A 57,671-nucleotide genomic window follows, 5' to 3' on the forward strand; every position below is an offset into this window, starting at 1 on the left:
CGCACTTGAATTTTTGACTGTGTTGCCGCTCAATTCGCAATCCTCATGTATATTGCATACACTCCGGTTGCTTATTTTCGCGTCGCCTTGTCAAAAATCCCATTACTGTGAGTATACTCTTTGCAAATATATTATTTAGCGATTTGTACGACAGCGGATTCAAGTAATCGGCTTAGATTGTCGCTCGCTTTAGCTGCAAAATGTACCGTTCCTTCGTGGGTAATTGGCTCATTACTTAGCCCAGCGGCTAAATTGGTTACTACCGATATTACAGCTACTTTTAAGCCGCAATGTCTGGCGACTATCACCTCAGGAATGGTCGACATTCCTACTACATCAGCACCTAATTTTTGAAAAGCGCGTATTTCTGCTGGAGTTTCAAAATTAGGTCCTAAAACACTGATATAAATTCCCTCGTTTAAAGGAATAGACAGTTTTTTTGCAGTTTGTTGAAAGATGTGCCGAGTATCTGGATCATAAGCATCATCCATTGGGAAGAAACGTGGGCCAAATTCTTCATCATTAGTTCCAGTAAGAGGATTCATCGGATGGAAATTAATATGGTCTGAAATTAAAACCAATTGACCTGATTTAACATTTTTATTTAAGGACCCAACCGCATTGGTCATTATTAAAGTATGGCAGCCCAAGCATTTTAAGGTGCGGATAAATATTTTAAAGTCTTTACCTTGCATTCCTTCATAAAGATGAACACGCCCTTGGCAACATACCACAGGTATTTTGTTGAGATAGCCAAGTATCATTTTTCCGTGATGTCCAATGACACTGCTCACTGGAAAACCCGGGAGTTCAGCGTAGGGTATGGAGATGCTGTCGGTAAGTTTATCAGCAATATTCGCTAACCCAGACCCTAAAACAATTCCAATCTTAGGTTGGAAATCAGTTCGACGTTCTAAAATAGATTGGGCAAGTTGCTGTGGAGAAACATTTGTTGTCATAAATTACCTTTTTAGTGAGAATAGTTTTTTATATGACTTTAATGCGGATCACTATATCCTGGGGGAGGTGTACTTGCTGTTTCATCCGATCCAAATAAAAACTTTTCCATTTCTTTTTTTAAAAATTCGCGCGCTTGCGGCTCAAATGTACTTAAACGATATTCATTGATGAGCATAGTCTGATGGTTTACCCATTGTTGCCAAGCAGGTTTACTAATGGATTGATAGATACGTTGACCTAATTCTCCAGGATAAGGGAGATAATCAAGTCCTTCTGCTTGGGCGTGTAACTTAATACAATAGATAGTTCGGCTCATAAATACTCTTCGTATTTGAATTTTTGTCGGTGTTGGCGCTCAGTTCGCAATCCTGCATATGTGGCTTAATAATTTTTTGACAGGGGCTGCAAGACCTTTTGAAGCTAATTGTTGCCTGTTATACCAGACTATACGGTCAGATTCCATCAATGGTGGATGCCATTCTTTAACATGGATGAGAACAGGTCGAATTTCAAGTTGAAAATGACTAAAAGTATGTTTTAAAAGGGGATATTTTTTTACAGGTTTTTTTATCTCACAAAAATAGTATTTCTTGCAAAAATTTTTCACATTTTCGGTTATGGAACATTCTGGGAGGCTCCATAGGCCACCCCAAATTCCCATCGCGGGTCTTTTTTCTAGCAAAATTTCTTGATGTTCATTGACCAAAATTACCATCTTAATAGTGCGACATGGGATAGTCTTACGCGGTTTTGGCGAAGGATAATTTGCAATACTATTTGTGGTATACGCTTTGCAATGGTTTTGCAAAGGACATTGTGTGCATTTAGGTTGTGAGCGCGTACAAACCAATGCACCAAGATCCATCATTGCTTGCGTATAATGACTGATATGTTTATTTTTTGGCGTATAATGTTCTGCTAAAGCCCATAATTGTTTACTGACTTTGCTTAAACCAGACCAGCCTGTGATTGCATGAAACCTTGCTAATACCCGTTTCACATTACCATCGAGTATGCTGGCAGGTTGGCTAAATGCTAAGGCAAGTATGGCTCCGGCGGTCGATCGACCGATGCCCGGCAAATTTTGTAATAACAGTAAATCGGGTGGAAATTTTCCTGAATATTCTTTTTCAATGATTTGCGCACAGTGGTGTAAATTGCGTGCTCGTGCATAATATCCTAAGCCTGACCATAGCATAATTACTTCATCGATATCGGCTTTAGCGAGTGAAGAAAGCGTGGGAAAATGTTGAATAAAACGTTGAAAATAAGGAATAACCGTTGCAACTTGAGTCTGTTGCAGCATAATCTCCGAAAGCCAAATCATATAGGGTGATTTTGTTTGCTGCCAAGGTAGATGTTTGCGACCAGCGCAAGTAAACCAGCTTAACATTTTTTGTTGGAATTGTTTTGTGCTTAGTGTCACTGGTCGTTTACGAAAGATTAATGCTAGGTTGACTCTGCAATTAATTGTACAATTAGTGAAATAGTTTGTTTAGGTCTAATTTTTTTAACGTATCACCAAGTTTTCCTTTAAGTTTTTCTTTGATGATGTCAACACTTAATTGATCCAGAATAGGACTGATAGAAAGTTGTTGTAAAGGTCCTGAAATTCTAATGGGGATAGCAATACCTTCAGGGCTACCATCGGCTAATATAGGTTGGGCTTGTAATTCATAATTGATTTGTTGCAATGGTAAATTCAACACGCCTTTACCATTGACACGTAAGCGACCGCTACTAATGATCAAATCATTATTATTAACTATTCCCTGCTTGATAGTAAAACTACCGTTAAATCTATCGAATGGAGTATCTGTACCCGTGCTCTTAGGCGTGACTTCATGTTTAAGTAAGGCTTTTCCTAATGCTATCCAATACGATAAATTAATTCCTTTTAAAGCGCCTTGATCTAAATTAAAGTGGCCTTGTCCGTTTAAGTTTCTTATGAGTACCTCAGCGTTATCACCTGTTGTCGATACATTAAGATTCAATGTTGCTAAACCCGCTAATTGTATTTGACTTTTATTAATGAGATCTTGAAAAAGCAATGCGGTATTAATTTGATTAAATTGATTTTGCGCAGTGATCGACGGTATTTTTGGATTAAGATTAATAGAGGCGTTGCCTTGATAATTCCCTTGATAAAATTTGGCATTAATAGGGTTAAGCGCAAGCAAATTATTTTTAAATTGAAAATCAAGTTTTATTTGCTGAAAAGTTAATTTACCGGTTTTAATTTGCTGGCTAGATAAAGTCCCAGCAAAGCTAGGGTTATTTAAAATATGCTGACCTGTGAGGTGTCCAGTGAGTTTAATTTGATTAATCAGAGCAACCAATTGATCGACAATAATATCCTGTTTATTTAAATCGAGATCGATATGGCTTTTTAAGAACAGAGGAAGTTCGCCTTTAGGGTAGCTGGGTCCTTTTAGTAGCATATTTAGATTGAGATCATTAAACTCAATATTTTTTCTATCTGTGCTTAAAGTGATAGAGGAGCGTAACTTTACGGCAGCATTAATAGTAGGGGAGCTCGAATTTAAATTAAACTGAATATCAAAAGGTGAACTTTTATTAATAGCCAGATTAGCGCTTTTAAGTTGGAGTTGAGTTATTTCAAAATGTTTATTTGTTTGTTGATCAGCATAAATAATATGTCCGTCTCGAATGTCTAAACCCGTTATAATAAATCCTAATGGTTTTAAACTCTCACTTAGGTTACTTTCAGAGCGTTGGGAAGTTTTTTGGGAGGAGTTAAGTGATCCTTCCCAATTGACCTGGCCCTTGGCATTCTTTATTAGATAAAGTGTTAGACCATGAACTTGTAACTTACCAATTTCAAGTTGTTTATGTAATAAAGGAAATAAACGAACTTGAATGTCCAATTTTTTAATTTGTGCAAAGGGATTATTACCAAAGTCAGGACTATTAGTTAATTTGACATCATTTAATTGTAAGCCTAACCATGGGAAAATAGACCATTGAATGTCGCCGCCTAATTGTAACTGACGTCCAGTAAACTTAGTAACAGCTTGACTAATCTGAGGTTTAAGATCATTAGGATTTACAAATACGACTAGACCTATTAAAGAAACCAGTCCTAATAATATGACAGCACCAATAAAAGTAATAAAAATACGAAGTACCTTAGACATTGGTTTTAGTTTCCTCATAAAAATCTTCTAGTCGGACTACTGAGTAAGCAGGTTCTTCATACGGATGTGATTTTTTTAAAGCGGCTATGACTGGCTGGATATGTTTTTTATCACAAATCATTTCAACTAAATATTCATCAACTGTCTCTATTATTCCTTGTTGACCTACGAAGGGCTTGGCTTCAGTCATTGGGCGAAACTGGCCTTGCCCTAATACTTGCCATGCGCAATGCTCATAATGTCCTAAGCGGCCAGCGCCTTGATCAAACATGGCGGATTTAACTGCCTCTAGCTGGTCGGATGGGATATAAACTGAGATTTTAAACATAGCTAAATAATTACCTGATAATTGTTTACATGAATATTATTATATATTATCCGGGATAAGGTTTGCGAGTGAGTATTGAAGAATTCCTATTAGATTTAAATAAGCCTATGTTAAGCCAAGTTAAAAACACCATTTTCAGCCAATTATGGCAAAATTATAGTATTCACTTGAATGAATTATCTACTATTCAAAGTCATATCAAGAAGCATTTTCAGGAAGAATTAATTCTAGATCATTTTGCGCTTATCGATTTACCGGGTCCTTATACTGGCATGGATACACTGTCTCATTTATTTTCTTATCTCGGTTATAAAGTGCGCGGCCAAGATTATCTAGCTGAAAAACAAAATAATTTTAGATGGTTATCAGAAGAAATAAGTTCTGAGACCTTAGCCATTGATGCATCACCGCAAATAGTGGTTGCAGATTTTCGCCGCGAAGCCTTAGCACCACAAATACTAACTATCGTTGATTACTATGCTGGCTTTACCCAAGCTTTGGATACTGAACAATTAAAATTTCTGCATCATCGTACTTTACAACAGGATGAGATGGCCGCTTTTGAACTATCGAGCTACATTTTGAATTACCTTCAGTCTAGAGACTGGCCATTACCTACTATACAAGAATATGAAATAGTAAAAAGTCACAATGAATTATTAGCTTGGGTGTTAGTCATGGGTCGTCAAGTTAATCATTTTGCTTGGAGTATACATTTATCAAAATGTTTTAATCAGTTAAAAAAATTTAATCAATTTTTGAGTTCTACTTTAAATATTTCTTTGAACAAAAAAGGGGGTTTGATAAAAGGCGGTATTAGTAAAGGTATAGAACAAAGTTCAACACAGCCCGCTATTAAATCCGTAAAGCTTGCAGATGGCGTGATAGATTTATCGGATCGATTTATCGAATTTGTATGGCGTTATCCAAAAAAAGCGGGAGAAACCAGACGTTGGCATGATTATTTTACTGGATTTGTTGCAGATAATGCCGATCGTGTGGTTGAATCGCTGTATACTCTTCGCACTTGAATTTTTGTCTATGTTGCCGCTCTTCGCAATCCTCATGTTTATTGCATGTACCATGATGATTGCATGGACGCGGCACTTGTCAAAAATCCCATTGCTTTGAGTATATTTAAAATAACTTTGGAAAAGAAATTGAACAAAAAAATTTATTATGTCACTAATAATGCCGGTAAATTCGAAGAAGTCAGAGATTTTTTTGATAAGGTCGCTCCTCCTTTCCATGTTGAGCAATATGCTATCGATGTTGATGAAATTCAGAGTTTAGATCAAAAAATAGTGGTGACAGATAAAGTTAAAAAAGCATTTAACGTGGTCAAACAACCTTTATTGCTTGATGACGGCGGTTTGTTTTTTGCTGCATATAACCAATTTCCTGGTACTTTATCGAAATTTGTTTTTCAAGGATTAGGCTTTAAAGGTTTATTCAAATTGGTAGAAGATGATAATCGTGCATCGTTTATTTTACAATTAGCCTACACCGATGGATTGCATACACAATTATTTGAAGGTATTTGTCATGGCACGATCGTCGTGCCAGAAGATTTATCTTCTCATCCTAAGCTTCCCTTTACAGCTATCTTCAAGCCAGAAGATTCAGAAAAAACCTTGGCACAATTGCGTTATACAGATGATTTTTTTCGTTTTTCTTTTCGTCAACAAGCTTTGAAAAAATTTATTGATTGGTATCAAACTCAATAAACCATTAAGGAAAAAATGCTGACCAAGGATCAAAAGAAAATTTTTTTTTCAGCTTGTATTGGAACTATTTTAGAATGGTATGATTTTAGTCTTTATGCCTATTTAGCAGGTGTTTTTGCACAAATTTTTTTTCATGCCATACCCAGCATTGGTTTGTTGCTAAGTTATAGTGTTTTTGCAATGGGTTATTTTGCACGTCCTTTAGGCGCAGCCCTGTTTGGTTATCTAGGGGATACACAAGGTAGAAAAAAAGCCTTAAGTTTAAGCGTTTTATTAATGGCAATCGCTACATGCGGAATAGGTATGCTTCCCGATTACGCGGCGATTGGAATAAGCGCAGCATTTTTATTACTTTTTTTTCGATTTCTGCAAGGTATCGCAGTAGGGGGTGAAGCGTTTGGTTCTGCTTGCTTTATCGTAGAGTCGATATCCTCAAATAAAACCGGTTTTTATTCATCATTAATTTGGGCGAGCTCAGTGATTGGCTTGTTATTCGGATCTTTTGTTGTTTTTATTTTATTCATATGTTTTCAAGGACCTTTACTTTATAGCTTTGCTTGGCGTTTGCCTTTTTTGTTAGCCGCTATTAGTGGCTTAATCGCGTATTATATAAGAACGCAAACCCCAGAGACGCAAGCTTTTCAGTATTTACGCCATCAATGCTTAGTAGAAAAATTTCCATTAAAAACTATTTTTTTAATACATAAGTTTTTGATTGGCCAACTCATGGGACTTTATTTGTTATCAGCTTTAATAACTTATTTAGTTTTTATTTTTATGCCTGTTTATTTCACGGATGTTTTAGGTCATTCAAGAATTCATGCGCATGCACTGAATACAATAATATTGATTTTACTTATTTTTCTCGATATTTTTTTTGGTTGGCTTTCTGATAAGCTTGGACCGAAATCTATCATGTTGGCAGGAGCTATTGGATTGATGTGTTTCAGTTATCCGCTGTATGTGATGATTGCGCAAGGTTCTTTTTTTGCGGCTATTATTGCACAAATAATTTTTACATTTCTAGCAGCTAGTTTTCAAGGACCACTGTTAGCGCTTACACTCGATCGAATACCGGTCGCGGTTCGCTATACCTTAGGTTCGCTTAGTTATAATCTGGCGTATTCTATTTTTGGTGGTACAGCGCCGTTGGTAGCTATTTATTTAATAACAAAAACCACCAATGTTGCCATACCCGGTTTATATCTTGCTCTGAGCGCTGTTGTAGCCGTTATTATTTTAATTGTTACTAAAAAAATGACCATACCGAATTATTTGACTTTGCCCAAACAGGATTAACTTGATTTTTTATTTAAATTGATTTTAATGAGTTCAATTATTTTTTTGACGTTTTCTTTATGATTACTGGCAAATGTATTTAATTCTTGCCAAGAACGTAACCAGGTTAATTGGCGTTTTGCGAGTTGTCGTGTTGCAATAAGGGTTAGATCTTGCATCTCAGTATAGGAAATACTATTAAGTAAATAATTCCAAATTTGTCGGTAACCAACTGTGCGTATAGCGGGTAAATTAGCGTGTAGATCGTTACGTTTAAATAGTTTCTCAACTTCTTCTATAAAACCTAAATCTAACATAGCTTGGAAGCGGGCAGTGATCGCTTCATGTAACAAAGTTCTATCATCAGGAATTAGTGCAATATTAATAAAAAAATAGGGTGATGAGCGAGTAAGCGTGTGCTGTAATTCAGTTAATGTTTTTCCAGAGATCAGAGCAACTTCTAAAGCGCGTATGATTCGTTGTGGATCATTAGGGTGAATGCGTTGGGCAGCGATTGGATCAACTATTGATAAACGTTCATGAAGTTTCTTTAACCCAAAATCTTTTAGCTCTTTTTTTAGTTGTTCGCGAACAAGTTGATTAGCGGGTGGCAAAGTAGCAATGCCTTGTTGCAAGACATGAAAGTAAAGCATCGTTCCACCTACCAATAATGGAATACGACCCTTATTAATAATTTCTTCAATTGCATTGATAGCATCTGTTCTGAATTCTGCTGCGGAATAAATTTCGCTAGGATCATGCGTATCTATTAATCGATGAGGTGCTTGCTTTAAGATAAGTCTAGAAGGTTTGGCAGTGCCAATATCCATACCACGATAAATCAATGCTGAATCGATACTAACGATTTCAAACTCTAAATAAGTAAGTAAATCGATGGCTAGATTAGTTTTTCCTGATGCCGTTGGACCCATCAGGCAGATAACAGGTTTAACGTCCACGCAGAAAAAACCGGTCAATATCTGATAAAGACCATTGTTTCCAGGTTGGTCGACCGTGATTGCATTGATTACTACGCGAAGTCCTTTCCATATCGCGGAGTAATTGGTTCATTTCAATCAGTGTCATGTTGCGGTGAGCACGTACAGCACTATGACAAGCGATGCTAGAAAGTAATTCATTGATTTTTTCAGGTATACGTTGACTGTTAGCGTGTTGAATTAAATCACTGAAAACGTCATGTACTAGTTGTTCTATATTGTCTTTCGCTAGTAGTTCTGGTACTTGGCGAATAATTAAGGCTTCGGGACCCAGACTCTCAAATTCAAAGCCGAATTGTGTAAATAGCTTAATATATTCTTCTAAAAGCAAGACCTCCTGTTGAGATAATGTTAAACAGATAGGAATTAATAATAGTTGAGTTTTTATGTCACTATTTTGTATGTCATGTTTTAAGCGCTCATAAAGGATGCGCTCATGGGCTGCATGAATATCAACTAGAATTAAACCTTGAGTATTTTCAGCCAAGATATAAATGCCATGCAATTGTGCTAAGGCAAAACCTAAAGGTGGATCACTGCATAAAATTTCTGTTGGTTTTGTGGTTTGAAAGGTTAATTTTTTTTCTGCTAAAACATCTTCCCGTTTTAACGAAACACAATGCGCATGATCGGTTTCAGTAGGATAGCTTGTAGGATCTTCTGCAACGTATAAAGGAAAGTTAGTTTGTTGAGGAGGTGTTCTCTTAGAAGAGATATCAGAGATTTTTTCATTTAATTCAGCTGATAATTCAATTGTGTTCGGTATTGATTTATTGGTTTGTGATTTAGGAGATGTATGGGCTAAAGCTTTTTGTAAGCTTTGTTTCACAAAGTCATAGACTAAGCGACTCTCGCGAAAGCGAACTTCATATTTCGCAGGATGAGCATTCACGTCAACTGCATGGGGATCGAGTTCAATAAATAACGCAAAAGCGGGGTGACGACCATTATAAAGAACGTCTTGGTAAGCTTGCTTAACCGCATGATTGATTAATTTGTCTTTTACTATACGTCGATTAACATAAAAATACTGTAAATCGTTTTGGCTACGTGAAAAAGTGGGTAATGAAATCCAGCCCCACAAACGCAAATCGATGCCTTGCATATCGATATAGATAGCGTTTTCTATAAAGGAGCGGCTACATAATGTTGCAATACGTTCCTGCTTTGCAGTTTCGTCGCAGGCAGGATGCAATTGATAAATGCCTCGTTTATTATGCTGCAAGCTAAAACCTACAGAAAAATGACTGAGACTTAAGCGTTTTATCAAAGTTTCTATATGTGCAAATTCGGTTTGTTCCGACTTCAAAAATTTGCGTCTAGCCGGGGTGTTGAAGAAAAGGTCTTGAATTTCTACGGTCGTTCCTCGCGCATGCGCAATAGGAATAGGAATTAACGGATGTTCTTGGTGATAATCACAGGTGATTTTCCAGCCATGTTGCGTGATCTCTGTCGAGGAGCTTAAATTGAGCCTAGCGATAGAGCTGATGCTGGCTAAGGCTTCGCCGCGGAATCCTAATGTAATAATTTGTTCTAAGTCATTTAGTGTATGAATTTTGCTGGTTGCATGTCGATCTAAAGCCAAAATTAAATCATCTTTATGGATGCCATGGCCATTGTCGCGGACACGGATGCGCTGAATACCCCCTTTGTCAATATCGATATCAATTTGCTGACTACCCGCATCCAAACTGTTTTCGACCACTTCTTTTACGATAGACGCAGGTCGTTCAATCACTTCACCTGCAGCAATCTGATTGGCCAAATGTGAGGTTAAACGTTGGATACGACCTGACATAATTATTTACTATTGAGAAAGACAATGATTCTAACAAATTTTCACCACTAGCTGAATATTCGATTTTTTTTATTGTGGGGTTCTTTTTCTGGAATTAAGGTTTTTTTAACATTTTCCTCTACGTTTAAGAGAGAATGGTTAAGCAAAGCAGTAATAAATTGTTGATATTCTTCGTCATTTGCTGCACAAAAATGTTTTTCCAATCCATGTCGAAGATTCAATAGTGTTTGCGCACAAGGTCGTTCTTCTACCGGTGTTAACATGGCGAAACAAAAATAATTTAAAATTTCCCGTGGCGTTAAAGGAGTTAACTCTTTATCTATAATTTCCTGAAGAATTTTTAAACTTTCCCGAGCGTTTTTGGCCATTGATGATGAGGAATAATTCTCCCCCCATTTTTTTAAATCGATAAAACAATCGATGTTATCCTTAAGATCACAATAATTATTTTTATCTAATTCTTCTTGAAAAAAATTTAATTTGACTTTTTTTTGATTCAAGGTGAAATCATTAAAGAAAGTAGGGAATTTATTATTTAATAGTCTATAAAGTGTAGCTCCCAATGACCAAATATCCGATTTATCTACGTTTAAAATTGGTATTTTGGTAAAATCCATATTAGCAAACAATTCAGGGGCCACATAGCGCAGACTACCAAACTGATGCGCAGGCTCGCCTGCAGAATAGGCACAATCAAAATCGGCCAAAACTAGATTACCTAATTCGTTTATCAGAATATTGCTTGATTTAATATCACCATGAATGATTCCTTTAAATGCCTGATTTTCAAGAATAAATGTTTCTGTATGCAGGTGACATAACGCTTCTAGTAGCAAAAATAGTTGTTTCATTAACCATATACTTGCTATGCTTTTTTTTTCAAATTGTTCAAATAAAAAATAATGATGAAAATCTAAATTTCTGCCTGACATGAATGGCAGGATTAATGAAGATTCGTTACTAGCATTAGAAATTGGTCGTATAATAGCTTTTTTTTTAGACTGCTTATTAGAAGCAATAAGCTTATAAATTTTTATTTCAGACAGAATTGTTTTTTTTCCTTTTTTTTGAACAAAAGAAATATCCGTAAGATCATCGGGCAGGCATAACTTTCCCTGTTTAATATTTACAATGTTTTGTTCAGGTACAAATGATGTTGTATCAAGATTACAGTCCATAGTTTTCTGATCAACTGGAAGAAGTGTTAATGATAGTTTATGTTTATTGCGGTACATCGTTTTACAACCCTTTTTTTATTATATAAAGATTAGTACATGTTTATTATTTTAAAACTTAATCTTAATTAACTTCAAAATTAAGATTTAATTTCCAATATAGGTGTTTTGTTGAAAATAAAAAAACGCTGTATGGTAAATGAAAGGATAAATAAGGCAATTTCAGCAATAATTTTGCTGCTGTAAACATTCATTCCAAAACTGTGAATAAATTTAATGAGACTGTAAGCCATGAGACCTAAAAAACTGGCTAAAGCAGTATACTTCAATGCAGCAGGCAGCCAGCGATTTTTACTTTTAAAGGCGAGGTGCTGATTTAATTTAAAATTGAAAGTGGCCGATAAAATACGCCCTAATAATACAGCGAGAAATATATTTTTTTTAAGCCAATAAGTTAAGAAAAATAAGGCAAAATCAATCGCAGCTGAAATTAAGGAAATAGCGGCAAAGCGGATAAAAACAAAATAAATTTTGATGGAGTCGATTAAAGGATTAAAATGTGAGGAACGATTATCATCTAAATAGACTGTTTTTATAGGAATTTCTTGAATATTGACTTGATGTTCCTCAGCAATCAATAACATCTCTAGCTCAAATTCATAGCCTCGCGCATTCGAATTTAACAAAGGTAATAGTAAGGTGCGTGGAATGACACGTAAACCAGTTTGTGTATCTTCTAATATAGTTTTACTAAATAGACGCAAAATATATTTTGTTAGTTTATTGCCGAATCGACTACGCCATGGAATGGGCGTATTATTAAATGTACGTTTCCCTAAAAAGAGATGCGAGGGTTTTTGCATAAAAACTGCTGAGAGGTGTAAGATATCTTGGGGAAGATGTTGACCGTCAGCATCCGCAGTGACAATACCTAATTCTTTAGGGTGGCTAGTGGCTAGCCAATGTTGAAATCCCGTTTTGAGCGCCTGACCCTTACCTTTATTTTTTGTATGACGGAGAAGCTCAATATCAAAAGCTTGAATTTTTGAAAAAATATTTTGTTTATTAAGGTCAGAGCCATCATCTACAACAATAATCCGTTGTTTAGATTGGCTTTCACGTAAAGATTTTATTAACGCTACCAGATTATCGTTAGGCTGGTAAGCAGGAATAAGAATAGTTGGATGCAAATCCTTTAGCATAGCTTGAGTATAAGTAAAAGACATCGAGGAGACTAGTCCTTAATAAGATTCACTTTAAAGAACGGTTACAAAGATTGGATATAAAGTCAATGACTCCTTTGTTAAAAAAGCTTATTTAAAGATGGATTAAATAAGGCTAAGGTTTGTGTGCCTTGAGAAGTTTTGGCATGAAATATGATTTCTCGGCTCATCTCTTTTAACTTGATATGACAAACAATATCAGGCTCAGGTAGCAAGTTTAAAGCACGTTCAGGCCATTCTATTAGCCATATAACAGGGTGATCAAATTCATCACAAAGGCCCATTTCAAATATTTCGTAGGGGGATTGTAAACGATATAGGTCAAGATGATAAATAGAATAAGGGGCTATCTTATAGGTTTCAATTAAGGTGTAAGTGGGACTTTTTACTAAGCCTGAATAGCCTAATTTTTTTACTAGCGCACGAACAAAGAATGTTTTTCCTGCGCCTAACTCACCCTTCAAAAATATGATCAATCGTTTGTTCTTAGGGCAGCACTCAGCTAATTTTTTGGCTAATTGCTCCATTTCTTTTTCAGTTTTTAGTAAAATGACTGACATACAAGCGTAAAATCTAGTTTAATCATTTAGTTTTTTGTATTTCATTTTTTTCTTAGCTTGAGTTTCATCAATGCCTAAGCGTTTTATACGATCAAATTCATAATCGGTAAAGTTACCTGTAAAACAATCAATCCGATCGTCTTGAAAAGCGATGATATGCGTTGCTATTCGATCTAAAAACCAGCGATCATGAGAAATCACCATTGCGCAACCAGGAAAACTTAACAATGCTTCTTCTAATGCACGTAAAGTTTCTACATCCAAATCATTGGTAGGTTCGTCAAGGAGTAAAACGTTGCCACCAGCACGTAATAATTTGGCTAAATGAACACGATTACGTTCACCGCCCGATAAGTTTTTTATTAGTTTTTGTTGATCAGACCCTTTGAAATTGAAGCGACCTACGTAGGATCGTGAAGGCATTTGGAATTGATTTATCGTCATAATATCCAATCCTTCAGAGATTTCTTGCCACACAGTATGATCCGGATTCAGTGAATCACGACTTTGATCAATGTAAGCTAGTTGTACGGAAGCACCTTGATGTATTTTTCCGCTATCGGGTTGTTCTTGTTGCATAATCAATTTAAACAAAGTGGATTTCCCAGCACCATTCGGACCAATAATTCCTATGATGGCACCTTTTGGCACTGTAAAACTAAAATTATTGATTAATATGCGTCCATTGAAGCCTTTTGTCAGTTGATCAAATTCCAACACCGAATCCCCCAGCCTTATTCCCGGCGGGATATAGAGTTCCTGGGTTTCGGCTCGTTTTTGAAAGTCTTGTGAACTTAATTCTTCAAAACGCGCTAAACGCGCTTTACTTTTTGCTTGTCGACCTTTTGGGTTAGTTCGTACCCATTCTAATTCAGCTTTTAAGCTTTTTTCATGCGCGGCTTGTTGTCTTCCTTCTTGAGCGAGACGCTTTTGTTTTTGTTCTAGCCAAGAGGAGTAATTGCCTTCATAGGGGATTCCATGCCCGCGATCGAGTTCCAAAATCCAACCGGCTACATTATCTAAGAAGTAACGGTCATGGGTTACTGCAATGACAGTGCCGGGATAATCATGTAAATAACGTTCTAACCAGGCTACACTTTCCGCATCTAAATGGTTAGTGGGTTCATCGAGCAACAACATATCAGGGTTAGATAATAATAAGCGACACAATGCGACGCGCCGCCGTTCACCGCCTGAAAGTTGTGTAATTTGTGCGTCCCATGGAGGTAAACAGAGCGCATCCGCAGCTATATTTAATTTACGTTCTAATTCCCAGCCTCCCTGGGCATCAATTTGTGTTTGTAACTCGCCTTGTTCTTCAAAGAGTTGATTCATGGCCGATTCACTCATAGGTTCGGCAAATTTCATGCTAATTTCGTTAAATCGATCCAATAGCTTTTTAGTGTCTGCAATGGCATCTTCCACGTTACCACGCACATCTTTAAGTGGGTCTAATTGAGGCTCTTGAGGTAGATAGCCAATTTTGATTCCTGGTAATGCACGTGCTTCACCGACAAAATCCTGATCTTCTCCTGCTAAAATACGCAGCAAAGTCGATTTGCCTGAGCCATTCAACCCTAAGACTCCAATTTTCGCTCCAGGATAAAAAGATAGCCAAATGTCTTTAAGAATCTCTTTCTTAGGGGCAATGATTTTACTCACTGCTTGCATGGTATAGATATATTGTTGTGACATAACCTAAAATCAATAAATTGTTAGAAAGAGGGAATACTAGCAATAATAGTCTGGACTAGCTAGATTTTTTAGTGAATTATCAGGTTTTAATAAGTGGCTCTTGATCGATTGCGTTCATCTCAATGGTTTATTTATGTCAATGCAACACTTCAGAGGCTTTGTTTTATAGGAGAAATATTTTCTTTGTCTGCTGCCCCGAGTCTATTTTTTTTAGGCTGGGAAAATATATCTTTAGCTCCTTGTCTATGACTGCGTTTAGCATTAAGTTTAAGCTTAACTGAGATTGATTGCCGGTTTGCTTGAGTTAAAATATCTGCTTTGATTTTTGATGAACCTGTTGCTAGAGGATGATCAGATAATGTTTTCTTTGTTAAAGAAAATTTATTTTTAATCGAGACGGATTGAATGGCTTGGGTTTAATTTTCGGTTTCGTAAAAAAAGGAATAGAATCTTCTATTGAAGGAGGTTGCTGGACTTGTTCTTGAACTAATGTTTCAGTGGATCCAGGAGCACTGGATAATAAAAAGACCGCATAGTTTAAATAATAAGCGGTTATTAAATCAAGTTCACATTTTCCCCAGCTTTTGTTGTAGACAGTTATTTTTTTCTTGAAATCATAATATTCTTTATAAAGATCAGGGTTATTATCAAAATTAAGCTTAGTTTCAAGCTCATAGGTTAAGCTAAGTAATTTTTGAATTTGTTTTTCACACTTTATCAGTTGGTCATCATTTTTTTGAATAGTCGATACTCTGATGGGGTAAAGTTGAAATGAATTGATTTCACATTGTAGGAAGCCAAATCTAGCTGCAACCTTATAAAATTCAAATTCTAGAGGTAAGTGCCAATTGTATTCTAAGTGCTTTACGACTACTTGATAAAGACGACCAATGTTTTTATAATTATTATAAATATTTTTATCTTTTTTAATTTCTTTAGAAAATTCTTGGTTAGCGAAATTTAATTGTTTACGAATTTCTTTGGTAAGGTTTAAATACTCCAAAATGAATTGCTCCTTTTTAATTTTACTTTTAAATTATATTACTATGATACATGAAGCAAAAACTAGCTTTTGATGCGGTTAAAAGAAAGAAAATAATATTAGAAATATTACTACTGAATAATAAATTTTTTATTATGTAATGAGGGATTAAATAATCATGTCTTATTCACTGCGAGAAACACTTAGCGACTTTGATCCTGATTTATGGTCCGCGATGCGCAAAGAGGCCCAGCGTCAAGAAGATCATTTAGAATTAATTGCTTCAGAGAACTATACCAGTCCGTTGGTATTGCAAGCACAGAGTTCTGTTTTAACCAATAAATATGCCGAAGGCTATCCCAGTAAACGTTATTATGGTGGCTGTGAATATGTTGACATCGTAGAACAATTAGCAATTGATAGAGCAAAGGAATTATTTCAAGCAGATTACGCGAATGTACAAACGCATTCAGGTTCGCAGGCGAATGCGGCGGCTTATATGGCCTTGATTCAACCTGGGGATACTCTGTTAGGCATGAGTTTAGCGCATGGTGGTCACTTAACGCATGGAGCAAAAGTTAGTTTTTCAGGGAAAATGTATCATGCCTATGCGTATGGTGTCACACCCGATACACAATTGATTGATTATGCAGAAGTCGAATCCCTGGCAAAAAAACATAAGCCTAAATTAATTATTGCGGGTTTTTCAGCTTATTCAAGAGTGGTGGACTGGCAACGTTTTAGAGATATTGCGGATGAAGTAGGTGCCTATTTTTTGGTGGATATGGCGCATATTGCAGGGTTAGTGGCAGCGGGTTTGTATCCTTCACCGGTTCCTATTGCGGATGTGGTGACAACGACTACACATAAAACTTTACGCGGGCCAAGAGGAGGCTTAATTTTAGCGCGCTCAAATCCTGAAATCGAAAAAAAATTAAATTCTGCGGTATTTCCAGGGCAGCAAGGCGGACCTTTGATGCATATTATTGCGGCTAAAGCAGTCGCTTTAAAAGAAGCTTTAGCACCAAGTTTTAAAGTCTATCAGCAACAAGTGATAACTAATGCAAACGCTATGGCCCAGGTGATGTTGCAAAGAGGATATAAAATCGTCTCTGGCGGGACCGATAATCATCTTTTCTTAATCGACATGATTGAAAAAGGTATTACAGGGAAAGAAGCTGAGGGGATATTGGAGAAGGCCTATATCACTTTAAATAAGAATATGCTTCCTAATGATCCACGCTCACCTTTTGTAACGAGCGGTTTACGGGTAGGTACCCCTGCTATAACCACTCGAGGTTTAAAAGAAAAAGAGGTGAGGGACGTGGCTAATTGGATTTGTGATGTCCTTGATAATCTAAAAGACCCTCAATGCATAGATAAAGTCAGGAAACAAGTCATGGCACTATGCCAGCAATTTCCAGTATACTCCCCCTAAGCTCAGAAATGTTCTTCTAGAGATACAATGATGTATTGTCCTTTTTGTAATGAAGCAGATACCAAAGTGATTGATTCTCGTCTAAGTAGTGATGGTCAACAGGTGCGGCGTCGGCGTGAATGTTTACAATGTAATGAACGTTTTAGCAGTTTTGAATCAGCTGAGCTAGGATTACCACGCGTAATCAAACGTGATAATACGCGGAGTGCCTTTGATCAGGAAAAACTAAGAGCAGGCATGCTTAAAGCCCTAGAAAAAAGACCTATTTCCAGCGAGCAAGTTGAGGCAATTATTGTACGCTTAATAAAAAAATTACGCGCATTAGGCGAACGTGAAATTTCTTCAAGACAAATTGGTGAGTGGGTGATGGAAGAACTGTGTGATTTAGATCCCGTTGCGTACGTACGATTTGCATCGGTATATCGAAGTTTTCAGGATATACAAGCATTTAACCAGGCGATTGAACAATTAAAACAAGATATTTCTGCGAATAAAAAACAAACTCATGACACTGAAATCGAAAAAAAATAATTTTAAAGCAAAGCAACGCGCACGTCGTTTTGCTATGCAAGCTATTTATCAATGGCATTTAACGCAAGAAAAATTTTCTGCTATTCAAGCTAAATTTTTGGCTCAAGAGGAAATGGTGAGTGTGGATACTGCTTATTTCCTTTTGCTAGTTCAAGGAGTCTTAAAGGATCAAGAATCGTTAGATAATCATTTACAACAATTTTTAGACCGTCCACTCAAAGAATTAGGGTTGGTAGAGTTGGCTATTTTGAGATTGGGTGCTTATGAATTGCTTGAATGCCCAGAAGTCCCTTATAAAGTTGTATTAAACGAATCTATCGAATTAGCTAAGATGTTTGGCGCCATGGATAGTTATAAATATATTAATGGTATTTTAAACCTACTAGCAAAAAAAAATCGTTCTTTGGAATATACTCACAGCAAAGGGATTTTGGGCAAGACATCGCAAGAATAAAACGACCAGAATGTATTTAAAATATATGAGATTACAAGTTAAGACTATATAAGGATCAATAATTTTCTAATCTTCTATGTCATTAAATGAATTTGATTTAATTCAACGTTTTTTTAATTCACCAACAAAGCTTCGCAAAGATGTTATTTTAGGCATAGGCGACGATGCTGCTATTTTGCAAGTGCCATTCGATCAACAATTGGTAGTGAGTACTGACACATTAGTATCAGGTCGACATTTTCCTGAAAATACATCGCCTGCGGATATTGGGTATAAAGCATTAGCAGTTAATTTAAGTGACCTTGCTGCAATGGGTGCTGAGCCCGCATGGGTTTTATTGGCACTTACATTACCTAATATCAATGAAATCTGGCTCAAAAAATTTACCGAAGGTTTTTTTCCCTTACTGCAAAATTTTCACTTGCAACTGGTAGGGGGAGATATAACGCAAGGACCTTTAACAATTACGTTTCAAGCGTTGGGGTTTGTTCCACCGGGTAAAGCATTAGGTCGTGTCGGCGCAAAGGTAGGCGATCACATTTATGTGACAGGAACTTTAGGTGATGCAGGCTTGGCTCTCGAATCAATCAATAAAAAAAATTGCTTTGGATTATCATCCGCTCAAATTTTTTCTGTCATGCAACGTTTAAATCGACCCGTTCCCCGCGTCGAAATAGGCCAGGCATTACGTAATATTGCAAGTAGTGCTATTGATGTTTCAGATGGACTAGCCGCTGATTTGGGCCATATTTTATCGACGAACCAAGTGGGTGCGTTGCTTCAATTAGAAAAACTTCCTTTATCAGATAGTCTGCAAGTTTTGCCATCTGAAAAGGCATGGCAATTGGCTTTAAGTTCAGGAGATGATTATGAGCTATGTTTTACTGTGCCAGAATCGCATGAAAGAGAATTGCAATTACATTTATTAGCATTGAATACACCCTATACCTGTATAGGAAGTATTAAAAAAGAACCTGGATTAATTTTGTTGGATAAAAAAGGATCAGCTTTTAATATAGATAAATCAGGATATGAGCACTTTGTTTGAAAAAATATTAGATAATATATGTTCGCGTCTTAGCTTCTAGTCAGTATATAATCGTTTTTTCTAAAGAATGTTATGAGATAAATTATGCAAAAGGATCTAGTCCGTAAGGTATTTAGCCATCCTATTTACTTAATCGCTTTTGGTTTTGGCGCTGGATTATCTCCTTTTGCACCAGGTACTTGTGGAACATTAGTTGCCATTCCATTGTATTATTTAATACAGTCTTTTTCTTTAGTTAACTACGGACTGATTTTATTATTCGCCACGCTGATTGGTGTTTGGATTTGTGATGTGACGGAGCGAGGGATTGGCGTTCATGATTATTCAGGAATAGTTTGGGATGAAATATGTGGGTTTGGGTTGACTATGTTTGCTGCTCCAAAAGGTTGGTTATGGATAGCGATTGGTTTTGTTTTATTTCGGTTGTTTGATATTGTGAAACCTTGGCCTATTGCTTGGATAGATCGAAAAATGCCGGGCGGATTAGGTGTCATGGTAGATGATTTAATGGCGGGTGTGTATGCCTGGATAATTTTACACTTAATATACTCTTTGCACTTGAATTTTTGATGTGTTGCCACTCCATCTCGAACTCTACTTTGTCAATCCCGCCAGTTATCTTTTCCCGCTTGCGTTTACAAAAAAGCTTTGCACTTATGATCTGAATGCCATAGCCACTCTATGATTTTCTTCTTTTTTATTTGGTACACTATAGAAATTGGATGAGGTTTGCCTCGGTATATAATTTTTATGTAAAGTCCGAGTATTTGAAATTTGAATGCTTGATTGTATATCTTCAGCTTTTTTATTCGATGTTAGATACACACCATTGGTATAAACATTAATTGTTTCGCCCTTGGAGGCTGAATTAGAATTAAAATCTAACACAAGATTTCTAAAGTGTAATTCTTCTTCTGGAAAAGATTTTTCTTCTTGTTTAATTTTTCCGTTTTTTTCTACACTTTGGGTAAATGTTTTCTCTCCCAACCATAAGGCTTGTTGCTTTTTTGCCTTTTCTAATTCTGTATTGAATATTGTTTCTTTATGATCATAGATTCTATTCAAAGTTTTTTTTCTTTCATCTTTTTTTAAATTGCTATATTTGGGATTATGTTTACTAAACTCACCATATTCTCCTTTTTTACTGTCTTTTAAATTATTTATCGCTGTTTTGTATTTCTGTATCTTTTCCTCTAGATAATCTTTTCCAAATTTATCATACACTTCAATTAAGGGTTTACCAGTCGATTTGCAAGATTCTGTTTTTTGAAATTGCTCAGCATGTTCATCTTTAAGTTTAGATAAACTCTCTATCATTTCTTCATAAACATAAGTTCCATCAGTCGAGGTGCGTTGTTTTTCAATATTTTCTTTGACTTTAGCAACTGCTTTTCCAATAATTTTTTCTGCCTTCATTATCTCAGAATAAATAATATTACGTTTTTTATCATCTGATAGCGGGCTTGGGCGTTGCAAGGTCATCTTCATGATTTTTTCAACAGGAATGGGATTTATCTCATCTGTCTGTATTTTTTCATTTTTTTTATTTGCGGGAATGAGTTCTTGCATAAGTGCCACAAATTCTGATTCTGATTTTTTTTGATATTCTTCAATAGGATATATATTTATTGTAGGTTCATTAAAAGGTTGCTGTGAGTTCAACTCAAGAGAGTCATCGGGAACTTCTGGAAAGGGAGGTGAATTTTCTTCAGAATGGTTTTCGAAATTTTGAGTCGATGGGTGGGTACCGCTATGTGCGGGTACTCCCGACGTTAATTCTTCCTTAAGTTGAACCATATCTCTAGGATTATTGCACTGGTGTACGCTTAATTCATAGTCTATCCCTTTTAGACGGGCCATAAAGAGATTTTTAGAAGCTTTATAATCATCATCGCTAGAGAGATCTTTGTTTATGGATTGGCAAATCTCTAATGGAGTTCGCTTCAGAATCATATCTCCTTCTACTCGTAGTCTATAAGAATCTAATAAGTTGTTGTCTTTTAATCTTGGTACAACTAAGTAAATAAATTCAGACTCAGTGATCATGTTACTATCTTTTGCATAGCCAAGAATGCCGAGTTGAAATTTTACGGTTTCATCACCAGCAGATTTAATAATGCAAGTGTTGCTTAAAGCGTCTTCTATTTTCTTAAATCTATATTTTTCATTTGCAGTTAAAGATTTATGAGTAGCTAGTAATGACTTAGCGTGTTTTAATTTTTCATCAGGAGTATGTAGGTGAATAGTGCTGAATTTTTTAGCGCCTTCCTGCAGGTCACTAACTATTTGTCTAGCATATGTTACCAAATTAATTACTTCTGCTTTGGTTTCATTAAGTTGCCTCTGCAATTTTTCAGATGAATGTGTTTCAGAATAGATTTCAAGATCCTCTTGAATTTTTTCTAATGTCGGTATTATTGCATTTAAATTTTTATATTTCGAAGCTGATTCATCTTGTACGCTTGCTTGGTCATGACTTGCGGAAAAATTAATTTCGAGTGGTTCGCGATCTTTATTGTTTGAATTAGGCATAAGAAGTCTCCTACTAAGGTGAAAAGCAATATTTATTGCTTAGTATTATTTTTTTATTGTCATTATTGGATTTTGCTTATTCATTTCGGATGTATTTTTTTCTGTTTTGTTTTTTTGTCTAGTATGTGAGTATAAAAAACTCGATACAGATGTTGCCCCTTGTGATTGGTCTAGTAGTGCTTTATGTGCTAGTCGATTAGAAGATAGTTTAGGAGTTATCTGTGTTTGTGTCGGTTGTTTATTCTCTATTTTTATTGTTTTTACTTTATTTATTGTTCCATTTCCACTAGCTTGGTCTAGTAATTCTTTATATGCTTCTCGCTTAGAAGATAATATAAGATTTTCTTGTGTTTGTGAGTGTTTATTTTCATTCTGACAAATCAAAGATGGAATATTTTTCTCTCCTATCATTTTTTTTACAAATTCAACATTATTTTTTGGGTCATAAGGAAAATAATCCGCTAGCTTATTCATTGTTTCACTTAAGTTTTCAGCTGTAGGACGTTGTTCTTCAGGTAATAACATGCTTGATGTTAAATGACCAAGAACGACACTCTTATGTATTTTATCATGAGATGAATTTTTACACAGGTCTTCGATAATTTTTTTACTTTCAAGGTTTTTTTTGCAAGTCTCAGATTGTAGATATTTATCCACTTTTATTCTAATTTGCTGAACTTGAAGAGGCTCTTGTTCTATCCCTGGATTGCTTAATTTTTCCAAGTCTGCTAGCTCCTCAGTATAAACTTCCTGATCTACAGGCGTCGGTTTAATTTCCCTTATAATATAACCATTAGTATCTTTAGACATAGAATTCATAGAGTCTATTGCTGTTTGAGAATAAGATTCTATAGGGCATTTTCCCGTTAGTGTGGATTGTAAAGTCAATCCTAATGACCAAATATCAGATTTACTTGGATTGCTGCTGCTGGGTATCTTACCTGCATATATTTTAAGTAATTCGGGTGAAAGATAAGTCACTAGGCCAGGTTGTTCAATGGGTTCATCAACATATCGCGCACAGCCAAAATCTGATAATGAAAGATTACCGTTCTTATCTATGAGAATATTATCAGGCTTTATATCGCCATGAATAATACCTTTGTGTTTTTTTTCTTTATCATCTAAAAAATCTCCATTGTGTAAAAAATTTAATGTTTTAACGATGTTTCTTGTTTGATGAAAAATATAATTGATGCCTGCATCAGAAGAAGAATTATTTTGAATAAAATTGCTATGACTTTCTAAATCGCCATTTTTTTTAAGTCTTGAATAGGCTTCCATCCCTGAATTTCTACATTCGGAATGAAAGGGTAAGGAAAGATGAGTTTTTATTTTCTCATAATCTGCATGCTTTTTAATACTCTGACTCTTTTTAACTTCATTATTTAATGAGGAACTTTCTGGATCTTTTTCTTTTTTTCTGACAATATCTATTGTATTTTGACTTTTCGTTCTTATTCTTGCGTAATCAACCTTGGCTTGTGTCCCGTGTATGGGCATTCCCTTGCTTTCTATTTTAAATTGTTTTGGATCTAAACTTAATTTAGATACCAAATCGGGAGTACCACCTCCGCTGTAGTACTTTTTGGCCTTGTTAAGCTCAAGCTTAAGAGTCTTTTTTCTTAACTCGACTTCTTCTGAATTCATAATGTCTCCTAAAAAATAAAAAATAAACTTAGATAGTATGAAAAATTAGTTATTTAAATTCTTATATATTTATTTATTTTATCTGACGATCCTTAAGCTTTAATTAAAAAAATATTTTTTTAATATTTTCTAATGCATGTTCAAAACCTCTAATTATGATTATAAAATTTTGAAAAAAAGAGTTATTTATGTTTTTCAATATAAAGATTAATTTAATTTTTATATAAGAAAATTTAATTATATAAATGAAATTAACGAATTTAAAAAATTGTTTAGTGCAGAATCAAAAAGCTTTAGATTGGTTTTATCTAAAAAAAATAGACTATGCCTTTTTGATGGAAAGTAAAATCATTCTCGGTGGTAAGGATGATTACTCAATAAGCTCCAAGCGCGATACAGTTGTTCTGCCACGATAATTCGAACTAGTGCGTGGGGAAGCGTTAATGGCGAAAGTGACCAAATACGTTCAGCAATTTTTGTACAGGCGGCACCTAAACCGTCAGGACCGCCAATTAATAAACTGACATCTTGCCTCTCTAACTGCCATCGTTGTAAAGATTGCGCAAGTTGTTGCGTATTCCACATTTGTCCTTGTACATCTAAAGCAATGATGCGGGATCGCTTTGGAATGGCGGCTAAAATTTTTTTTTCTTCTTCGGCAATATGTTTAGAAATTTCAGAATTTTTATTACGCTTACTAAGTGGTATGGTAATTAAATTGAGTTTGCATTCTGCAGGTAAACGTTTTTGATAATCTTGAAAACCGGTTTCAGCCCACTTACTGCAACGGGTGCCTACAGCAATTAAATTAATGATCATTTTTTCTTAGGGGTGGCTCCATAATTTTTCAAGATTATAAAATTCTCGCTCTTGAGGTAACATGATATGGATAATTGCATCAACTAAATCGATCAATACCCATTCGCCTTCTTTCTCACCTTCAATACCATAGATAGTCATGCCTTTAGCTTTGGCAGCTGAGATTAAATATTGTGCCAGAGTTTTAACATGGCGGTTAGAATTTCCTGTGCAAATGATCATTAGATCGGTAATGTCGGTGATTTTACTGACGTCCAGGACAGTAATATTTTTTGCTTTGTGATCTTCCAATAAGCCTATTAGGTCAGTTTGTAGATCTTTATTTAAATTAGCTTGTGTCATAAATATAACTTTTGTTCCAAAATATAATCAAGGACGGTAGGGGGTAATGCTCCAATAGGCGAATTCCCACTCGCAATAGTTTTGCGTATGTAAGTCGCCGAGATGGGTAAAGCTTCTACATGAGTCATGAATAAAAATCCAGCAGGTTGTTGTGATAACAAGGAAGGGTCCTTAATTTGATGTCTTTCAACAAAAGCATGGATTTCCTTAGAGTAAGATTGCATATGACCAGGTCTAGGTACAATAAGTAAATGTGCGAAATTGATTAGAGACGCCCATTGATGCCAGTGATCTAAGCAAGCTAAATTATCATATCCTAAAATAAGTCCCAAAGGCGTATTACCCAATTCAAGACGTAACGAAGCTAAGGTTTCTATCATATACGAAGGAGTGGCTCTATCTAATTCTTGCATGTCAATGGAAAAATACGGGTAGGGTTGCAAAGCCAGTTGCAGCATAGTAAGCCGTTGTTGGGCAGTGGCCACTACTTTTTTGTCACTAACAGGATTCTTACAAGGAATGAAACGGACTTCACTTAAATGGAGTTGTTGATATAAATCGAGTGCAATATTTAAATGCCCATAATGTATGGGATCAAAACTACCTCCAAGGATCCCTATCATAATGTTCTTCGCACTTGAATTTTTGACTGTGTTGCCGCGCAACTCCCAATCCTCATGATTTTATATACCTTAGCTTGCCGCATGGACGCGGCACTTGTCAAAAACCCAATTGCAATGAGTAGAGTTGGGCTCCGCAATTTCGAGGCTAAGCGTTTGTAAAGCATTCCAAACGTGACCGGTACCTACCCCTTTTATTAGATGGTCAATGTGGCTCGCAAGACTTAGTAATCGATACCAATGTATAAGCGTATGACGTTTTAAGGCTTGTTGAAGTAATAGTTTACGCTTTTCCCATACATGTTGCTCTTTAAAAAGCGTTGTTAAATTTTGGCCTTGATTAAGTTTAAATGCAAAAGAAGCTAATAATCGGCATTCGCGACTGAGTGCCCATAAAATTAATAAGGGTTCTACATTTTCTTCTTTAAGACGCGCTAAGATGCGCAAACAACGTTCAGAGTTTCCTGCTAATGCAGCATCGATCAGTTTGAAAGGATCAAATCGGGTGTTGTCGCTGAGTGCTTGCGTCAACATGTCAATCGTAACGACGTTATTTTTTGCGTCAAGGTATAAGCTGAGTTTCTCTATGGTTTGTGCAGTCGCTAATAAATTTCCTTCGGTGGCAAAAATAAGACATTCAATAGCTGCTTTTTCTACTTTTAAACCCATGACGTGAAAACGTTCTGTTACCCACCTAAATAATTGTGGGGCTTGCAAAGGCCATATCGGAATGACTAAACCTACTTTATCAATACTTTTAAACCAAGCAGTTTGCTGTAGGCGACCGTCCAGTTTCCCCGCTATAATAAGCAAAAGTTTGTTGCGAGGTGGGTTTTTAGCATACAGTGTAAGCGTTTGTGTTATGGTTTCAGATAAACCTTGCGATAGATGTAATTCTAGCAGTTGTTTGTCTGCAAATAATCCATAATTATTCATACAGCCAATCAGCGAGGAAGCATTAAAATGTGTGTCGCTATAAAATACTTGTCGATCGGTAAAACCTGCTTTTTTTGCCGCTAGGCGAATGGCATTACAGGCTGCTTGAATTAATACTATTTCTTCACCGGAAATCAAATAAATTGGCGCTAAAGCAGGATTATTTAATTGTTGAGGTAATTGTTCATAACGACATTGCATAATATATAGATTACTGCTGAGGGCAAGTACTGCAGCGAAGTTGCTGGCGTAACTCTGGGGAATATAAGCGAATTAAAAGTTGTTGAATAACATCCTGTTGCATATTTTCTTGTAAATCATTTTCCGTATTGAGATCACCAGCGAGTTGATTGGATGTAATCGAAAAAGTTCGTGTGGCTTGAATTTGCTGTGGTGCTAATAAAACACGACCTTTACAATCTATGAGCTGAAATAAAATACTGTAAACAAGTAAATAGGTGGTTGTTTGTCCAGCATTTCCTAAGCTGGTAGCCGTACGAGTAAAGTTTTGTGTAAGAATTTGTAGTCGTGGAGATGCCGGAGTTGCAAGTAAGGTATGAACTCCCGCTGTTGCTAACGCGTTTTGTAATTCTTTGGTGAAATTACTATAAGGCTGATTAGATTCCAAAGAAAGTGTATGAAAAGGTAATGAAAATTCACAGTGACCTCTTAATTGAAAGCCACAAGCAGTTAGTATGAAGCTAAAAAAGAGAATAAATAATAATGGGTAACGAGCTGTCATATTAAATAACAATATTAACTAATTTTTTGGGGACTATAATAATTTTTTTAATCGTTTGATTTTCAGTATAGCGTTTGATCTGAGGGTCATTGAGAATAATCGCTTTAAGTGTTTCATCATTATAGTGTATATCAAGTGATAATTGTGCACGTAATTTACCATTCACTTGTACCACCCAATCAATTTTTTCGACGGTTAACGCATCGGCCGCCACTTTCGGCCAATGTGCTTTACCAATTAATCCGGGAAATTTCAGTTCTTTCCACAAAGCATGGGTTATATGAGGAACGATGGGGGCTAATAAGCGCAATAGAATGCTTAAACCTTGCCATATGATATGTTTAATCGTGTGTAATTCATCATCAGTAGATGAGCTTAATAATTGGTTGGCTGTTTGCAGTGTATTCAAAAGCTTCATGCAACTGGCAATAACCGTATTAAACTGCTGCCTTTCAAAATCATTGCGCGCAAGTTGCAAAATTTCATGTACTTGACGGCGTAAATTACGATGCGCATGAGGAATTTTTGTCCAATCGATGGACTGTGTGAGGCTATGTTTATGAGTTTCATTGAGCTCTATTATCCAAGGATTGTTATAGGCTAACGTCCATAAACGTTTTAAAAAGCGATAAGCACCTTCAACTCCCGCGTCAGACCACTCTAAGGATTGTTCAGGAGGGGCGGCGAACAGAATAAATAATCGTAAGGTATCTGCTCCATATTGTGACATCAGTTTAGCAGGATCGACGGTGTTGCCTTTAGATTTAGACATTTTTGCACCGTCTTTAAGGACCATGCCTTGTGTCAACAAGCGTGTAAAGGGTTCATTAGAATTCAGTAGACCTAAATCACGTAATATTTTATGAAAAAAACGTGCATAGAGTAAGTGCAATACCGCATGTTCAATACCCCCAATATAATGATCAACGGGTGTCCAATATTTTGCTCTATCATCTAACATGGCTCTGTTCTGTGTAGGGCAGGCAAAGCGTGCGTAATACCAAGAAGACTCTACAAACGTATCTAAAGTATCTGTTTCTCTTGTAGCGGGTTGTTTACAAATAGGACAATCGGTTTGATAAAACTCAGGCATATTTTTTAAAGGTGAGCCTACCCCAGTAAACTGTATCGTTTCGGGAAGTACCACGGGTAAATCTTCTTCAGGGACAGGAACAACGCCGCAAGTAGTGCAATAAATAATTGGAATAGGTGTTCCCCAATAGCGCTGACGAGAAACACCCCAATCACGAAGTCGATAATTAGTTGTATGCACGGCTATCTTTTCTTGTATTAACTTTTTTGCAATAGTTACCGACGCAAGTTCAGCACTTAAACCTGTATAGGGACCCGAATTAATTAATGTGCCTGTATCCGAAATAAGAGGGGCTGATTGAAAATCATGTGTCTGAGTGGATAATATGACAGGACGTATAGGTAAATGATATTTCTTTGCAAATTCAAAATCGCGCTCATCGTGTGCAGGGACGCCCATGATCGCTCCGGAACCGTAATCAGTTTTCACAAAATTAGCAATCCATATCGGTAAGTTTTCGTGAGTCAGAGGATTATAGGCAGTAAGCTGAGTCGTGAAGCCCTTCTTTTCTAAATGTGCAGTCGCCTCTTCAGATGTGGGGATCTGTTGAAAACTGGTAATGATAGCTTGCAGCTTGGGATCGTGTTTAGCTATATAACGTGCTATAGGATGATTGGGTGAAACCGCGATAAAAGTAGCACCAAATAGGGTGTCGGGACGTGTAGTAAAGATTTCAATAGTGTCTAATTCAGGATTATTGACTTTAAATTGAATAGTTAAACCTTGGGATCGACCTATCCAATTGCGTTGCATAGTTTTGACTTCATCTGGCCATGCTTCTAAAGTATCTAAGTCATTTAATAATTCATCTGCGAAAGCGGTAATCTTTAAAAACCACTGCGGAATTTCTTTACGTTCTACAAGTGCACCAGAACGCCAGCCACGGCCATCAATAACCTGTTCATTGGCTAACACGGTTTTATCCATAGGATCCCAATTGACTACGGCACTTTTTTTATAGACTAGACCATTTTTAAGTAATTGAATAAACAGCCATTGTTCCCAACGATAATAATCAGGTTTACAGGTAGTAATTTCTCGGCTCCAATCAAAGCTTAAGCCGAGTTGTTTGAATTGCTTGCGCATATGTTCAATGTTGGCATAAGTCCATTTAGCAGGAGGTACTCCTTTTTCAATGGCAGCATTTTCAGCCGGTAAACCAAAAGCATCCCAACCGATGGGATGCAAAACATTTTTACCTAACATACGCTGGTAACGGGCAATCACATCGCCCAATACATAATTTCGGACATGGCCTACATGTAAATGCCCGCTAGGGTAGGGAAACATAGAGAGGCAATAAAATTTTTCTTTATTGAGATCTTCAGTGACCTTGAAACATTGGTGCTCTTCCCAAAATTTTTGGATGTCAGCTTCAAGCGCTAAGGGTTGATATTGTTCTTGCATGTGGCTAGATACCTTGTTTTAGTTATACTCTTCGCACTTGAATTTTTGTTTGCGTTGCCGCGCAACTCGCAATCTTCATGTATGAATAATACACTCAGTTGCTTTATTTTCACGGCACCTTGCCAAAAATCCAATTGCTGTGAGTATAGGCTTCATTTTTAAAGTACTGTTAATTCGGATAGATTAAAAACTGTTCAACTATTTGCTAATTATATAACAAGTCCAATTTTTATTGTGATAACTGCCTGGATAAAACACTAATCTATAATAGCCTGAGTTAACTGAAGCATAAACATCTAAATGTGAGTTTTTCGATAAGCGTAACATAAGATACATAATCCCACTAAAAAGATAATAATGGAACCATCGCCGAGATATACCCATGGGGTTAAACCGCCAGTTTTATAAATTGAACTTGTTAATACACCCGTCTCGAAAGCGGGAAGTTTCGCTATAATTTTTCCTTTAGGAGATACGAAAGCCGTTAGGCCGGTATTACTTAAAAAAGCTAAGTAACGTCCGGTGGCTAACGCTTGAAATTGGCCAATTTGTAGATGTTGAGCTAAGGCAAAAGAATGACCGAACCAAGCATCATCGTTAATAGTTAATAGTAACTGAGCATGGTCTTTCAATGCTTGTCGGACTAAATTGGAATAAGCAATTTCATAGCAAATAAAGGTACCTAAATTAACATTGGCTACGCTAAATGCGGGTTGGTGACTTGGTCCGGGTGAAAAACTAGACATTGGAATATCTAATAAATTTAATAAGCCGTGTGCCCAGATTATCCACCAAGGGAGATATTCACCAAAAATAACCAGTCTTTGTTTATAATAGGTCGCGTGATCCAAGCCTAAAGCTAGCATGCCATTATAATATTGAAAGCCTTTTTGGATAGGTATTCCTGTAATCAATGTGGTTTTATGCTGTTTGGCTTGCTTGTCAAGCTGTTTTAAAAAGTCTACTGCTTGATTTTGTAACAGAGGAATGGCTGCTTCTGGCCAAATAATCAGTCGACTATCCCAATGCGATTGCGTTAATTGTTGATAGTGTATTAATGATGCTTTTTGGTATTCAGGTTCCCATTTTATTTCTTGGGGGATATTCGCTTGAATCAGACTGATTTGGATTGGTTTTCCTTGTATATGCGTCCAAGGGATGAAACTTAAGATGTAACCAATGGTCCATATCCCTATAAGTGTCAGTAAGCGTCCTGAATAGTAAAAGTTTTTTAGATTGAACTGACAATTAAAACGTTTGTTTAAAAAAGGACAGAATAACGAAAGAAATAAACTTGCCGATAAAGCGACTAGAAAAGTCAGGCCGACTATTCCCAAAATTGGAGCATAACCACTAAGCGGCGTATTTACTTGGCTAGTGCCTAATAATAACCAAGGAAAACCAGTAAATATCCAACTACGTACCCATTCGGCTAACGCCCATGAACTAGGAAAGATTAAGTAGAGTTTGATGAATGTATTACTAGGAAAAAAACGATTGAGCAGAAAACCTTGAATGGCTGTAAATAAGGCTAATATAAAAATAAATAGTGCGGTAATTAACGAAGCTAGAAAAAGAGAAGTATGACCAAATTCGTGAATACTAATAAATACCCATGAGACGCCGATACCATAAAAGCCTATGCCAAAAAGTAATCCTAAAATAAAAGCGCGTTTAGCTGAGCTATTTAGCCATAGTAATAATAATACAGCGGGGGAGAAGATAGCTAAAGGATAAATGCACATCGGAGCAAAAGCAAAGGCGAGTAAACCACCGGCGATAAGTGCGCTTATTTCTTTATAGTAGGTCATAAAATTGCATAGGAAAAAGAGTAAACCACTTGTACAACCTGCGTGCTAGACTTGATTTCACCGTTAAACACTAGTCTACGGTCCTCATTTACTTAAGTAAACTCCCGGTCCTCGACTATCGTTTGCCTCGGAACTCAAGCCCGTCACATGGTTATGTAAGAAATCTAGCGAAACGCGATTTCAAAGATTCCATCTTTAGCATAGATAAAATTGCTACAGGGAACACGCAAATTTTAGGGATAAAAAGTTAGTTTTTAAACCACATTAATTTGCCGAGAGCAGATTGTACATTACTACTTAATTTTTCGGTCACTGATTTTTTAGTCAGATACTGACATTCATAAATTTCAGCTTTATCGCTAGCTGCTAGTACACTTAAATAATCATCACTGGTTATTAGTTCATCGACTAAATTGAGTGTAACTGCATCTTTCGCAAGCCAATGAGCTCCCGTAGCGACTACTGCCATATCGACTTGTTTTCGATTAGCTTGGATAAAGGCTTTAAAAAGATGATGGATTTCTTCCAGATCATCTTGAGTTTTTTCTCGTGCTTTAACAGTGTTCTCCCCAAAAATGGTCAGTGTACGTTTATATTCTCCTGCGGTTAGTAATTCGAAATCAATATCTCTTTTTTTTAAAAAACGATGAAAGTTCGGTAGTTGTGCTACGACACCGATTGAGCCAATAATTGCAAACGGTGCTGCTAAGATTTTATCCGCGACGCAGGCCATTAAATATCCACCGCTTGCGGCAATTTTATCGATAGTAACCGTCAAAGGGATACGTTTATCTTTTAAACGTTGTAATTGTGAAGCAGCTAATCCATACGGAGCAACCATGCCACCGCCACTTTCTAAGCGTAGTATCACTTCATCTTGGGGTGTTGCCACTTGGATGAGAGCGGTGATTTCTTCGCGTAGATTATTAACCGCAGTAGCTTTGATGTCACCCTGAAAATTTAAAACAAACACTCGTTTTTTCAATAATTTAGCAGATTTCTTTAATTTAATTTTTTGTTCTTTAGCATATTTTTTTAATTGTTTCTTATCTAAAATTTCTGAATTCAAAGTTTGAGCGAATTCTTGATACTTTTTATTAAGTTTGTTAACACATAGTTTATTTTTGTTTTGTTCTTTAGCTTTGCGAGTAATAGAGAAAACTCCGGCGGTTACTATTAAAATAGCAAGTACCAATGTAAATAGCTTCGCTAGAAAAACAACATATTGAAGAAGAAATGACATGGTTATTGGCCTTTTAACTCGTTTGAAAAAGGAATAATATAGCCTATGTCCTGTTTTGTATATAACAGTACTTTGTTAAATAGGCAATTGAAAAAGCTAACCCCATTATTTTATCAAGGAATGAAGAGTGTGTTAACTGTAGAGGAACTTTCTTATGCACGTAATAACAGAGTTCTGTTCAAACAACTAACGTTTCAACTTTTTCCAAAGCAAATATTACATATTGTTGGTGCAAATGGTTCAGGGAAAACCACATTATTACAGATACTAACCGGCTTACGTACTCCTCTACGCGGAAAAGTCATGTGGAATGGCATTGCAATTGATAAAAATAACATAAATTTTACCGATAATTTACTTTACGTTAATCACCGTTTAGGTATGAAATCTGCACTGAGTCCGACCGAAAATCTTTATTTATGCTTGGCCAGACGAAATTTAATCCATAAGCAATCCAAACGTAAAGCAATCCATACTATTCATCAGATATTAGACCAATTAGATTTAAAAGATTGTGCAGATACTTTATTAACACATCTTTCTGCAGGACAACAACGACGTTTGAGTTTAGCAAAATTATTATTGATCAAAGCAGATTGTTGGATTTTGGATGAGCCGTTTACTTCTCTCGATAGTGCCGGTATTGCATTTTTATCATCTTTAATGGAAAAACAAAGTGCTAGAGGAGGCGCCATTGTTTTTTCCAGTCATCAAGCGATGTATTCTTTCTCTTTGGAAATAAAAAAAATTTTTTTAGACACAAAGTCATGTTAAATTTTTTTTTAAAGTTTTTAACTAATTTGCGTTGTGAGTTATTAGCTGTTTTTCGTTATTATCAAGAATTGATTTATCCCTTATTATTTTTAATTTTAGCGATCATTTTATTTCCTTTAAGCATAAGCGCCGATCCTATTTTATTAAAAAAAATATCTGCCGGAATTTATTGGGTGGTGGTGTTATTTCTAGTATTATTAATGTTAGATCAGCTTTTTCGAAGTGATTGGAAAGAGGGAGATTTAGAACAGCTTATTTTACTTCCTAATGAGCTTTGCCTAGTTTTATTTGTCAAGTTATTAGTATTTTGCTTAGTAATTTGTGTGTCTTTGTTTATCGTGACGCCGATTCTGAGTCTAAGTTTGTTTATTCCTTTTATAGCTTTAAAAACTTTATATCTCACTATTTTATTAGGTACGCCAACCTTAATATTTCTAGGTGGTATTGCGCGTGCTTTAACCTTAGGACTTCCACAGAGTGGATTATTGATAATATTGATAATCACCCCATTTTACATTCCAGTGCTCATTTTTGCGAGCAGTGCGGTTGCGCTAGCGAGTTTGGGATTGCCTGCCAATGGACCATTAGCTTGGTTAGGCGTGTTAATGATTCTGAGTATGAGTTTAGCCCCGTTAGTTATTAATAAAATACTGCGTTTAGGCATAGCTTTTGCGTAATACTTCTGATACTTAATTTTTGTCTGTGTATGGTTCAAAGGAAATAAAAAATGACTCGACTAAAAAAAAGAAACAAAATTTATCGATATATCGCAGTACATCATTTTTATATGTTGTCGAACTATTTAGTTCCCATTTTTACTTTATCTTTATTAGTATTCGGTATTTATGGTGCAGTAGGAGGCTTATATTTAGCCCCTGCGGATTATCAGCAAGGAGATGCTTTTCGCATTATCTATGTGCATGTGCCCAGTGCTTTTTTATCATTGTTTGTTTATTTTATTATGGCATTTTTCTCAATTATAGGTTTAATTTTACGTATTAAATTAGCCGAATTAATCGTTTCGGGTAGTGTTTTTTTAGGAGCATGGTTTACTTTTTTAGCGTTATTAACAGGAAGCGTTTGGGCTAAACCGATGTGGGGAGCTTGGTGGGTTTGGGACGCGCGCTTAACTTCAGAGCTTATTTTATTATTTTTATATCTTGGTGTAATTGCTTTACGTTCTGCAATTCCTGAGCGGCATATGGGGGCCCAAGCTACGGCGATATTGATTACCTTGGGTTTAGCGAACATACCCATTATTCACTATTCAGTGTATTGGTGGAATACTTTGCATCAAGGGGCGACACTACATTTTTTTAGCCCTTCATTAATCGAGCCGGGTATGCTTTATCCTTTATTATCGATGATAGCAGCATTCATAAGCTTTTATTTTATTGTTTTATTATTACATATCCGTTGTGAAATATTAGAACACTACATCAAGTTCAATCAAGCTAATAGCTTGTAATTAATCGTGACGAGAATCCTTGGCTAATGGTAGGAGTGGGTCGATTATAATCACCTCTAAAATTATTGTTTTCATTGCGCCAAAATTTTGATGCGCAAGTTGAAGAATTCTGTTGTATTTTAACTTTGTGATTAAACTCCTGTAGTGTTATATAACCACTAATGATAACTTGTAGTATTAATTGAGCTAAAAATATACTTTCTTGGCTGTCTGTTTTGAAGCCTTTAGAAAGATTTGGTTGGTTTATTTCAGTTAACGTCGGTAAAGATTTTGGAAATGGAAGTTGGAGTAATTTAAACATTTCATTTAAGCAGCGTTCGAAATTATCTTTTAATAGAGGACATTTTAACTCTTTGACATATTCTACTAAACAAGTAGACCAAAAATCGTTTAGATCGGGTATTTCAGTATCAATTTTGGCTTGTTTTTTAAACAAAGTCCAAAATATTAAAAATTGTTCATCTAAAAAATAATCAATTTTTTCTTGATGATCGAAATCTGGTTCATGGATTTTTGTCAGTACGATGCTGAGCAATTTTATGAAATTCAGATCAGTTATCCAATGATTCAGTTTATTTTTAGCTTTTGTAATTTTTCTCATATCACTTATTTCGCCTATTCCATGTCGAATGACTGCACCAATAACATCAAATATAACCGAAGAAACCAGCCCTACAGAATATGTCAATGCAGAAACGACCTTTGAGACCATATCTGGATTTAGTGCAATATTTTTTCCCTGATCGGCATCAATAATTTTTAAAACATCGACCTTTGCTGATATTCTATTATAAAAATGAAAATAAGCATGTTCATTAATTTTATTGTTTTGTATAAAACGTTCGTAGAGTTTATGAATAACATTTTCTGCATGGTATTCAGGGAGAAAAGCCAACAAATTATCCTTTAGTTGAGATTCTGCTAAAGGTAATTGTTGGTTTAAAAATAAATGGTTATTAATCTCTAAACTATTGCTAAGTTTAAGTTGTTGGCGCCGCTTTTTTGTTACTTTTTGCCACAAGCTTTTTTTGGATTTTTTAATCAAATCATAAGGTAATCTTTTTTTAAAAAGATTAGGTGCTTTTTCTTTATTTGAGAATAAAATTTTAGAATTTTCGAAGTACATTCTCATACCGCCTTATTATTTTTCTCTATATTAACACCAAATTAAATTTTTTTAAAAATATTTTTTCTTAATAAAATAGAAGTATTAAATTTTACTATTTGACTGATTTTAAAGGCTCTGAGTAGTGTTAAGGGGTAGGACTTAGTTGAGTTTCAGAGTAGACTATGACTCTTTAATTTTGTGTTTATAATTATGAAATTGCTAAATTTTGAAGTCGGTATCGATAAACCTTTATTTGTTATGGCGGGGCCTTGTGTTGTGGAAAGCGAACAACTGGCCATGGATACTGCTGGGCGTCTGAAAGAAATCACCAATAAATTGAATATACCTTTTATTTACAAATCTTCCTTCGACAAAGCAAATCGTTCTTCTGCTAAGAGTTTTCGCGGTTTGGGCTTAGAAGAAGGCCTGCGCATTTTAGCCAAAGTTAAAAAGGAATTGGGTGTTGCGATAGTCACTGATGTTCATGAAGATACACCTTTGAATGAGGTGGCGAGTGTGGTGGATATTTTACAAACGCCCGCATTTTTATGCCGACAGACTAATTTTATCCAAAAAGTTGCCCAACAAGGTCTACCGGTTAACATTAAGAAAGGTCAGTTTCTATCTCCGTGGGACATGCAATACGTCGTTGAGAAAGCATATCAAGTAGGGAATAAAAAGATCATGGTCTGTGAACGTGGCGTGACGTTTGGATATAATAATCTGGTTTCTGATATGCGTTCATTGGCTATCCTGCGCGCAACTCAATGTCCAGTGGTATTTGATGCGACACACTCCGTACAATTGCCAGGTGGTCAAGGTGGATCGTCGGGAGGACAACGAGAGTTTATCCCCGTATTGGCACGTGCAGCGGTAGCGGCAGGTATTGCGGGTCTTTTTATGGAAACCCATCCTAATCCAGAACAAGCATTAAGCGATGGGCCAAATTCTTGGCCATTAGAAAAAATAGCTGAACTGTTAGCAAGCTTGCAAGAGATAGATAAAACGGTAAAAAAAACCAACTTAATAGAAACAACGCTATAGGTAAGAACGTATGCCAAAAATTGCTGAGATTAATGCGTATGAAATTTTAGATTCAAGAGCTAACCCCACTATTGCTGTTGAAGTTATCTTAGATTCAGGTTTAAAAGCAGATGCGAGTGTTCCATCCGGTGCATCGACGGGTTCAAAAGAAGCAATAGAATTAAGGGATACGAAAAGGCGGGATCGTTATCAAGGTAAAGGTGTTTTATTAGCTATCCAAAATATTCTAGGGCCAATCCGAAAAAACTTAATTGGAAAAGATATTGCCGATCAAAACGCATTAGACCATTTAATGAAAGAATTGGATGGAACAGATAATAAAGAAAAATTAGGTGCGAATGCTATTTTAGGAGTTTCCTTAAGTTTATTGAAAGCGGCGGCTTTAGCGAAAGGACAAGCATTATATGTGCATATTGCTGAGCTTATGGGTCAAGGAGATAAGCAATATCTAATGCCAGTACCGCAGATGAATATCATTAATGGTGGTGTGCATGCGGATAATCCATTAGCCATCCAAGAATTTATGATCTTACCTCTAGGCGCACCTACGTTTAGTGAAGCCTTACGTTGGGGCGTTGAGACTTTTCATTGTTTAAAATCCTATTTAAAAAAGCAAGGTTTCAATACTAATGTAGGCGATGAAGGAGGTTTTGCACCTAATTTTCAATCGCACCAAGAGGCTATTGAAAGTATTTTAGTGGCAGTTGAACGAGCCGGATATAAACCAGGTAAGGACATTTATCTAGGTTTAGATGCCGCAAGTAATGAATTTTATCATCAAGGTAAATATTGTGTAGAAAATAAAGAATTAAATGCCGAGCAATGGATTAACTATTTAGAGCATTTAGTCCAACAATATCCTATTATTAGCATTGAAGATGGTATGGCCGAATCAGATGAACAAGGTTGGATGCAACTAACAAAACGATTGGGTAAAGAAATACAACTGGTCGGAGATGATTTATTTGTGACTAATCCCGTTTTATTCCAGCAGGGAATAGATAAAAATTTAGCTAATGCGATTCTTATTAAATTGAATCAGATTGGCACAGTCAGTGAAACCTTAGAAGTAATTTCCTTAGCAAAACAAGCTCACTACGCAGCGATTATTTCTCATCGTTCAGGTGAGACCGAAGATACTAGTATAGCCGATTTATCCGTGGGTACTGGGGTTGGTCAGATAAAAACCGGTTCTGTCTGTCGTACGGATCGTACTGCAAAATACAATCGTTTGTTACGGATTGAAGCAGAGCTAGCAAGAGAAAATAAGGTAAGTTATGCGGGTAAGTCTGTTTTTTCACGTTTTTTAAATGATTAATTCGATGAAACCTCTTATAGTTATTTTGACGGTACTTTTCTTAAGCTTGCAATATAAGCTATGGTTTGTACAAGATGGTGTATGGCGCGTGCATCAACTTAAAAAACAAATTGCTCAGCAATTAAAGGAGAATACACAACTGAATCAACGTAATACAGCTATGGTAGCTGAAATCAAGGATCTTAAGTCAGGTAAAATCGCATTGGAAGCGCATGCACGCAATGATCTTAATATGGTAAAATCTAATGAATTATTTTATATGGTAGTTGATAAGCCAAAAAGTAAAAACAAATAAACTTATTATTAAAATTTAACGGGTTTCCAGATTCGAATAATGGGTGCTAAGGAAAGTACTTTCATATTGCGTAAGGGAGGGAACTCTAGAGAAGCATCCGAATTAATAACATACAGATCATAACTATTAGCAACATGAGCTATTTTTACACGCCTAATTAATAATTCTCTTCCTTCAAGTTCGACGATACAATCTGCACCGTGTCCCAACTCCATATTTTTATCAGTTAATTTTTTTCCTGCTACCAGATCACCGGGACCATAAAGTGGTTTCATACTTTCATTATCAATAAGATAGATCAGATGTTCAGGATAATTTTTTCTAAAAAGTGCTAATTCTTCCTTAATTTCATTATTTTCTAAAGGATAATCGGATTTTTTCTCATTAATAGAAATTCTGGATAATGATTCAAGACTTTTATAATTTAATTTAGACAACTTACTTGAATCAGTTACTTTGGGTGGTTCGCCATAGCCTGTCATTAACCAAATGACTGAACATTCTATCCCTTCTTCGCGCATTGCTTTGCTGACTTTTTGTGCACCACGTTCAGTGACGCTACTATATCCTTGTTCCCAATAATTAATCGTGGTTAAGCCTAGATTGCAATGTTGAGCAAATTCTTTCATGGATAAATGCGACATTTTACGCAAATATCTTAGTCGATTAGCTCGCTCTTGAATATCAATAGACAGAGAAGTGTTTTTTTCTTTTATGGAATTAGGATTCTTTTTCATTATCTTCCTTTACTAAATTTGACATAAAATATCTATTCAGATAATATTTAGTCTTAATAGAAGACTAAATAAATGAAAATTATATTTTTTATTGAAGGTGCTTTGTCTGTGTAAATTTTTTTGCTGCATTTAAAAAATTTTAAAATAAAGTTAAAAACTAAAACTGGTGGTTTACGTTAACATTGTTTATTTTGCAATTTACAGTTTACGTTAACTTTATGCAGAATAAAATTTTTACGGTTAATGTCTACCAGAATAGTTCTGAAATTTTTAATTTTATCAATAAAATATCCTTCGATATATTAAAGATAGGTTATTAATAGCAAATGTGTACTTTTTTAGATTTAAGCTGATATTTCATGATATTCGATACAATTTATCCTTATTTCATAGACACAACTTAAGCCTTTAAGAAAGGAAACATTAATTAAGTATATCTATTATAACGAATATCAACCCAGGTGTGGATAGTAGGCGTTGTTTTTATTTAAAATAGAGTATGTAGATTAAAGCATAGTCATGTAGGCTTACACCGAGCTTACTTAAAATTGTTATTGTTGAGGCTAAAAATGGATTAATACATTGAGTTAACTTAATTTCTGGGATGGTCATTAGCCACGCGCAATGATCAGGCTTGTTATTTTTGCAATGATTATAGCGATGGAAAATAAAACGATTGCTAATTTATGGAGAAGAATAATGTCAATTTTAAAATTACGAACTACTCTAATGGAAAAAATTAAAGATTTGGGGAGTAGTTTTCATCCCCCATTAAAAAAACCTTTAGAAGAACTAAGTTTCCCGGTAAAAAATGTGCGTAATCCTTTACCTAGAATTTTATCGATAGATGATAACAAAATTTGTCAAAAAATTAATGTAAAAAATCTGCAAAAATTTGGTTGCACTGTAGAATGTGTTAATTCAGCACGCAGTGCTTTAGACAAATTAAGCTCGTCCTATCAAGTCATTCTATTAGATGTCAATTTACCGGATTGTAGTATTGATTTATTAATTAATTTAATTCGTAGTGACGAAAGAAATGTTAATCAAAAAGTACCCATCGTATTAACAAGTAGTTGGCTTCATGAAACTTGCAAAAAGAATTATTTGGCTATAGGCGTTAATGAGGTCTATGTAAAGCCTATGCAAGAAAATGATTTTAAAAAAATTTTACAAAACCACGGTGTTATTGCTTAAAATTTTAGATAACAATAAAAAAGTCTACAAAATATTACTTTTTAACTAGAACTTAACTGACCATCTTCCATGTGCAAAATTCGATCTAATCGACTAGCGAGATCCTGATCATGCGTGACAATAACTAAGCTAGTATTAAATTCTTCATTGAGTTCAAGTAAGGTTTGATACACTTGTTCAGCTGTGTGGCTGTCAAGATTACCAGTGGGTTCATCCGCTAATATGCAAAGCGGGTTGTTTACCAATGCTCTTACGATGGCAGTGCGTTGACGTTCTCCACCCGATAACTCACCGAGTTTATGATGTTGTCGATGTATCAGACCGACTTTTTTTAATAAACTCAGTGCTTTCTTCTGAGCAAGTACAGGCTTAACACCCGCTAGCAATAAAGGGATACATGTATTTTCTAATACGCTAAATTCTGGTAATAAATGATGAAATTGATAAATAAAACCAAGATAACGATTACGCAGATGACTGCGATGGTTCTCGCTCAACTGATCTAAATTTTGTCCCGCCAGAAAAACTTTACCCGAACTGGGTCGATCCAATCCACCCAATAGATGTAATAAAGTACTTTTTCCAGCGCCAGAAGGACCAACAATTGCAATGCGTTCGCGAGCTTGCACAGAAAAGTTGATAGGTTTGAGTACTTCGACATACAGAGAGCCATCATGAAATGTTTTACTTAAATGAGTACAACTCAGTACCGGAACATCCTGCTTAGAAGGGGTAGCTAAATCGCTAGGTGACCTATTCATAACGTAAAGCCTCCGCAGGAAGTGTGCGTGCGGCTTTTAATGCCGGATAGATGGTGGCTAATAAACTCATACCTAAAGCGGCGATACAAATATGAATAATATCGGCTGTTTCAATCTTGGAAGGTAATTTATCCACAAAAAAGTAGACGTTAGACGCAAGAATTTGTACATGAAAGACATGTTCGATAAAGCTTAAGATGTTACTGACTTGGGAAGCTAATGCAATTCCACCGATTAAACCCAGAAATGTGCCACTAAAACCTATCACACAGCCTTGTACCATAAAAATACTTAAAATCGTACCAGGAGTTGCACCCAAAGTACGCAAAATCGCAATATCAGACTGCTTATCAGTAACAACCATCATTAATGATGAAACTAAATTAAACGCCGAGATGGCAATTAATAAGAGTAAAATAAAAAACATCATTCTTTTTTCTAAAGAAATAGCATACATCAAACTACCAAACGTACTAGTCCAATCCCTTACCATATAAGTAGGGGGTAAAGTTTTAATAAGTACATTCGAAACAGTCGGTGCCGCATATAGATCATTCAACTTCAAACGCAAGCCAGTGACACCTTGACCTAATTGAAACAATGTTTGTGCATCTTTTAGAGCGATGTAAGCCATGCTGCTTTCAAATCCGAAACTGCGTCCGACACGAAAAATTCCACTGACGGTAAAGGTTTTAAAGCGCGGAATAATACCGACCGGTGTTAAGCTAACGCTGGGTGTGATGACATTGACTTTATCACCGATTTGAATACCCAAATCTAAAGCTAATTCTTCGCCTAGCACAATGTTATAGTGACCGGGTTCTAAATTGAAATTACCTTCTACTATTTTGTGCGGTACTTCAGAAACATTTTTTTCTAATTCAGGTAACACACCACTGATCATAATCGGATGCGGTTGTCCTTGATCGACTAACATCCCTTGTCCAGAGACATAGGGGGCGCTGGCGATAACGTCCGTTTGATGAGAAACTTTTTGTGCTAATGAATTAATTTGCGTTAATGGCTGTCCGTTCGTCGCCGTGATAGCAACTTGAGTTGCCATGTCAAAGATGCGGTCGCGGATCGCATTATCAAAACCATTCATCACCGATAAGACTGTGATCAGTACCATCACCCCGAGGGCGATACCAATCATCGAAGTCAAAGAAATAAAGGAAATGAAATGGTTGCGTTTTTTTGCACGTGTATAACGCAAACCAATATATAAAGCGATGGGACGAAACACACTAAGACCCTATTAATGTTGTTAAGGTAATATACCACTCGCTGGAAAGATTGCGAATTTTTATGCCCAGAATACGGAGCTAGTTAATTTCCTGGTGTCGTTTCAGCCGGTTCGCCCATAGCCACGATGGCATGAAAACCACCATCGACATGAACAATTTCACCGGTAATGCCCGAAGCCATATCAGAACACAGAAAAGCTGCGGTATTTCCGACTTGCTCGATAGTGGTATTTTTGCGTAACGGCGTAACTGCTGCATTATAAGCTAAAATTTTTCGAAAACCGGAAATGCCTGAAGCCGCTAGGGTACGAATCGGCCCAGCCGATATGGCATTCACACGGATATGTTTTGGACCTAAACTATTCGCCAGATAACGGACATTAGCCTCTAAACTTGCTTTGGCTAAACCCATAATATTATAGTTTTGCAAGGCTTTTTCGGATCCCAGATAACTAAGTGTAAGGATAGCGCCGCCGTTGGTTTGATCTTTCATCATCGGAAATGCTGCTTTTGCTAGGGCAGCTAAACTAAAGCTACTGATATCATGTGCAATTCTAAAACCTTCACGGTTAACATGTTCGAGATAATCACCTTGTAATTGGTCGGCAGGGGCGTAAGCCACTGAATGAACCAAGATATCCAAACCATCCCAACTGACATTCAGCTGTTTAAAAAGTTCAGTAATATCTTCATCGCGACTGACATCACAAGGAATGACGATGTCCGAGTTAAAATCCCTACTCGCCATTTTAGCGACACGCTCTTTAAGTTTTTCACCTTGATAAGCAAATGCCAGTTGCGCTCCTTCACGGTGCATGGCTTCAGCGATTCCGTAAGCAATCGATCGATCACTGGCTAAACCAACAATTAACGCACGTTTATTATCTAGCAGACCCATGATTTTCCTCTTTGCTTTTATTACTAAAATTATTTAATAATTCGCGAATTTTGGCTTTGATAAGTTCAATAGCAATCCGATTTTCGCCACCGCGTGGCACAATGATATCAGCATAATGTTTAGAAGGCTCGATGAATTGGGAAAACATCGGCCGCACTGTTTGTTGATATTGCGTTAACACCGCTTCAATTTCCCTACCACGTTCAACGACGTCCCGTTTAATGCGACGAATTAAACAAATATCTAATGGAGTATCCATATAAATGCGGATATCCATGAGTTCCCTTAAGTCAATTTCAGCAAACAGTAAAATGCCTTCTAAAACAATAATATTATGTGGGCCGAGGCGTCGCGTTTGTTGCTCACGAATATGCAAGGTGTGGTTATAAATAGGAATTTCTACTGATTCACCTGCTTGCAGTTGCTTAAGATGCTCAATGAGTAAGTTGTGATCGAAGGCATCCGGATGGTCATAATTGTTTTGTATACGCTTTTCAAAAGCGATGCTACTGTTATCCTTATAATAGGAGTCTTCAGAAATGACAGCGACTTGTTCGGATCCCAGTTCTTTGACAATAGTGTGTGCCAATAAACTTTTACCTGAAGCAGAAGCTCCAGCAATACCGATAATGATACAGCGCTGCGTCATACAAGCCTTAGTATTCAATAAATGCTGGTAAGTTAGCAGTTTTTGATAAAAAGGTAAATGGCATTAATAATATAAATCCTTGGGCAAACGTTTCTTGAATAATTTTATTATATTAAATTAAAGTTATGTGTAAAAATAAAAAAATCTAATCTATATCAATAAAACAAAGGAAGTTTTCTGTGACATTTTCCTACGCACTATTGCTCGGCGCTTTTTTTTTAGCACTCTTGCAATGCGGTGTTCCTTTAGCGGGTCTTTATTTCCAACGTCTGAAATGGCTTAAATGGGTTAAGCCGCTTACTTGGTCGCACTTTATATTGGTTGCGTTGGCTATTCTAAGTTTAGCGTATGCGTTTTTAGTGAATGATTTTTCTTTTGCCTATGTCGCGCAGAATTCAAATTTGCATTTGCCGTGGTTTTACCGTGTGTGTGCAGTATGGGGCGGACATGAAGGGTCGATATTGTTATGGATGTTTATCTTAAATCTATGGACAATTGCCGTTCTTATTTTAGAACAATCCATGCAACTGGCTTTATTAGCACGAATCATAGCAGTATTGGGATTTATTAGTGCGGGTTTTCTATTATTTCTGTTAACACTTTCAAATCCATTTAGTTTAGGCGCAGAAAGTGTGCTGGATGGACGTGATCTGAATCCCTTGCTACAAGATCCAGGTTTAATTATTCATCCTCCTTTACTTTATATGGGCTATGTCGGTTTTTCAGTCAGTTTTTCTTTTGCAGTAGCCGCCTTATTAAGCGGCCGTTTTGATAAAGAATGGGCAAAACGCATGCGACCTTGGACTTTGGCGGCTTGGTGTTTTTTGACCTGGGGAATTGTATCGGGTAGTTGGTGGGCATACCGCGTATTAGGGTGGGGAGGTTGGTGGTTTTGGGATCCGGTAGAAAACGCATCACTATTACCTTGGCTTGCCGGCACGGCATTAATTCATTCCTTATTAGTGGTCGAAAAACAAGAAATATTAAAAACTTGGGTGATATTGCTCGCCATATTAAGCTTTGCTTTGAGTTTAATTGGTACGTTTATCGTACGTTCCGGTATTTTAATTTCGGTGCATGCTTTCGCCGTTGATCCGTGGCGAGGTGTGTTTATGCTAGGTTTATTAGTGCTAGTGATAGGCACGGCATTGTGTATTTATGCTTACAAGATCCACAATTTTAAACAACCCCTTGCACAAATTAGCTTACTCTCGCGCACCATGCTGTTAATTGTGAATAATGTTTTACTCAGTGTAGTGATCTTTACCGTGTTACTGGGCACATTGTATCCCTTGATCATTGAAGTATTAGGTTTGGGCAAGCTTTCCGTGGGTGCACCGTATTTCAATCTGGTGTTTGCACCGTTTGCTATTTTATTATTATTTTTTATGGGTTTATCCTATTTAATTCCATGGAAGCAAGAAGTTCGCGGCGATGTTTTAAGAAAAATAGTCAGTATCCTACTTATTTCCTTCAGTTTGAGCTTTAGTTTAATTATTTTGTTTAGTAAAGAATTGCACTGGCAAGTGCTGATAGGTTTGAGCTTAGCTTTATGGATCCTATTAAATACTTTTCAACTGCTCAGAACATCATTTAAAAAAAAATTAAGCTTAAAAAATATTTTTAAAACACAAGGTGCTATGTTAGTCGCGCATGCAGGTGTTGCTATTCTAGCGATAGGCATCATTTTAAGCAGTTACTATAGTCTGGAGCGTAATGTGCGAATGCGTGTCGGCGATAATTTGTCCTTAAGCGGTTATTACTTCAGGTTACAACAGGTGTATGCCTTACAAGGACCTAACTACACTGGCGCAGTGGCCAATATCCAAGTGAATCACCAAAACAATGAATTTCTACGACCACAATTACGTTATTATCCCATAACCGATGTCATGATCAGCAAACCCGCTATCGCAGTAGGTGTTTGGCGTGATTTATATGTGTCTTTAGCCGAACCCATTGGCAAACAGACCTGGGCCTTGCGGTTTTATTACAAACCTTTTGTGCGTTGGATCTGGATAGGTGGACTCTGCATGATGCTCGGCGGTATATGGGCCATTCTTTCTCGACGTTACGCAAAGTGAAGCGCTGATCCGATGCGTTATCTTATTCCATTGCTGATTTTGCTTATCATGGTGTTTTTCCTATGGCGAGGTTTAGAAAAAGATCCCAATCTATTGCCATCACCCTTAATCAATCAAGCTATTCCAGAATTTTCAGCACATGATTTATTAAAAAATCATGCAATACTCAGAAAAAAAATATTTTTACAGCATTGGACATTATTAATTGCATGGTCAAGCTGGTGTTTAACCTGTACCGAAGAACAATCTTTTTTGTTAAAGTTGCAGAAAAGCCATTTCATTCCAATTTATGGTTTAAACTACCGTGATAAATTAAACCAAGCAAAATTATGGTTAAAAAAACAAGGGAATCCGTTCCAAAAAATTATTTTTGATCCGCAAGGCTTGTTCGCTATTGATTTGGGAGTTTACGGCGTGCCAGAAAGTTATTTAATTGATCCACAAGGCATTATTCGTTATAAGCAGGTCGGACCATTAACGGCATCGATTTGGCTAGAGAACATGGCAACCTTCATCAAACAAGCCAATAAAAATCCTAATTAGATTAACCCCTACATTATGCTACGACACGTAAAAAAAAATTTAAAAAACTTCAGTTTAAGCAAGTTACTTTGCCTGGCCATATTTTTCTCTCCGTTGTTGGCTGCAGCATCACCTGACCTGTATGTCTTTGCTTCCGCACAGAAAAGAGAACAATTTGCAGAAATCATTGATGAAATGCGCTGTCTGGTTTGTCAAAATCAAAATTTAGCCGATTCAAATGCACCACTTGCTCAAGATTTGCGTCTAGTTATTTATCGACGTATTAAAAATAGCGAATCACCTACGGAAATAAAAAAATATTTAATTAGTCGTTATGGCAATTTTATTTCATTTAGACCCGTTTTTTCGCGTTTAACTTATTGCTTATGGTTAAGTCCGTTTATTTTATTATTAGTTATTTTTCTCATTTTTTTACTCAAGGCAAAGAAATTCGATACGCAATTTAGCAATGGCTTAAAATAATTTTACTGCACTTTTAGACAGCTACCATTTTATGTAAAATTTCCGCATAATTATTTTTTAATAAAAATTATTATTTTAAAAATTAATTGGGTTTTTAAGGGATAAACATGGAATCTGAACAAAAACATACCATAGCAACAGTCACTATTAGCAAACGCGCCTTGTTAGTCGAAGACTATGTTCCTTGCCAGAAAATAATGACCTATTATTTACAGCAACTCGATTATGAAGTAGAGCTGGCCGCAGATGGTAATACCGCGATACAACGTGTGCATAGCAAGGTCTATGATTTAATTGTCGAAGATTTAGGTTTAAGTGGTGCATCCGGTAAGGAAGTGATACAAAATGTCCGTAGCAGCACACTGAATGTGGGTACGCCCTTATTGGTCTGGAGTGCGTATGTCAATAGAAATGACGAAGAAAAATATCTGGCTTGGGGAGCTGACGGGGTATTAATCAAGGTTTGCCAAGTCAAAGAGTTAAAAAAAGCCATAGAAAGATGTTTTTTGAAAACCCGATTTCATAGAAAATTTTATTATCAATTACAAAATTTTAAAAAGAAATGGGAACACTTTTTAAATGAAGCTGAAACATTAAAAGATAGTGAATGTATTAATAAATTTAAATTTACATTATATGAAGCACTACAAACCATAGAAGAACATCAACATTGGCTGGATTTAAGTAGAAATGAAAAGTAAATAGAGATTTAAAAAATGGAATTTGTTCATGATTCTAATAAGTTAGATAAATTTTTAGATTTGTTGTGCTTAGGGTTAAGTTTTTCAAGGTAACAAATACTCCAAAAAATAGCTACATTCTTCTGTCATCATCCTCTAATCTTTTTGTTCAAAAAGCCAAGGACAGATTTAAAACAAGATAAATGAATTTTGTTTTTTAAAAAATTTTTGACAAGAAATAAGGTTTTATTCCGTTGACCTTCTTGAAAACCAATGTCAAAGCCTCTTTTGTAACCTTCTAAGTAAGCTAACTGTTCAAATCGATTGTTATTGTGCATAATTTTTCTTCTATTTGTTTTTCTAAGTTTAATTCTAGTTCAGATGAACCTGTGACTGATTTAACCAAAGATAAGATGGCACAGTGTTGTAATAAATTTCGAGCAATTAATAAAATTCCTTCTTCACGACCCTTTTTCAATCCAACATGCAGAATCATGCTAAGCGCTTACTGATGGTTCAGACATTGTTATTCTTTCCCCTATTATCTCTTTGCAGCAAGGATTTTAACCAATGATTGTCTGAAAAGATAAATAATTATCTTTTGATAGTTTTTTTAAATTTCGAACAAACTTTTTAATAAAAAATTTATATAATAAAACAAAAAATCTTTTAAGATTATATTTTTTAATTTTAGTATATAATATTTTGAAAAGAAAAATATTTTAAATATTATTATGCCTTAAAAATAATTTAAAAAATTTTACAGTATTAAATAAATTACATGAACAATAAAAGCAATATAAAAGAGAATTATCTAAAAGTTTTTTAGAATTTTTGGATAACTTACCGTTGAATAAGCGTATCGAACAAATGGAGTCGCTATTGCATGAGGCAGAACACAGAAATCTACCGGAGCGTTGTTTCCATATAATTATAAGTTTATTATATCCTTTTTACTTTTAAAAAATAATAATAATATGCGATTGTTTACTAGCATTATAGAAGATCCATACACTCTTGAAAAAGCAAAGACATTACTTTATGAATATTACATAGAAAAACTAAAGTGGGTTATACATACTGATAATTATTCTGGAATTAAAATTAAAAAAACATACCAACAAAAAAAGTTTGTTGATGATTATGATGATTATTCTATTTGGTTTTCGGTTACTAACGAAAATAACAATGTGCTTGCGTGTGCTAGGCTTTGTAAAGAAGATACCAGAGGACTATTAGAAATTGAACGTTATACCGAAGCAAAACAACTGCTTCGTCCTATATTAAATTCAAAAAAACAACTTAATTTAATTGAATTAAATAGAGAAGCAATTTTACCAGATAATCCTGAGAATAAAGTTGCTAGTTTAGTCTTGTTAAAGTTTATTTTTAACTACTGCCTAACACATAACTATTCTGTTTTAACTACCACTAATATTCCAGAATGGCTAACACTGTATAATTCTTTACCCTTTATAAGATTATTTCATTGTCAGTTTAGATATGTAGAGACAGACCCAAATCCAGTTGAAGTCTATTTTATAAAAAATAGAAACTTAAATAATATTTTAAGTAAAATCAATTTTTATCTGGAAAATGATAATTTTTTTAGCTAAAAAATTAGCTAAGGTTTCAGAGATAGTTTAAATAAAATAGAAAACTGCCAAATTAATTAACTATGTCCATTAAAAAATAAAACTTCAAGTCATTTGGGGGGAGTAACTAATATAATATGATTAATTTTAGGGCTTTTGAATCAGTACGTAAGAGATACACTAAAAATTGCATACCATTTTTGTATGAATTACGTAATTTTGTCCAAGATAATAAAATATATCACGGATTAAAAATACTTCATAATACACCCCTAACTATTGAAGCTGTACTTAAGATAGAAATTCTTTTACTAGGGGGTGCAGAAGTTACAGCAAGCTGTATTAGTAGTTTGCCCCCAAGCCCAGATGCGATAGATATATTAAAAAGTGCAGGTGTTGAAGTTCAAATAGAACATGTGTTCAAAAAAATGTATGATTTCCACTTGGATTGCTGTGGAGAACTGCTTAATATCGGCCCACCTTTGATTGGTGCAATAGAGTTGACCCAAACTGGAAGTACATTGTATAAAAAAGCAAATTGTCTTTATCCTATTGTTTCTGTTGATGATTCCGTACTCAAATTATTGGAAACAATATTAGGAACAGGAGATGGATTTCTTAGAGCTCTAACTTACAATTCTAGTCATGATATTTACGATAAAAAATTTGTATTGTTTGGATTTGGAAAAGTGGGTAGAGGCATAGCACACTCATTGATGAAGTTCACTGACAGAATTGTAGCAATTGATATAAATAAAAAGTCTAAGGAAATGGCCTTGAAATGTGGAATTAAATATATAGATGGCACAAATAAGAAAATAATTGCTAAGGAACTAAGCGATAGCTCTTTTGTAGTTTGTGCAACTGGCGTAAAAAACTTAATGACAAATTTTTATTCATTTAATAAGTTTAATTTTAACAAAGCAATTTTAATTAACATGGGTGCATATGATGAATACGGAGATAATTTTGATAAAAATGAGGTTCTATTTGACAAAAAACCTTTCAATTTTTCTATCTCAGAACCGACGGGCATGAAGTATTTAGATCCAATTTTTTATGCACATAATCTAGGAATTGAACTAATTCTAGCTAAAAGAATAGGCCTCGGGTACAATGCTTTTCCAGATGAAATAGCTAGAAGGATATTAAAAAAATGGTCTATTATTTATCACGAAGAATTTTCTAAAATAGAAGAATTTTTTTATTAAATTTTAATAGAGAATATTAATGAACAATAAGAATTTAAAAAATGATATAAATATTAATATAAAATATTATTTAGATAATATAGTGGAACAGATTCCATATTTTATTTTTTGGAAAAATACAGACTCTGTGTATATTGGTTGTAATCAGAAATTTGCAAATCTTATTAGTAAAAAATCACCACAAGAAGTTATTGGTGAGACTGACTTTACTTTAGGTTGGGGAGAAGGTGAATCTGAATTATTCAGGCACGGAGACCAGGAGGTGATGAATGGAAATTCTAAAGTAAATGTGGAAGAAGTACTTATTAGGCCTGATGGTTCTCGAATTGTCATGTTGGTTAATAAATTACCCATGCTTGATAAAGATGGCAATTGTATTGGAATCTTAGGTATATCTACAGATATTACTGAACGAAAAAAATTAGAAGAAAATTTGAAGCTTTCCAAGGAAAAAGCCGAAGAAGCTAATCAAGCTAAAACTGAATTTATCATGAATATGAGTCATGATTTGCGAACTCCCCTAGCAGGTATTATAGGCTTATCTAACATACAAGCCAAAGAAGAAACAGACACTCAAGATAAAAATCTATGGATGTGGGTGCATGATGCCGGAGAACAGCTTTTAGAATTACTCAACTCTGTAATCGAGCTTACTGCAGCAGAGCATCTGGTCGATCGAATTAAACAAGAAAGGATTGATTTAATAAAATTAGCTGAAGAACTATTTAATTTAATGCAACCGACAGTTCAAAGCAAAAATTTAACTTTTCAACTAAAAATTGATCCCAAGTTGCCCATTATCATTAGCGATAGAATTAAATTAAAAAGAATTTTTCTTAATATTTTATCTAACGCACTTAAATTTACTAAACAAGGTAAAATTGGTTTAGAAATAAAATTATTATCTATTGTAAATCAACAGGCAAAAATAAAAATAATTATTACTGATACAGGAATTGGTATTCCTAAAGATAAACAAGATAAAATATTTGATCGTTTTTATCGTGTTCATCCTTCGTATCGGGCTGAATATAGTGGCTATGGTATAGGTTTATACCTCGTTAAAGAAACTACCAAAGCATTAGATGGAAAAATAAAAGTATCTAGTGAGGAAGAGAAAGGCAGTCGCTTTACTTTAGAGTTTAATTTTGCATTAGCAGAACCCGATTCAAAACTGATGGCTCCGAATCCTTCGGAATTGATAGTTGAATCCGAAGTGTTAACCGAGCAACATAAAGGCACTGTATTAGTGGCTGAAGATAATACGTTAGTTCTGTATGCGGTGAATAAAATGTTGCTGAGCTTAGGTCATCGAGCGATAACCGTTTCCTCTGGAGAAGCAGCATTGCATGCTTTACAAACGAAGGCTTGCGATTGGGCTTTATTAGATATTGGTCTACCGGATTTGGATGGAATGGAAGTGACGAGGCATTTCCGAGAATGGGAGAAGTTAAATAATAAACCGCATCTTCCCATTTTTGCTTTAACCGCGCATGCTGAAAAAAAGATTAAGGATCAATGTAAGAAAGTAGGGTTTGATGACGTATTGGAAAAACCTTTTACCGAGAAAGATCTTAAGTGTATCGAAAAATTTTTAAAATAGATCAAACTTAAAACATTTTGCTATACTATTTTAAAATAGTTCACAGAATAAATTTAATTTGTGTATGGTAAAGAATAAACTTAGGACAGGGCCTGTCCTCAACAAATTACACAATCAAGAACATATTTTTAAACAAGAACTATCCAAAACCTTTCTTGAATATCTAGATGGCTTACCGACTCATAAGCGTATTGAACAAATCCAATCATTACTCTATGACCGAAATCTACCTACCTCGGATCGAGGTTTAACGCTACAAGAAAAGCGATGTTTGTATTTGGCTAGTCAAGGAAAAGAGATTAAAGAGGCAGCAAGTATCTTAGGCCTATCACAGCGAACCATTAAATATCATCGAGCGAATATTATCAAAAAATTGCAGGTTCCTAATATAACCGCTGCGGTTGCTTCTAGTTTTCAATATAGAGCCCATCGAAATGTAGATGATCTAAGTTTAAATACCTATCCAACTTTTCAAATGTTTACAGAAAAATTTCAGATCATAGCGCAGGCTTTAGATAAAGTTTTTAATATTAATGTTTTTTTAATTAATCAGAATGGTAAAATTCATTGGGCAAATGATCATATGCTTAAGTCTATTTGTATTCCGGAATTACATCTAATTCAAGGAAAGCATGTCAGTATTTTTGGCGATAAACCTTGGATTAATACTAAAAAGGTTATCAAAACAAGAACTGCTAAGATTCTAAGGGAAGAGTTTGAAGATAAAAAATACTTGACAATAAAAGCACCCTATTTCAAAAATGAATTTTATGGTGTTATGGGATTGTCAATTGAGGTCACAAATATAAAAAAAACAATGTTACCTGTTGAACTTTAAGTTTCATAAATCTTTTACATGATTAATTAATATTTCTGAAATTAAAATTCTTATTAAGTAGATTAAGACTAAAAGTTTGCTGCCTCCCGGTAAAAACGTAATTGATATTGTTAATGTTTATTTGTTACCAAATTTAAAGAAGTTCTATAAAAGATAGAATGTTTAACTTAAAAGTTTATAAGCCAATTGCTAAATGTTTATATTTAATTATAAATATTCTTAATATTAATTTAATTCATAATGTAAAAAAATTAAAATATAGAGCGTTGCGCGAGGTAAATAAAAATGTTATAAGCTGAAAATACTGTAAATTACTTTTTAGTAATCTAAAAATAATAATAATATTGGAAATATGCTATGAATAAATATTTCAGTACTAATGAAAGTTGGTTTGTTAATAAAATTTCTTTTATAAAAAAATGTTCTAATGTTTGTTGTTTATCTTCTCTTGAATCATGGTTATGTTGCAAGGGAGATATCTAATGAAGCAAGATCATTCTCTCCCAAAAATTAAAATAGCAATTATCGGCGGTGGATGGTATGGATGCCATGCTGCTGAATCAATAATGTCTCAAAAACCGTGTGCTTTGGTTACAATTTTTGAAAAAGGTTCAGATATATTTTCTGGAATTTCGGGTACTTTTGGTAATAGACTCCATGTTGGTACGCATTATCCACGTTCTTCTCTGACAAGAGAACTTTGTCATGAGGGATATAAAGAGTTTTATATTAAATATCCCGAGTTGATCAATGAACACAGCCATTCATTATATGGATTAGGAGTTAAAGATGCCGATGGCAATCCATCTAAGGTTAACAAAGAGGAGTTTGCAGCAGTTTGCCATGAATTTGGAGAAGCAAAGGAAATACCAATAACAGAAAACTACCCCAATCTACACTATGTTGCCGATATTAAAGAACCTAGTCTAGTTATGGACATTCAATTGCGCAACTTTTTTAAGAAAAGATTAAAAGATTTAGGGGTCGATATACATTGTAATGTAGTGATTTTAAGCTTACAAAGGAGTGAAGATTCAAAATTTATTCTTGAAACTTCTCAAAGTAAATTTCTTAAATTTGATTTCGTCATTAATGCAACAAGTTTTCAAACCTTATTACCCAAAGCGCTGTATTTTGACATTTTTTATCAAGCTTGTTTCGCCTTAGTTTATAAACAAAATACCCCCACTAGATTGCCTTTTTCTTTTATCGTAATGGATGGTAACTTTCCGTCATTAATGCCCTATGATGATCGACTTGATAAAAATACCCCTATATCAAAATATGTTTTGACACATGCGTCTATCACTCTCTCTAAACCATGCAAAACTTTAGAAGATGCTGAAAATATTTATAATAAAATGGATATATCTATGAAAGATATTAAATCTAATTGTGAGAACGAACTCATGCGTTTTTACCCGAAGTTTGATAAGGAATTTACATATATTGATTATATGGGAGTTATTTTAGCAAAAGTTAAAACCTCAGAAGACTTTCGTGGTGCAGTTACCTTCAAGTCGGACGGAATTATTTATTTTATTCCAGGAAAGATATCAAATGTTTTCCAAGCTTCTCGAGAAGCTTTAGCTTTAATAAATTCAGATAATATCATAACAGAAGAAAATTATTCTTATGTTAAAGGTGGCATATTAGATCGGAAAAAAAAATCAGTAATCAAACCATCAGCTATCTCTACATCTTCATTTTTTAGACAAAATGCTTCAAATGAGCCTATGGCTTATAATGAGGGAATTAATTCTCTAAGTATTAAACGGTAAAAATAATTACATGAATGGAGAATTTTATGGAAGATAAAAATTGGTTAAATAACAATTTAATTTTTCAGTTAGTAAATCTCTTACCCGTTTTCGTTTTTTGGAAAGATAAGAAAGGTGTTTATTTAGGTTGTAATCTTAATTTTACCAAAGCCTTGGGGCTTAATTCTATTGAGGAAATTGTAGGCAAAACGGATGATGATCTGGCAACAAAAAATTTAAGCACGCATTATCGAGGTGATGATCAAGAAGTTATTCTCTCGGGCAACCCAAAATTAAATATTGAAGAAGAGCAAAATTTTCCGGATGGGAAGAAGCTGACAATTTTAACGAGTAAGGTACCTATTTTTGATAAAAATAAAGAAATAATTGGTGTTTTAGGGATATATAATGACATTACTGCATTGAAGAATGCCAAGGAAAACGCCGAAGCAGCCAACAAAGCAAAAACTGAATTTATCAGAAATATCAGTCATGATTTACGCACTCCCTTATCCGGTATAATTGGCCTTTCGCATCTACAAGCTAAAGAAGGAATAAGTACTCAAGAGAAAGAGTATGGTCAATGGATTCATGGTGCTGCGCAACAGGTATTGGAACTGCTTAATTCAGTGGTAGAGTCAGCGGTTATTGAAGATCCATTAGAGCTGATAAAAAAGGATAAATTTGATTTAATTCAGTTAGCCGAAGAGTTGCGTACATTGATGCAAGCTTCAATATCCAGTAAAAAATTACAGTTTCAATTAAAATCGAATGCTATACCGCTTATTATCAGTGATCGTATTAAATTAAAACGGCTTTTACTCAATCTCCTTTCTAATGCCGTTAAATTTACAAAAAAAGGAACGATTAGTTTAGAAATTAATTTATTATCGATAAAAGATAAGCAAGCTAAAATAAGTATACGGGTTTCTGATAGTGGTATTGGCATTAGCAAAGATAAACTGGAAAAGATATTTGATCGTTTTTATCGGGTCCATCCTTCATATCTGGCTGAATATAGTGGTTATGGTCTTGGCTTATATCTGGTTAAAAAATCGACAGAAGCATTAGGTGGCACCATCAACGTTTCTAGCGTAGAAGGAGCAGGGAGTTGTTTTAGTTTGGAGTTTAGTTTTGCTTTGGCCGAACCGGCCAGCATGTTATCCGTAAATAATTTAGCGTCAAGCACTGAGGAAGATTTGCAATCCCTAGCTACTATTAAGCTAAAAGGTTCAGTGCTGGTCGCCGAGGATAATACCTTAGTTGCGTATGTCATAAAAAAATTATTAACCGGTTTTGGTTGTCAGGTAGAAATCGCCTCGACGGGTGAAGCGGCATTACAAATTCTGCAAACACAAACCTTTAATTGTGGATTATTAGATATTGGTTTACCAGGTTTAGATGGCATAGAGGTGACCCGGCGTTATCGTGAATGGGAGCTTCTTAATAATAAACCGTATCTGCCGATTTTTGCCTTAACGGCACACGCTGAAGAAAAAGTTAAGCAGGAATGTCAAGCTGCAGGCTGTGACCAGGTGCTGCTTAAACCTTTCACCGAGAAAGATGTTAAAAACATCGAGAAATTTTTGCAATAAATTTATATTTCTCTTTAAACCGTTGTTATTTACTAATAATTTAATCTTAATCTCTTCAATAAATTTTAATGTGCTTTAAAAAATATATTTTTTAAAAATCACATATAAAATTAATTTTTTTTGTTATAATCTTTATTTAAATTAAGCATAAATATTTCATGCTTATAAATTAAATCTATTTATATTTTTCTGGAGTTTACTTGATACATAAAGTTGCTATTGTAGGTGCGGGTATTATTGGTATGACCAATGCGATTGTTATTTTGGAAAATAATAAAAACAGGCAAGATAAATTTGAGGTAACAGTTTTTAGTAAAGAAGAACCATTGGCTACCAATTCCGATGCGGCGGTAGCGACCTGGTTTGCACCTAATGACGATAACCCTTTATTACAGCAATGTTGTTTAGAAAGTTTGCCAAAATTTGCTGAATTAATAAAAAACCAAACACCCGGTGTGAATATAATTTTAGAAGTTCTTTATTTCACATCTGAAACAGATTTTAAAAACAGTGTTTGGGCAAAGGAATCGGTAAGAAAAGCAGTTGAACTGCATGAAAACACCGATGCTGAATTAAAGGTAGATGGCTTTCCGTTTAGTGTGCTGATCAAAATACCACTGATTAATCCAAATTTTTATCGACCTTACATGTTAGAAAAATTTAAAGAGCTAGGAGGGAAACTTGAAGTTAAAAAGATTGATGCATTAAGTGTGCTTACTGAAACCTATGCCATTGTAGTCAATAGCTCGGGTTGGGAAGCGAAATATTTAACTGATGATAATTTAGTTTATCCGATACGTGGTCAAACCGAAACATTTGCTTTAACGCCTGACTTGAAAAATGATCGTACTTCTATGAATGTTGAAGGATTGACTGCGTATGTCGTTTTTCGTCCTATACATAAAGAGGATGGAGATTGCGTCATTGGCACTACTTTTCAGGTTGGTGACTCGGATAGAGAAATTAGACCTAGCGATACTCAGAGTATTATTAATAATGTCGCAACTTTTTTTCCGGCCGTAAAAAATGTGACGACGACACCTAAAGTCGGTATTCGCTGTGGCCGACCTGAAGTGCGCATCGAGTCAGAACGACATGACCAATCAATGATTCTGCATTGTTATGGGCATGGCGGTAGCGGTTATAGTGCTTCTTGGGGAAGTGCCAATGAGGTTTTAAAACATTGTAATAACTTTGTATCTGAGCCTAAAGCAATCCCTAAACCGCGCATTTAATTTTTTTTCGATTTATTATTC

The 57,671-nt window shown here is 35.3% G+C and carries 56 protein-coding genes (1 of these 56 only partly in view); 26 read left to right on the forward strand and 30 right to left on the reverse strand.

The annotated features are described in order from the left end of the window. Positions 1 to 131: 131 nt before the first annotated feature. Genes AAHI99_RS01550 through AAHI99_RS01570 form a run of 5 tightly spaced genes read right to left on the reverse strand, consistent with a single transcriptional unit; the run spans position 132 to position 4,446 of the window. A complete protein-coding gene (locus tag AAHI99_RS01550) occupies positions 132 to 959 on the reverse strand; it encodes a purine-nucleoside phosphorylase (RefSeq protein WP_342227932.1) in 828 nt (275 codons plus the stop codon). A 38-nt stretch (positions 960 to 997) separates the two neighbouring features. Then, complete coding sequence (locus AAHI99_RS01555; RefSeq protein ID WP_342227933.1) at positions 998 to 1,276, reverse strand: oxidative damage protection protein; 279 nt, start codon at positions 1,274 to 1,276, stop codon at positions 998 to 1,000. A 39-nt stretch (positions 1,277 to 1,315) separates the two neighbouring features. After that, entirely contained in the window at positions 1,316 to 2,386 is a 1,071-nt protein-coding gene (gene mutY / locus AAHI99_RS01560) for an A/G-specific adenine glycosylase (protein WP_342227934.1), read from the reverse strand. Between the two features lie 52 nt (positions 2,387 to 2,438). Then, on the reverse strand, positions 2,439 to 4,118 hold the full coding sequence (locus AAHI99_RS01565; protein WP_342227935.1) for an AsmA family protein: 1,680 nt from the start codon (positions 4,116 to 4,118) through the stop codon (positions 2,439 to 2,441). After that, on the reverse strand, positions 4,111 to 4,446 hold the full coding sequence (locus AAHI99_RS01570; RefSeq protein ID WP_342227936.1) for an NGG1p interacting factor NIF3: 336 nt from the start codon (positions 4,444 to 4,446) through the stop codon (positions 4,111 to 4,113). The genes AAHI99_RS01565 and AAHI99_RS01570 overlap by 8 nt, the downstream gene beginning before the upstream one ends. Positions 4,447 to 4,514: 68 nt before the next feature. Here AAHI99_RS01570 and AAHI99_RS01575 point away from each other — a divergent pair, with 68 nt between their 5' ends. The 3 genes from AAHI99_RS01575 to AAHI99_RS01585 all read left to right on the forward strand — a co-directional run bounded on the left by AAHI99_RS01575 (position 4,515) and on the right by AAHI99_RS01585 (position 7,472). Then, entirely contained in the window at positions 4,515 to 5,477 is a 963-nt protein-coding gene (locus tag AAHI99_RS01575) for a DUF1338 domain-containing protein (RefSeq protein WP_342227937.1), read from the forward strand. A gap of 63 nt (positions 5,478 to 5,540) precedes the next feature. Beyond that, a complete protein-coding gene (locus AAHI99_RS01580; protein ID WP_342227938.1) occupies positions 5,541 to 6,173 on the forward strand; it encodes a non-canonical purine NTP pyrophosphatase in 633 nt (210 codons plus the stop codon). 15 nt (positions 6,174 to 6,188) lie between these two features. Continuing rightward, complete coding sequence (locus AAHI99_RS01585) at positions 6,189 to 7,472, forward strand: MFS transporter (RefSeq protein WP_342227939.1); 1,284 nt, start codon at positions 6,189 to 6,191, stop codon at positions 7,470 to 7,472. Here AAHI99_RS01585 and miaA read toward each other — a convergent pair. The 7 genes from miaA to AAHI99_RS01620 all read right to left on the reverse strand — a co-directional run bounded on the left by miaA (position 7,469) and on the right by AAHI99_RS01620 (position 15,903). Beyond that, positions 7,469 to 8,383, reverse strand: a complete 915-nt coding sequence (miaA, locus tag AAHI99_RS01590; protein ID WP_425288728.1) for a tRNA (adenosine(37)-N6)-dimethylallyltransferase MiaA — start codon at positions 8,381 to 8,383, stop codon at positions 7,469 to 7,471. The two genes, AAHI99_RS01585 and miaA, sit on opposite strands and share 4 nt — an antisense overlap. A gap of 16 nt (positions 8,384 to 8,399) precedes the next feature. Further along, entirely contained in the window at positions 8,400 to 10,247 is a 1,848-nt protein-coding gene (gene mutL, locus AAHI99_RS01595; protein ID WP_342227941.1) for a DNA mismatch repair endonuclease MutL, read from the reverse strand. Between the two features lie 47 nt (positions 10,248 to 10,294). Next, on the reverse strand, positions 10,295 to 11,482 hold the full coding sequence (locus AAHI99_RS01600; RefSeq protein WP_342227942.1) for a protein kinase domain-containing protein: 1,188 nt from the start codon (positions 11,480 to 11,482) through the stop codon (positions 10,295 to 10,297). An 80-nt stretch (positions 11,483 to 11,562) separates the two neighbouring features. Next, positions 11,563 to 12,648, reverse strand: a complete 1,086-nt coding sequence (locus AAHI99_RS01605) for a bifunctional glycosyltransferase family 2/GtrA family protein (protein ID WP_342227943.1) — start codon at positions 12,646 to 12,648, stop codon at positions 11,563 to 11,565. A gap of 77 nt (positions 12,649 to 12,725) precedes the next feature. Continuing rightward, positions 12,726 to 13,205, reverse strand: a complete 480-nt coding sequence (gene tsaE / locus AAHI99_RS01610) for a tRNA (adenosine(37)-N6)-threonylcarbamoyltransferase complex ATPase subunit type 1 TsaE (protein WP_342227944.1) — start codon at positions 13,203 to 13,205, stop codon at positions 12,726 to 12,728. Positions 13,206 to 13,223: 18 nt separating this feature from the next. After that, positions 13,224 to 14,900, reverse strand: a complete 1,677-nt coding sequence (gene ettA / locus AAHI99_RS01615) for an energy-dependent translational throttle protein EttA (protein WP_342227945.1) — start codon at positions 14,898 to 14,900, stop codon at positions 13,224 to 13,226. Positions 14,901 to 15,270: 370 nt separating this feature from the next. Next, positions 15,271 to 15,903: a hypothetical protein gene (locus AAHI99_RS01620; RefSeq protein ID WP_342227946.1), complete on the reverse strand. Its 633-nt coding sequence runs from the start codon at positions 15,901 to 15,903 to the stop codon at positions 15,271 to 15,273. 157 nt (positions 15,904 to 16,060) lie between these two features. Between AAHI99_RS01620 and glyA the strand changes: the two genes are divergently transcribed. The 5 genes from glyA (at position 16,061) to AAHI99_RS01645 (ending at position 19,923) form a co-directional block, all read left to right on the forward strand. Further along, positions 16,061 to 17,320, forward strand: coding sequence for a serine hydroxymethyltransferase (gene glyA, locus AAHI99_RS01625; protein WP_342227947.1), 1,260 nt, complete (start codon positions 16,061 to 16,063; stop codon positions 17,318 to 17,320). 30 nt (positions 17,321 to 17,350) lie between these two features. After that, complete coding sequence (nrdR, locus tag AAHI99_RS01630; RefSeq protein WP_342228337.1) at positions 17,351 to 17,851, forward strand: transcriptional regulator NrdR; 501 nt, start codon at positions 17,351 to 17,353, stop codon at positions 17,849 to 17,851. Beyond that, the gene (nusB, locus tag AAHI99_RS01635) at positions 17,826 to 18,305 is read left to right on the forward strand and encodes a transcription antitermination factor NusB (RefSeq protein ID WP_342227948.1); all 480 of its coding nucleotides are present in this window, start codon (positions 17,826 to 17,828) and stop codon (positions 18,303 to 18,305) included. Before nrdR ends, nusB begins: the two co-directional genes overlap by 26 nt. Positions 18,306 to 18,381: 76 nt before the next feature. Beyond that, a complete protein-coding gene (gene thiL, locus AAHI99_RS01640; protein ID WP_342227949.1) occupies positions 18,382 to 19,353 on the forward strand; it encodes a thiamine-phosphate kinase in 972 nt (323 codons plus the stop codon). An 81-nt stretch (positions 19,354 to 19,434) separates the two neighbouring features. After that, positions 19,435 to 19,923 (forward strand): phosphatidylglycerophosphatase A, encoded by a 489-nt coding sequence (locus AAHI99_RS01645; protein WP_339051580.1) that lies wholly within the window; start codon positions 19,435 to 19,437, stop codon positions 19,921 to 19,923. A gap of 84 nt (positions 19,924 to 20,007) precedes the next feature. Here the strand turns inward: AAHI99_RS01645 and AAHI99_RS01650 are convergent, their stop codons facing one another. The 10 genes from AAHI99_RS01650 to sohB form a co-directional block, all read right to left on the reverse strand. Continuing rightward, positions 20,008 to 21,885, reverse strand: coding sequence for a hypothetical protein (locus tag AAHI99_RS01650; protein WP_342227950.1), 1,878 nt, complete (start codon positions 21,883 to 21,885; stop codon positions 20,008 to 20,010). Positions 21,886 to 21,930: 45 nt separating this feature from the next. Continuing rightward, positions 21,931 to 23,535 (reverse strand): serine/threonine-protein kinase, encoded by a 1,605-nt coding sequence (locus AAHI99_RS01655; protein WP_342227951.1) that lies wholly within the window; start codon positions 23,533 to 23,535, stop codon positions 21,931 to 21,933. Positions 23,536 to 23,883: 348 nt separating this feature from the next. Continuing rightward, positions 23,884 to 24,354: a 23S rRNA (pseudouridine(1915)-N(3))-methyltransferase RlmH gene (gene rlmH / locus AAHI99_RS01660; protein ID WP_342227952.1), complete on the reverse strand. Its 471-nt coding sequence runs from the start codon at positions 24,352 to 24,354 to the stop codon at positions 23,884 to 23,886. Positions 24,355 to 24,360: 6 nt separating this feature from the next. Next, positions 24,361 to 24,696, reverse strand: a complete 336-nt coding sequence (gene rsfS / locus AAHI99_RS01665; RefSeq protein ID WP_342227953.1) for a ribosome silencing factor — start codon at positions 24,694 to 24,696, stop codon at positions 24,361 to 24,363. Further along, complete coding sequence (nadD, locus tag AAHI99_RS01670) at positions 24,693 to 25,319, reverse strand: nicotinate-nucleotide adenylyltransferase (RefSeq protein WP_342227954.1); 627 nt, start codon at positions 25,317 to 25,319, stop codon at positions 24,693 to 24,695. The genes rsfS and nadD overlap by 4 nt, the downstream gene beginning before the upstream one ends. Positions 25,320 to 25,388: 69 nt before the next feature. Next, a complete protein-coding gene (holA, locus tag AAHI99_RS01675) occupies positions 25,389 to 26,453 on the reverse strand; it encodes a DNA polymerase III subunit delta (protein WP_342227955.1) in 1,065 nt (354 codons plus the stop codon). A gap of 10 nt (positions 26,454 to 26,463) precedes the next feature. Next, complete coding sequence (gene lptE, locus AAHI99_RS01680) at positions 26,464 to 26,994, reverse strand: LPS assembly lipoprotein LptE (protein ID WP_342227956.1); 531 nt, start codon at positions 26,992 to 26,994, stop codon at positions 26,464 to 26,466. 1 nt (position 26,995) lies between these two features. Continuing rightward, on the reverse strand, positions 26,996 to 29,494 hold the full coding sequence (leuS, locus tag AAHI99_RS01685; protein ID WP_342227957.1) for a leucine--tRNA ligase: 2,499 nt from the start codon (positions 29,492 to 29,494) through the stop codon (positions 26,996 to 26,998). Positions 29,495 to 29,790: 296 nt separating this feature from the next. Further along, a complete protein-coding gene (gene lnt / locus AAHI99_RS01690; protein WP_342227958.1) occupies positions 29,791 to 31,305 on the reverse strand; it encodes an apolipoprotein N-acyltransferase in 1,515 nt (504 codons plus the stop codon). 247 nt (positions 31,306 to 31,552) lie between these two features. After that, complete coding sequence (gene sohB, locus AAHI99_RS01695) at positions 31,553 to 32,548, reverse strand: protease SohB (protein WP_342227959.1); 996 nt, start codon at positions 32,546 to 32,548, stop codon at positions 31,553 to 31,555. Positions 32,549 to 32,593: 45 nt separating this feature from the next. On the opposite strand from sohB, the gene ccmA reads away from it, so the two are divergent. From ccmA to AAHI99_RS01710, 3 genes are read left to right on the forward strand one after another with little or no spacing between them, the layout of a single operon-like run. After that, entirely contained in the window at positions 32,594 to 33,322 is a 729-nt protein-coding gene (gene ccmA / locus AAHI99_RS01700) for a cytochrome c biogenesis heme-transporting ATPase CcmA (protein WP_342227960.1), read from the forward strand. Next, complete coding sequence (locus tag AAHI99_RS01705; RefSeq protein ID WP_342227961.1) at positions 33,316 to 33,999, forward strand: heme exporter protein CcmB; 684 nt, start codon at positions 33,316 to 33,318, stop codon at positions 33,997 to 33,999. The genes ccmA and AAHI99_RS01705 overlap by 7 nt, the downstream gene beginning before the upstream one ends. 50 nt (positions 34,000 to 34,049) lie before the next feature. Then, positions 34,050 to 34,790 carry a heme ABC transporter permease gene (locus AAHI99_RS01710; protein ID WP_342227962.1) on the forward strand — a complete coding sequence of 247 codons (741 nt, stop codon included), beginning with the start codon at positions 34,050 to 34,052 and terminating at the stop codon, positions 34,788 to 34,790. On the opposite strand, the gene AAHI99_RS01715 is transcribed toward AAHI99_RS01710, so the two are convergent. Further along, complete coding sequence (locus tag AAHI99_RS01715; RefSeq protein ID WP_342227963.1) at positions 34,777 to 35,916, reverse strand: hypothetical protein; 1,140 nt, start codon at positions 35,914 to 35,916, stop codon at positions 34,777 to 34,779. The two genes, AAHI99_RS01710 and AAHI99_RS01715, sit on opposite strands and share 14 nt — an antisense overlap. Positions 35,917 to 36,108: 192 nt before the next feature. Between AAHI99_RS01715 and kdsA the strand changes: the two genes are divergently transcribed. The 3 genes from kdsA to ftsB are packed head-to-tail and all read left to right on the forward strand — an operon-like array spanning position 36,109 to position 38,555. Continuing rightward, the gene (gene kdsA / locus AAHI99_RS01720; RefSeq protein WP_342227964.1) at positions 36,109 to 36,942 is read left to right on the forward strand and encodes a 3-deoxy-8-phosphooctulonate synthase; all 834 of its coding nucleotides are present in this window, start codon (positions 36,109 to 36,111) and stop codon (positions 36,940 to 36,942) included. A 10-nt stretch (positions 36,943 to 36,952) separates the two neighbouring features. Continuing rightward, positions 36,953 to 38,260 (forward strand): phosphopyruvate hydratase, encoded by a 1,308-nt coding sequence (gene eno, locus AAHI99_RS01725; protein WP_342227965.1) that lies wholly within the window; start codon positions 36,953 to 36,955, stop codon positions 38,258 to 38,260. Between the two features lie 4 nt (positions 38,261 to 38,264). Continuing rightward, a complete protein-coding gene (gene ftsB / locus AAHI99_RS01730; RefSeq protein WP_342227966.1) occupies positions 38,265 to 38,555 on the forward strand; it encodes a cell division protein FtsB in 291 nt (96 codons plus the stop codon). Positions 38,556 to 38,563: 8 nt separating this feature from the next. Here the strand turns inward: ftsB and AAHI99_RS01735 are convergent, their stop codons facing one another. Further along, a complete protein-coding gene (locus tag AAHI99_RS01735; RefSeq protein WP_342227967.1) occupies positions 38,564 to 39,292 on the reverse strand; it encodes a helix-turn-helix domain-containing protein in 729 nt (242 codons plus the stop codon). Positions 39,293 to 39,991: 699 nt separating this feature from the next. On the opposite strand from AAHI99_RS01735, the gene AAHI99_RS01740 reads away from it, so the two are divergent. Continuing rightward, the gene (locus AAHI99_RS01740; protein ID WP_342227968.1) at positions 39,992 to 40,489 is read left to right on the forward strand and encodes a response regulator; all 498 of its coding nucleotides are present in this window, start codon (positions 39,992 to 39,994) and stop codon (positions 40,487 to 40,489) included. A 41-nt stretch (positions 40,490 to 40,530) separates the two neighbouring features. Here AAHI99_RS01740 and lolD read toward each other — a convergent pair whose 3' ends face one another. The 4 genes from lolD to udk all read right to left on the reverse strand — a co-directional run bounded on the left by lolD (position 40,531) and on the right by udk (position 44,044). After that, positions 40,531 to 41,250 carry a lipoprotein-releasing ABC transporter ATP-binding protein LolD gene (gene lolD, locus AAHI99_RS01745; protein WP_342227969.1) on the reverse strand — a complete coding sequence of 240 codons (720 nt, stop codon included), beginning with the start codon at positions 41,248 to 41,250 and terminating at the stop codon, positions 40,531 to 40,533. Next, on the reverse strand, positions 41,243 to 42,496 hold the full coding sequence (locus tag AAHI99_RS01750) for a lipoprotein-releasing ABC transporter permease subunit (RefSeq protein ID WP_342227970.1): 1,254 nt from the start codon (positions 42,494 to 42,496) through the stop codon (positions 41,243 to 41,245). The genes lolD and AAHI99_RS01750 overlap by 8 nt, the downstream gene beginning before the upstream one ends. Positions 42,497 to 42,579: 83 nt before the next feature. Then, positions 42,580 to 43,395: an enoyl-ACP reductase gene (locus AAHI99_RS01755; protein ID WP_342227971.1), complete on the reverse strand. Its 816-nt coding sequence runs from the start codon at positions 43,393 to 43,395 to the stop codon at positions 42,580 to 42,582. Next, positions 43,379 to 44,044: a uridine kinase gene (gene udk / locus AAHI99_RS01760; protein WP_342227972.1), complete on the reverse strand. Its 666-nt coding sequence runs from the start codon at positions 44,042 to 44,044 to the stop codon at positions 43,379 to 43,381. The genes AAHI99_RS01755 and udk overlap by 17 nt, the downstream gene beginning before the upstream one ends. Before the next feature lie 179 nt (positions 44,045 to 44,223). Here udk and AAHI99_RS01765 point away from each other — a divergent pair, with 179 nt between their 5' ends. The 4 genes from AAHI99_RS01765 (at position 44,224) to AAHI99_RS01780 (ending at position 47,834) form a co-directional block, all read left to right on the forward strand. Further along, complete coding sequence (locus AAHI99_RS01765; protein WP_342227973.1) at positions 44,224 to 46,128, forward strand: heme lyase CcmF/NrfE family subunit; 1,905 nt, start codon at positions 44,224 to 44,226, stop codon at positions 46,126 to 46,128. 12 nt (positions 46,129 to 46,140) lie between these two features. After that, positions 46,141 to 46,671, forward strand: coding sequence for a DsbE family thiol:disulfide interchange protein (locus tag AAHI99_RS01770; protein ID WP_342227974.1), 531 nt, complete (start codon positions 46,141 to 46,143; stop codon positions 46,669 to 46,671). A 15-nt stretch (positions 46,672 to 46,686) separates the two neighbouring features. Then, positions 46,687 to 47,133, forward strand: coding sequence for a cytochrome c-type biogenesis protein (locus tag AAHI99_RS01775; RefSeq protein ID WP_342227975.1), 447 nt, complete (start codon positions 46,687 to 46,689; stop codon positions 47,131 to 47,133). Positions 47,134 to 47,240: 107 nt separating this feature from the next. Beyond that, positions 47,241 to 47,834, forward strand: a complete 594-nt coding sequence (locus AAHI99_RS01780; RefSeq protein WP_342227976.1) for a response regulator — start codon at positions 47,241 to 47,243, stop codon at positions 47,832 to 47,834. A 286-nt stretch (positions 47,835 to 48,120) separates the two neighbouring features. Here the strand turns inward: AAHI99_RS01780 and AAHI99_RS01785 are convergent, their stop codons facing one another. Further along, entirely contained in the window at positions 48,121 to 48,309 is a 189-nt protein-coding gene (locus AAHI99_RS01785) for a hypothetical protein (protein ID WP_342227977.1), read from the reverse strand. A gap of 481 nt (positions 48,310 to 48,790) precedes the next feature. Here AAHI99_RS01785 and AAHI99_RS01790 point away from each other — a divergent pair, with 481 nt between their 5' ends. The 7 genes from AAHI99_RS01790 (at position 48,791) to AAHI99_RS01820 (ending at position 57,650) form a co-directional block, all read left to right on the forward strand. Next, the gene (locus AAHI99_RS01790) at positions 48,791 to 49,429 is read left to right on the forward strand and encodes a hypothetical protein (protein ID WP_342227978.1); all 639 of its coding nucleotides are present in this window, start codon (positions 48,791 to 48,793) and stop codon (positions 49,427 to 49,429) included. 116 nt (positions 49,430 to 49,545) lie between these two features. After that, entirely contained in the window at positions 49,546 to 50,619 is a 1,074-nt protein-coding gene (locus AAHI99_RS01795; RefSeq protein WP_342227979.1) for an NAD-binding protein, read from the forward strand. 19 nt (positions 50,620 to 50,638) lie between these two features. Beyond that, entirely contained in the window at positions 50,639 to 52,222 is a 1,584-nt protein-coding gene (locus tag AAHI99_RS01800) for an ATP-binding protein (RefSeq protein WP_342227980.1), read from the forward strand. 64 nt (positions 52,223 to 52,286) lie between these two features. Next, a complete protein-coding gene (locus AAHI99_RS01805) occupies positions 52,287 to 53,060 on the forward strand; it encodes a helix-turn-helix transcriptional regulator (RefSeq protein WP_342227981.1) in 774 nt (257 codons plus the stop codon). Between the two features lie 482 nt (positions 53,061 to 53,542). Beyond that, positions 53,543 to 54,841: an FAD-dependent oxidoreductase gene (locus AAHI99_RS01810; RefSeq protein ID WP_342227982.1), complete on the forward strand. Its 1,299-nt coding sequence runs from the start codon at positions 53,543 to 53,545 to the stop codon at positions 54,839 to 54,841. A 26-nt stretch (positions 54,842 to 54,867) separates the two neighbouring features. Next, on the forward strand, positions 54,868 to 56,415 hold the full coding sequence (locus tag AAHI99_RS01815) for an ATP-binding protein (protein WP_342227983.1): 1,548 nt from the start codon (positions 54,868 to 54,870) through the stop codon (positions 56,413 to 56,415). 200 nt (positions 56,416 to 56,615) lie between these two features. After that, entirely contained in the window at positions 56,616 to 57,650 is a 1,035-nt protein-coding gene (locus tag AAHI99_RS01820; protein ID WP_342227984.1) for an FAD-dependent oxidoreductase, read from the forward strand. Here AAHI99_RS01820 and AAHI99_RS01825 read toward each other — a convergent pair. Beyond that, on the reverse strand, positions 57,647 to 57,671 hold the 3' end of the coding sequence (locus tag AAHI99_RS01825) for a queuosine precursor transporter (protein ID WP_342227985.1). It continues 719 nt past the right edge of the window; the window shows 25 of its 744 coding nt (coding positions 720-744); its start codon lies beyond the right edge, outside the window; the stop codon is at positions 57,647 to 57,649. The two genes, AAHI99_RS01820 and AAHI99_RS01825, sit on opposite strands and share 4 nt — an antisense overlap.

Origin of the sequence: Rickettsiella endosymbiont of Rhagonycha lignosa (genome assembly GCF_964031165.1) — a bacterium.
Taxonomy (GTDB): Bacteria; Pseudomonadota; Gammaproteobacteria; order Diplorickettsiales; family Diplorickettsiaceae; genus Aquirickettsiella.

Coding starts and splice junctions, on each gene's coding strand:
- AAHI99_RS01550 (WP_342227932.1), bottom strand. CDS start 959: ATGACAACAAATGTTTCTCCACAGCAACTTGCCCAATCTATTTTAGAA.
- AAHI99_RS01555 (WP_342227933.1), bottom strand. CDS start 1,276: ATGAGCCGAACTATCTATTGTATTAAGTTACACGCCCAAGCAGAAGGA.
- AAHI99_RS01565 (WP_342227935.1), bottom strand. CDS start 4,118: ATGTCTAAGGTACTTCGTATTTTTATTACTTTTATTGGTGCTGTCATA.
- AAHI99_RS01570 (WP_342227936.1), bottom strand. CDS start 4,446: ATGTTTAAAATCTCAGTTTATATCCCATCCGACCAGCTAGAGGCAGTT.
- AAHI99_RS01580 (WP_342227938.1), top strand. CDS start 5,541: ATGGACGCGGCACTTGTCAAAAATCCCATTGCTTTGAGTATATTTAAA.
- AAHI99_RS01585 (WP_342227939.1), top strand. CDS start 6,189: ATGCTGACCAAGGATCAAAAGAAAATTTTTTTTTCAGCTTGTATTGGA.
- miaA (WP_425288728.1), bottom strand. CDS start 8,383: ATGGGTCCAACGGCATCAGGAAAAACTAATCTAGCCATCGATTTACTT.
- mutL (WP_342227941.1), bottom strand. CDS start 10,247: ATGTCAGGTCGTATCCAACGTTTAACCTCACATTTGGCCAATCAGATT.
- AAHI99_RS01600 (WP_342227942.1), bottom strand. CDS start 11,482: ATGTACCGCAATAAACATAAACTATCATTAACACTTCTTCCAGTTGAT.
- AAHI99_RS01605 (WP_342227943.1), bottom strand. CDS start 12,648: ATGTCTTTTACTTATACTCAAGCTATGCTAAAGGATTTGCATCCAACT.
- tsaE (WP_342227944.1), bottom strand. CDS start 13,205: ATGTCAGTCATTTTACTAAAAACTGAAAAAGAAATGGAGCAATTAGCC.
- ettA (WP_342227945.1), bottom strand. CDS start 14,900: ATGTCACAACAATATATCTATACCATGCAAGCAGTGAGTAAAATCATT.
- glyA (WP_342227947.1), top strand. CDS start 16,061: ATGTCTTATTCACTGCGAGAAACACTTAGCGACTTTGATCCTGATTTA.
- nrdR (WP_342228337.1), top strand. CDS start 17,351: ATGTATTGTCCTTTTTGTAATGAAGCAGATACCAAAGTGATTGATTCT.
- nusB (WP_342227948.1), top strand. CDS start 17,826: ATGACACTGAAATCGAAAAAAAATAATTTTAAAGCAAAGCAACGCGCA.
- thiL (WP_342227949.1), top strand. CDS start 18,382: ATGTCATTAAATGAATTTGATTTAATTCAACGTTTTTTTAATTCACCA.
- AAHI99_RS01650 (WP_342227950.1), bottom strand. CDS start 21,885: ATGCCTAATTCAAACAATAAAGATCGCGAACCACTCGAAATTAATTTT.
- AAHI99_RS01655 (WP_342227951.1), bottom strand. CDS start 23,535: ATGAATTCAGAAGAAGTCGAGTTAAGAAAAAAGACTCTTAAGCTTGAG.
- rlmH (WP_342227952.1), bottom strand. CDS start 24,354: ATGATCATTAATTTAATTGCTGTAGGCACCCGTTGCAGTAAGTGGGCT.
- rsfS (WP_342227953.1), bottom strand. CDS start 24,696: ATGACACAAGCTAATTTAAATAAAGATCTACAAACTGACCTAATAGGC.
- nadD (WP_342227954.1), bottom strand. CDS start 25,319: ATGATAGGGATCCTTGGAGGTAGTTTTGATCCCATACATTATGGGCAT.
- holA (WP_342227955.1), bottom strand. CDS start 26,453: ATGCAATGTCGTTATGAACAATTACCTCAACAATTAAATAATCCTGCT.
- lptE (WP_342227956.1), bottom strand. CDS start 26,994: ATGACAGCTCGTTACCCATTATTATTTATTCTCTTTTTTAGCTTCATA.
- leuS (WP_342227957.1), bottom strand. CDS start 29,494: ATGCAAGAACAATATCAACCCTTAGCGCTTGAAGCTGACATCCAAAAA.
- lnt (WP_342227958.1), bottom strand. CDS start 31,305: ATGACCTACTATAAAGAAATAAGCGCACTTATCGCCGGTGGTTTACTC.
- sohB (WP_342227959.1), bottom strand. CDS start 32,548: ATGTCATTTCTTCTTCAATATGTTGTTTTTCTAGCGAAGCTATTTACA.
- ccmA (WP_342227960.1), top strand. CDS start 32,594: ATGTCCTGTTTTGTATATAACAGTACTTTGTTAAATAGGCAATTGAAA.
- AAHI99_RS01705 (WP_342227961.1), top strand. CDS start 33,316: ATGTTAAATTTTTTTTTAAAGTTTTTAACTAATTTGCGTTGTGAGTTA.
- AAHI99_RS01710 (WP_342227962.1), top strand. CDS start 34,050: ATGACTCGACTAAAAAAAAGAAACAAAATTTATCGATATATCGCAGTA.
- AAHI99_RS01715 (WP_342227963.1), bottom strand. CDS start 35,916: ATGTACTTCGAAAATTCTAAAATTTTATTCTCAAATAAAGAAAAAGCA.
- kdsA (WP_342227964.1), top strand. CDS start 36,109: ATGAAATTGCTAAATTTTGAAGTCGGTATCGATAAACCTTTATTTGTT.
- eno (WP_342227965.1), top strand. CDS start 36,953: ATGCCAAAAATTGCTGAGATTAATGCGTATGAAATTTTAGATTCAAGA.
- ftsB (WP_342227966.1), top strand. CDS start 38,265: ATGAAACCTCTTATAGTTATTTTGACGGTACTTTTCTTAAGCTTGCAA.
- AAHI99_RS01735 (WP_342227967.1), bottom strand. CDS start 39,292: ATGAAAAAGAATCCTAATTCCATAAAAGAAAAAAACACTTCTCTGTCT.
- AAHI99_RS01740 (WP_342227968.1), top strand. CDS start 39,992: ATGTCAATTTTAAAATTACGAACTACTCTAATGGAAAAAATTAAAGAT.
- lolD (WP_342227969.1), bottom strand. CDS start 41,250: ATGAATAGGTCACCTAGCGATTTAGCTACCCCTTCTAAGCAGGATGTT.
- AAHI99_RS01755 (WP_342227971.1), bottom strand. CDS start 43,395: ATGGGTCTGCTAGATAATAAACGTGCGTTAATTGTTGGTTTAGCCAGT.
- udk (WP_342227972.1), bottom strand. CDS start 44,044: ATGACGCAGCGCTGTATCATTATCGGTATTGCTGGAGCTTCTGCTTCA.
- AAHI99_RS01770 (WP_342227974.1), top strand. CDS start 46,141: ATGCGTTATCTTATTCCATTGCTGATTTTGCTTATCATGGTGTTTTTC.
- AAHI99_RS01775 (WP_342227975.1), top strand. CDS start 46,687: ATGCTACGACACGTAAAAAAAAATTTAAAAAACTTCAGTTTAAGCAAG.
- AAHI99_RS01780 (WP_342227976.1), top strand. CDS start 47,241: ATGGAATCTGAACAAAAACATACCATAGCAACAGTCACTATTAGCAAA.
- AAHI99_RS01785 (WP_342227977.1), bottom strand. CDS start 48,309: ATGATTCTGCATGTTGGATTGAAAAAGGGTCGTGAAGAAGGAATTTTA.
- AAHI99_RS01790 (WP_342227978.1), top strand. CDS start 48,791: ATGCGATTGTTTACTAGCATTATAGAAGATCCATACACTCTTGAAAAA.
- AAHI99_RS01795 (WP_342227979.1), top strand. CDS start 49,546: ATGATTAATTTTAGGGCTTTTGAATCAGTACGTAAGAGATACACTAAA.
- AAHI99_RS01800 (WP_342227980.1), top strand. CDS start 50,639: ATGAACAATAAGAATTTAAAAAATGATATAAATATTAATATAAAATAT.
- AAHI99_RS01805 (WP_342227981.1), top strand. CDS start 52,287: ATGGTAAAGAATAAACTTAGGACAGGGCCTGTCCTCAACAAATTACAC.
- AAHI99_RS01810 (WP_342227982.1), top strand. CDS start 53,543: ATGAAGCAAGATCATTCTCTCCCAAAAATTAAAATAGCAATTATCGGC.
- AAHI99_RS01815 (WP_342227983.1), top strand. CDS start 54,868: ATGGAAGATAAAAATTGGTTAAATAACAATTTAATTTTTCAGTTAGTA.